The following is a 56,312-nucleotide window of genomic DNA, read 5'->3' on the forward strand; positions in this document are numbered from 1 at the left end:
CCGCGAAGCCCTCCAGCGCCGCGCCTGACATGAGGTGGACGTTCTCGACATGGTCGCCCTGGCCGAGGTCGAAGTCGCCAGGCCAGGCCAGGAAGCGGGCGGCCTCGTCGTGCGCGGCGACGGCAGTGATCAGCGAGTGCATGCGTCGCACCCCAGGCCGCCTCGTCCGGCCTGCTCGATCTCGGCGGTCGGATACGGTGTCCGCTTGCTCTCGGAGAGCAGACGGCGGTGGAACCCGGCCAGGACAACGGAGGTCCGGGCGTGCCGGTCGGTGATCGCGGCGATCGCGGGCGGTATCCCCTCGGGCCTTTCGCCCGCGATCCAGTTGCGCAAGAACGCCTCGTGATCCACGTTGCCGCGCAGCCCGTCGGGCAGATGGTGGCGGATCAGATGGTTCGCGATGTAGTGGCGGTCGTACGCGAGATGGCCGGAGAGGAACTCGGCCTCGACCCGGGAGAGTTCGAACTCCGAGCTCACGGCGAGACCGAAGTCCGCGAAGTAGACCGACCGGCCGTCGGTCAACACGTTGCTGAAGTGGGCGTCGAAGTGGACGAGCCCGCGGGATCTCATGAAGTCGGCTCCATGCAGCAGGGCTTCCTCCGCCCACGCGTACGCCGGGCCGTAGTCGCCACCCGGCGCGGCCTCCCGCTGGTCGCCGAGCCACGCGGCGAGCGTCTGCGGCACGTGCTCCAGGAAGACCACAAGACTGGAGGAGGAGCGGCCGATGGCCTCCAGCCGCTCACGCACGGCTGACGAGCCGTCCCAGTACGCGACCGCCCCGTCGATGCCTCCGAATTCGTCGGCGAATCCCGGGAGAGGAGAGTCCGGCAGGACTCGCCAGTGGTACATCAACGGGAAGCTCTCGTGCTCGCCGCCAAGGACCCAGCCCGTGGTCATGGTGTGCGCGGCCAGCTCGCGCCACGCTCCGAACCCGGTTGAGCCCGCCCCGTACTGATAGAACGTCGGCAGCCCGAAGACGTTCGCCGTCGACCGTACGTTCTCCGGCCGCATCTCGACGTCCGTCAGCGGGATTCGCTTGACGAAGACCCGGGTCCCACCGGCCTCCAGCTCCGCGGACCTGCCTCCGATGCCGGACGCGAGAGGGGTGGCCGCAGCCACGACTTCGCCGAGCCGGCGGTCGCTCAGCAACGACAGGTGCGTGGAAACGGAACCGTAGGTGGCCAGGCGAGCGGCATGCCGCGGGCCCGAATGGTTCATGAACGACTCCTCAATGCCCGACCGTCGACACCGGTGATCTCGCGAGCGCGATCGATCCTATCCACGGCTGCCGGCTCAGATCCCCCCGTACGAAGCCTCGCGCCACCACCGTCGCGTCGCTCGCACGCCTCGGGCTCGTGGAACGCCACCCCGATCCCGAGGGCGGCCGCAAGCAGCACGTCACCCTCACCGCCCCGGCCGTGAACGCGCCGAGGGCGACCGGGAGGCCCGTCACGACTGGCTGACCCGCGCCCCGGACGATCCCCGCACGGCAGTCGCTGTCAAGTCGCCCGCGCGCACGCATGGGTCGTCCCGGGCCCGGCCGCCGCTGTCAGTGGCATCGGGCAGACTTGCGATCATGTTCACAGGGATCGATGACCTCGACTGGGCGTCCATGAACCATGCGTACGGCGACGCATCCGACGTGCCGCGCCTGCTGCGGGGACTGGCATCCGCCGACCGGGCCGAACGGGAGATCGCGCTCGACGGCATGCACGGTGCGGTGCACCACCAGGGGGACGTGTACGACAGCACGGTCGCGTGCATCCCGTTCCTGTTCGAACTGGTCACGACAGCCGGCCTGCCGGGACGGGGCGAGATAGTCGACCTGCTCCGCAGCATCGACGGCGACGGCCGCGACATGGAGGAGATGGACTTCTGGTCCGACGACGAGGAGGAGTACGAGGCCTGGGCCCGCAACTTCGCCAGGGCGGAATCGGACACCCGGGCGCGCAGTGGACTGCTGCTGGACCTCCTCGACGACCCGGACGCGAGTCTGCGCAAGGAACTCCCGGGTGCACTGGTGCAGTTGCACGACGACCCGGAAGCGGTGCTCGCGGTACTGCACCGGCGCATCACGACCGAGCCGGACCCGCGTGTGCTGCGGGCGATGGCAACGGCGCTGGGGGAACTGGCCGTCCGCAACCAGGAGCTCGCACAGCGGGCGGAGGAGACCCTGACCGTCCTCACCCTCCCCGCCCCCGGCCGGACCGACGACCCGGGGCTGCTGCTGGCGGCCCTGACGCAGCTCGCGCGCTGCGCTCCGGGCCGGCTGCCGCAGCGCACCGTGGAGATGGCCATCGACGTGATGCGGGAGGCACGGGAGGCGGAGGAAGAGGGCACGGCCCGCGAGGACGCGGCGCCCGCCCCGGAGACACCGACGATGATCTCGTATCTGCGTCGGCTCGAAGCATCGCATCGAGGCTCGGTGAAGGCCCCCTGGGCGACCGACCTGCTCAAGGAACTGCACTACGCCCTGGACGACCGGGTCGCCGAACGCTTCGCGCTGCTGGAAGACCAATTGCGCAGCCCCGACTGGGGCCAGCGGCGCGAGGCGATCGACATGAGCGGCCTGCTCCTGTCCGGATGGCGGGGCCCGCACGAGGAGTCCGTACGGCTCCTGGGCGAGCAGCTCCGGGAAGCCGAACCCCGCATCGTCCGCTGGGCGGCCGGAGAGCTTCAGTGGCTGTACGCCATCGGCGCTCCGGCGGCCGATTCACTGGCCGGCCGGGTGGCGGCCGGGCCGGACCATCCCACCCAGGCACAGTGGAACGAGACCTCCTACGGGGCGGCGCTCAGCGCGCTCGCGGCGCAGGGGGACGCACGCGCCGTACCCGGGCTCGTCGAGGTCCTGCGGTTCGGGCATGTGCCGGAGGAACTGGGCGGCTGGATCGTCCGGATGGGCCCGGACGAGGCCGCGGCGCTGCTGCCCGTGCTGGTCCGGCGGCTGTCCCTGATCGACCCTGAGGAGCAGCCCGAACGCACCGGATTCCTGCTGGATGCCGTGGCCGCCGTCCGCCCGGCCGAGGTGGTGGAGCCGGTCCTCCGCCTCCTGCGGGCCCCCGGGCGCAGAGGGACCAGAGTGCGGGCTGCCGTGGCACGGGCACTGCCACGGCTCGGTGCGACGGCGCGGGAGGCACTGCCGGAGCTGCGGGAACTCGCCCAGGAAAGAGATCCGGGCCACCGCGTCGACGTGGCTGCCGCGCTGTGGTCGGCAGGGGGCGAGAAGGACGTCGTGTTGTCCGTGCTGTCCAAGGGCCTCGCGGCGGAGCGCTGGTTCCAGCGGTACGACGCGCTCCGGACGATCGCCCGCATGGGCGCCGAGGCGGCCGAGCTGCTGCCCGACCTGCGCAGACTCCGGGAGTTGCCCGGGGACAACGGCGGCTGGGTCGCGGGCACCCTCGCGGTGGCGCTGTGGCAGGTGGGGAGGGACCCGGAGGAGTCCATGCCCGCGCTGCTGCACGCCTGGTCGGAGCACCGGGACAATCGCCCCGACGTGGCCGAGGTATGGGCGCAGATGGGACCGTCGGCCGCCCCCGCCGTCCCGACGCTCCGCCAGGAGCTGGCTGCTGCCCGGCGCTACGACAACACGGGCGGCAGGGGCCGGATCCGCTACCGGTGCGCCAACGACGAGCAACTCCTGCGACACGGCCGCGCCGTGCTCGTGGAGTGCGGAGACCGCTAGGCCCGGTCGTCAAACTGCCGTCTGCCGCGCGGCGCCTGGCACGCACGCTCGCGGCGTCGCCGAAATGCCCTAGTAGCTCCTTCCCCGGGCTCTCAACTGCGTTCGAGCAGGGGAGACTCCATCCGAGACCATTCCGGCGCCTCGCGATCGCAGGCACCAGGCGCCGCGCGGCCGCCCTCCGGGCGACGACGGCAGTTTGACGACAGGGCCTAGGGAGGAGGCAGCGGCCCACGGCCCCGATCAGTGTGATCCGATTGCCGTCGGGGTCGTGGACTGCCGCGATCTCGACGGCCCCGAGTTCACGGGTCGTCAGCGCACCGGGTGCGCCCGGAGACCGGCGGCGAAGTCGGCCGGTCGAGGGTGTGTTTCACCTGGTGAACAGGCGAAGGCCACTGGATCCCGTCGGGAGTGCCGCCTTGCCCTCATTGTTTAATGCGTTAAATCATTGGCCAACTGTCAGGTGTGGCAAGGGTATTGACGCGTTAATGGCAGAGCCATACGGTGCGCACACGCTGTTCCCATCGAGACGACGCCGGAGCGTACTCATGAAACGCCGCACCTTCCTTGCCGGAACCGCTGCCGTGTCCGTGCCCGCTGTGCCCGTAGTCGCCGGGCAGGCCTCCGCCGCGCCGCTCTCCGGTGACGACGCGGCCGCGACCGTGAGCCTGGTCGTCGACGGTGTGCAGCACGATCTGCCGCCGACCACGGTGTACGGAACGACGGTCGGGGCAACGGGCACAGAGGGGCAGGCGCGTGTCACCATGACCGGCAAGTACAGCGAATTCTCGGTGGCGTTCCCGAGCCCGTACGAGCCGCACCTCGCCCGCGTTTCGGTATGGCTCACCGGGGCCGCACCGAAGCAGGGCAATCTCTGGCTGAAGATCTTCGACCAGGACAACGAGGAGTGGGGCACACTCGCCAGCCGGATCGACCCGGCCGGCTTCGACGGGCGGACACGCGTGACGTTCGAGCCGCAGCGACTGTCCCGGATGACGTGGAGCGGGGCGGGCGACGGCAAGCTCACCTACCCGCTGCGCCGCCTTGTGCTCGTCTTCTTCCCCGACGACAAGCAGTCGGCCGATCCGTTCGTGTTCGACGTGGACTCCGTGGAGGTGGTCGGCGACGGCGGGCCGGTGTCCACCTGGAGCCGGGCCGGTGCGCTGGAGCTGAGCAGCGGCGCGGACCGCGTCCTCGTCGACGTTCGCGGCCGGCTGCTCGACTGGACGTCCGGCGGCAGGGTCCAGTCCCCCGGTGTGCTGCCGCTCGCCGTGTACTACGACAACGGCACCGGTGTGTTCTCCGACGAGGCCGAGGCCGACGTCACCCGGGTCGCCGCCGACGAGGCCGCGGTCAGTCTTACCGTACCGGGGTTCTTCGCCGCAGACCTGACGGTTCGACTCCGCGCGGGAAGCCTGGAGTTGCGCCCGACAGCCATACGGAACCTCTGGTCCCGGCCCATCCTGAGGGTCGCCTGTCCCGAGGTGGCCCACCGGGTCATACCTGCCGACGGCACCATGCTCGGTATCGCGCCGAAGTGGGGCGGCCTCGCCCACACACGCTCGGTTCTCGCCGGCGGTTTCTACGCCAACTACGGCATGCCGACCGCGACCCACGACCTCATCCTGTTCGAGGAGGACGACTCCGCTCTCGGCGTCTACTCCGTACAGCCCGCGAGCGTGAAGCCCTACCGCCCGACACAGTTCGGATTCGTGGGCACCCGGGCCCGTAGCGAGGCGTTGACCGGGTTGATGCACCGCGTCGACGCCTGGATCGCCCCTGGGGGGTCGGAGGCGCTTCCCGCGACCCGGCTGGCGGCCGGAAGCAGTGCCTTCGACGTGTTCGCGGCGTACCGGGCCGACAACAGGATGAACTCCTGGCGCGGCCTGACGGACAAGCTCGCCCCGGGCCTGCGCGCCGGGCTGGCCGATTCGGTGCACCTCAAGGTGGACCTCTGGCAGCCGACCGGCGATGCCTCGGCGACAGGCCGGCCGGAGGTGGCGTTCGACTACCTGAAGGCAGTGCCAGGGGGCCCGTACAGTGTCGAACTCGCCAGCTACTACTCCGACGGGCAGCACGATCACCACTACCCGGACTTCCTCACCTTCGACTATCTCGGCGGCCCGGCGGAGTTCCAGCGGCTCATCGACACCATCCACGACCGCGGTCACTACGCCAGCGCGTACACCAACCCGACGTGGTGGCACCCCGACAGCCGGGCGGTCGCGGCGCTCGGCGGCGTCGAGCGGATCGGGATCCGCGACGGGCACGGCAAGCTGGTCACCAAGACGCACACCAACAACCTCGGATATCTCATCGGCGGCTGGCGGAAGGCGCCCCGGGCGCTGATCCTCGATCAGCTCCGCACATTCCGCGACACGTACGGAATGGACATGATGTTCCAGGACGAGATCGCACGCCGGGAGTACGACTACGCGGCCGACTTCTGCGCACCGCCGTACGCGTACTGCGAGGAGCTGGTGGAGCAGACGGAGCAGTCCGCCGCGATCCTGCCGATCGGCACCGAGGGGGTCGGCGGCGACCGGCTCTTCCAGAGCCTCGCGTCGAGCCTCGGCTTCTACCTCAACACCATGCAGCGCGACCGGGCCGGTACGTACGACGGCCCCAACCGCAACGGTGTCGTCGTGCAGCAGTGGCCGTTGGGTACGGCCGTCATGCACGACAAGGTCGCTTTCTACCCGCACAACCTCGACCGCGGCGTCGACACGACCGAGAACCTGAGCTGGGCGCTGGCATTCGGCCTCAACCTGCACTACCAGGCACAGCACATGGCGGCGGACTTCAGGGCGGGTCGGGGATTCGAGCTGCTCAAGGGGCTGTCACTCGTACAGAAGCGGGTTGCCGGCCGGTACTTCGGGCGGGCGATGACGGCGTTCCGGTACCTCACCGAGGACCTGAAGGTGTCGCGGACGGCGTTCGACGGCGGCGTGGAGATCGTCGCCAGCCACGATCTCCAGCCACGCGCTTTGCAGCTGCCCGGGAGCCTGGGCACGGTGACCGTCGCACCGCACGGATTCGTCGCCGGCGAGCACGGCACCCCGACGTATGCGCTGATCGACGACGCGCACCACCGGCCCGGTTACCTCGCGCGCTGGGAGAACGGCCGGTTCGTGCGCGAGCTCGCCTGGTATCCGGCGGATCTGGCGGGGTACCGGTCCGACGCGGTGCACGCCGACCTCCGGCTCACCGCCACGCCGGCCGAACTTCCGGCGGGCGGCACCACCAGGGCGGCGCTGGCTCTCGCCGCGTGGGACGGTTCGCCGGTCGACCTGACCGGCGCGGACGTCACGTGGGAGCTCGACGGCGGGCCGATCGCGCGCCTGGACACGGACGCCGACGGCAGCGTGTGGCTCGCACCGAAGCAGGGCGGTACTTCCGGCTGGGCGACGGTCCGCGCCGTGGTCACCCGTGACGGGGTACCGGCGTACAGCGGCGTCGAGTTGGTCGAGATCACCGCCTGACCGGCCCATTCCTGTCGGCCCACTCTTGTCTGCTGGGACGGGCGGGTAGCCGGCTAGACGCGTATTGGTGAGGGAAGCGGCGCGGCCTTCGCGGGGTTAACGCATCATGACTGCCCCGGCCCGGTCCGCGCCGCCTCGCCCCGACTTCCCTTGTGTGGTTGGGAGCTACCGGACGCCGGTGAGGATGCGCTGAAGGGCGTGAAGGAGGTCCGGTTCGGCGGACGGGGAGGCGGCGCGCCAGGCGATGTGGCCGTCGGGGCGGACCAGCACGGCTCCGGCGGCGGGCAGGGCGCACAACCGGTTGAAGGACCCGGGGTGTTCCTCACGCAGCCGGCCGCCGACGAGTTGGTGGACGGTGACGGGGGTGCCGGCCGCCGCTGTGGCGGCGTCGGCCTGCTGCTGCCAGGCCGGGGTGTCCGCCGCGGTGATCAGGGTGAAGTCGGGGCCGATGAGGTCCAGGGTGGAGGTGATCCCGGGCGGTCCGCTGATCCGTGTGTGCGGGGCGCGGCGTCCGGGGTCACCGCTCGGGCGGTAGCCGGAGACGTCCAACGGCGGCCGGATCGGAGTGCCGGGGTCGGGGATGACGGCGGTGGAGCGGTAGGCGGCGCTGAGCAGCAGTTCGTCGTCGATGCGGTAGCCGGCACGGGCACCGGCGTTGTCGGTGGACACGTCGATGACCTGCCGGGCCACCGGGCGGCGTTCGGCCTGGTAGCTGTCCAGCAGTGCCGGGGTGGCGCGGCCGGACGTGACGGCGGCGAGTTTCCAGGCGAGGTTGTCCACGTCGCCGATCCCGGTGTTCATGCCGTGCCCGCCGGTCGGAGGGATGACGTGGGCCGCATCTCCGGCCAGCAGGACGCGTCCGCTGCGGTAGGCGGACGCCAGCCGGGCGTCCATGCGCCAGACCATGGTGTCGCGGACGGTCACCTCCAGGTCCGGGATGCCGGCCGCGGCCCGGACGAGGTCCTCAAGGTGCTTCCGGTCGGTGAGGTCCTCGTCCCCAAGCCGGCCGGCGGGGTCGAAGGGGTACTGGTAGATCCAGTGGCGGTCGTTGTCCACCGCCATGAAGCCGCCCCGGCCGGGTGGGGTGAGGAAGTACGACGCGCTCGCCCGGTCGGCCACCACTTCGCCGAGCGTCGCCTCGAAGCGGACGCTGAGAAAAAGTGGCCCAGCCCCGTCGGACCGTCCATCCCGATACCCGCACCGGCACGGACCGTACTGGCAGCACCGTCGCAGCCGACGAGCCACTCGGCACGCACGGTGTGCTGCTCGCCGCCGGTGCGGTCCTCCAGCACGGCGCGCACGCCTTCCTCGTCCTCGGTGAAGCACAGCAGGCGCACGCCGAACCGGATCCGGTCGGCCGCCGACTCGCGGGCCCGCCGCAACAGGACCGGCTCCAGCGCGTCCTGGGAACAGATCATGCCCGGCGACGGCGTGCTCACGTCGCCGTCCGCCGCATCGTGGGCAACGCCGCTGCGTACGAAGTCCGGGTCGATCAGATCCCTGCCCCGGTAGAAGAGAACCTGGGAGGCCGGCAGGCCGGCGGCGCGGACCTCGTCTTCGAGTCCGCAGCGTCGGAAGATCTCCATCGAGCGGGCGGAGACCCCGCGGGCCTTGGGATGCGGGAGGTGTCCGGACGGGCTTCGGCCAGCAGGTGGTCCACGCCGTACCGGGACAGCAGGTTCGACAGGGTCAGACCCACCGGTCCGCCACCCACGATGAGTACGGGAGTAGTCGTCGGAGAATGCATGTGCTCTCCATGGGGGCGGGCGGTTCACGGCTGATCAGGGTCGACGTCGGAGCGGCCTGCCACGAGGTGGATCGAGAGCGGCCCGACCGGCAATCACCAACCGTAACGTTCATTTATTCATTTTGACGTTACAATGGGGGAGTGCTGCACGCTGGACGAACCCACCTGGAGAAGGCGAAGCCCATGACAGAAGACCTGGCCGGGGCCAACCCCCGTGGCCTCCACTTCATCGCCGAACTGGCCAACACCGTCCAGGACGACAGCGAGGTGAGCGCGGCGGCGCTCCAAGCCCTCCTGGAGCGTCACGGCGGACCGCCGTTCGTGCTCACCGAGTCCGATGCCCGGCGGATGTGCGAAGCGGCCGTCCTCCTGATCGACATCCTGGCAATGAGCGACGAGGACCGGGCGGCCGAGGCGATCAACACCCTCCTCGACGAGCATCCCGCCCGGCCCTGCCTGGTTCGGCTCCCCGGCCGCCCCTGGTCCCTCCACAACAAAGCGCCCCACAGCGCCGACCCCACCCACTGGCTCCTGTCCACCACCGCCCTGGCCCTCGGGCTCTGGCTCAGCGAACGTGGCCGGTGCGCCTGGGGGCAGTGCGCCGCACCCGACTGCCACCACTACTTCATCGACACCGGCCGCCGCACTCCCCAGCGCTACTGCACCCCTCGCTGCGCAACCCGGGTCCGGGTGGCCTCGCACCGAGCCCAGCGGGGCAGGTAGAACCACTTCGGCGTGGGTGCCGGCCCTGGGGTGCCGGACACGCCACGGGCCCCAGCTCAACGGGGGTCCGTCGAACTGAGGCCCGGCCAAAGCGCTGTTGTGGGCTTCAGTCTCCTGTCCTATCGCCGTCGACATCGACGACGGCCCGCTCGATCGCGGCATTGACCGCGGCGACGATGGTCTCCGAATCGGCGCCCGTGCCGACGTGACCGGCGAGCGCGGTGATCGCGGCGGTCTGGGCGGCCATCCGCTTGTCCATGGACCGGATGCGGGCCTGCATGTCCTTCAGGATGGACTGCGGCTGCCATGTCGGGTTCGTCGAATGGTCCGCCGCGTCCGTCGGGCCGCCGATCGCGTCGGTCTTCCACACGGCGTCGAAGATGTCGCGCTTGGTGATTCCAGCCATGGGGTCCTCCTCGTGGTCGGAGCCGGGGTTCCAGCTCGCGGGGTGCTTGAGTCGCTCGGAGACGTCGGTGCGGAGCTTGGCCATGGTGAAACCACGGGGGTCGATCTTGTCGTTGGACCACTCCAGGTGGCCGATCACGGACTTCGCCGACCATTTGTGCGCCCGGCACAGCGCGGCCTGCACGCGGACGATCGCGTCGTACTGGGCGGCCGGCCAGGGATCCTTGCCGTCGCCGAGGTTCTCGCACTCCCACCCGTAGAACCGCGCGTTGCCGTCGACCCCGTCGCTGTTGCCGCGGGTGGGCGGAGTCGGCCGGGAGCCGTACGACTCGGCTATGACCTGCTCCAGCACCTTGGGGTCACCGCCGCCGGCGTGATTCGCGCGGCCCCAGCCGACCATGTGCACCTGGCCGTTCTTCGCGATCATCCCGTGGCACAGCGGACCGGGCAGGTCGGGATAGCCGTCGCGGACCATCCGGACCGTCGCTGCGGTGCCCTTGGTCACGGTGTGATGCACGATGCTGCCGTTGACCGGGCCCCAGGGACCCTTCGAGTTGCGGTTGTGGGTACGCCAGTTGCCGACCTCGACCACACGCACGCCCTCGGCGCGCAGCGCCTTGAGGACCGCAGAGGCGGACAGAGGAGTAGCCATTCTTTTCCCTTTCAGCCCGAGGTGTACGAGACGTTGCGGCGGCCCTTGCCGGTGAAACCGTTGTTCGTGCTGCCGTCGACCGGTTCGACCGCTTCCACCCACAACTCCGGACCGCGCCGTGTACTGTTCGCCGCCGACACCTTGTACTTCGTACCGTTCGCCACCTTCCGCGTGATGGTGCGACGGGTCGCGGTGACGTCCGGTTCATAGGAGTTCCATACCCCCGCAATGACACCCGGACTCGGCCGAGTGGCCGGCAGTGCGCACGACCTGCGAGCAGCGCACAAGCCGATGCCGATCTCCCATCGGTGTCGGCGAGGAGGCGCCGGGGCCGGGGCCGACAGCAGTGGATCCTGTACGTCTGGCGAGTGGGCCGGTCGCCCTTGCCGCGAGCCTCTACCGCGAGGACCACAGCGCCCCGCGCACGCGCAAATGAGCAGTCGCCCGGTCCCAGGCGGCGTCGAACCGGCCGACAACCGGGCGGAGTTCGCGGGCGCTCCGAGGTGCACGAGAACAAGCCGTCGATGACGACGGGCTTCGCATCTGGCGTCCGGTGGCGGGAGATGTCGGCGCGGATGAGTCCTGGCCGTCTACGCGGCATGGACCCTTCGGTTCGTCGTCATGCCGTACATGGTCCCACGATCTTGAACGATGCCGAACGGTTTCGCCCGGCCGGGGATTCGACTGACTGTCTGATTTCTGACGCTGCCCGTTGATCAGTGGAACGCTTCGAGCAGGGGGAATCGTCTGTTCGGGTACCGGGAGCGCGTTGATCTCCTTTCGGACCCGCTCGGCGGAGCGGCGGTAGCCACCGTCGGCCAGCACGGCCGATACCGTCGTGCGCACCTCCTCCGGGGTGACGGTGACCGGATCCAGAACCTGGGCGGTACCGAGTTCGACGCACCGCCGCGCGTTGTACGGCTGGTCCGAACCCAGAAAGATCAGGACCGACGGCAGGCCGTGGGCGAGCGCTCCCATGAGGCTGCCGGAGCCTCCGTGTGAGACGACCAGGTCGCACTGCGGCAGAAGGAGCTCCTGCGGAACGAACTGTTCGACCCGAACGTGGTCTGGCAGCGGCCCGAGGTTTGCGGGGTCGACGCGCTCGCCGACGGTCACGACCACGTTCACGGGAAGTTCTCGGAGTCCGGTCAGGACCCGGGAGAACAGGTCGGTGGTGTTGTCCACGGTGCCGAGGGTGAAGTACACGGTAGGCGTGCGCGGCGCGGTGTCGGCTGGACCGGCGGCCGTCGGCCGGAACGAGAAGGTGTGTGCCGGCAAGGGAAAGCGCGGGTCTCGGAAGTTCGGCGGGAACGGCGACAGGACCGGGTGCCGGTCCAGCACGGCAAGCCGGGGATCCGGCGGCAGGCCGTACGCGGATCGCAGCTCGTGCAACGGCTCGGCGACGACTTCCTTGCGCAGAAAGCCCCCGGCCGCGAGCACGAGGACAGTTGCGCAGGGAAGCGCGAGTGATTCGGCCGCGATCACGGTGCCGAAGTCGACCTCGTCACGCATCAGGACATCGGGCCTCCACGCACGGGCAATGTCAAGGACGGCGGCGGCGTGCCGCCGCCCGCCCCGACAATTCGCGGGCAGTGTGCCCAACGCCCGTCTTATCGTGTACCGCCGCCGTCCATGCCGGGACGGCCCGATGGGAGAGGCCGCGGAGTGCTGGACGCGTACGAGATCATGCTGGACGCCGAGCTGGGCAAGGCGTTCGACGTGTGGTCCGGGTATTTGGACGCCGATACGGGTGAGGACCAACAAGTCAGTGCGCGGCTGCGCTCGACATTGGAGTCGGCCCGCGCGGCCGCCGCGGAGGGGGACCGCTCGTGCGCGCGTGCCCTGGTGGCGGACATGTACGAAGACGCCCGGGAAGCCGGCCTTCGTTGGGCTCCCTTGCCGGCTCGCCCCTGCGAGGCCGACAGCCAGACGCGCGACTACGCCAAGGACGAACTGCGGCAGGTACTGCCTCTGGAATTGCGCGAGGATCTGGACAGTGTCGCGATCTACCTGCGAGTCACGGGCCGACGCCTCCAGGCCGCCCCCGGCCTCGACGCCGCCACCCGCCAGGACATCATCTACATCACCGCCCGCGCCGGGATGGCACTCGACTTCGCCGACCTGACAGCAGCGCGACGCGAACTCGAACGCCTGAAGGCACTCGCGCGACGCTGGGGCGTGGAGCGCTGAGAGCCGTGTGCGGTGGTCCAGCTTGCCGGTGAGCCCGTCGCATCGCCGCTCTGGTCCGCCGATCGGGAGAGACTTGCCCACTTCCCACGGAAGGCCCGCCGGAACCCGGCTACGTGGTTTCGAGGTGGTAGCCGGCGCGGTCGCGGGCGTAGAGGGCGGCGAAATCGTCGGCCGGGACAGCGGCCGTGCACTGCGCGAGGCCGCCCGGCGGGAAGCGGAGGCGACGCTGACCCTGGTGGCGGACGTCGAGCAGGTGGGACAGCAGCGGCCGGTCCATTACTCGCCGGCGTAGCGGTGGGTGGGCTGACCGCACTCGCCGGTGAGGGGGCGCCGCGGAGCCTGCTCGCGGGGCTTGCCGCCGCAGGGCTGGCAGTTCCCTTCTTCAACCGCCAATTGGCCGACGCCGACCGGGTTTCCCGACGGTCAAGCGTCCGCGGCGACGTCCTGGGTGACGCCCTGCTGGACCGCACGCACCGCATCGCGGACCTGGAAGTGCGCCTCAGCCAGTTGGAGGCCGACCGGAGTGCCGAGCGGAAGCGGGCGGACGAGCTCGCGGCCGCCCACCCCGACGTCTCCGGCCTTCTGCAGGAACGCGACTCGCTGCAGCTCGATGTGGAGCGGTTGGCGGCGGAGCTCCGCGAGGCACATGCACAGCGTGCCGCAGCCGAGGACCGCTGCAGTCTGCTCGAACGTCAGCTGGACGCCGTCGAGAAATCCACGGCCGCGCTGCCCGCCGCACCGCAGCCCCAGGACATGCCCAAGATCCTCATCGTGGACGACCAGCCGGGCAACCTGCGGCGACAGGTGTCGCAGATCTGCTGGACGATCTGGCCCACGTCCGGGCCCTGTCTCTCGTAGAGCCGGACCCTGCCCGATCGGCCGGGGCGAGGATCTCGGCGTCGGCGCCGAGTCTGAGAAGTTCGGGCAGTCGCAACTCGGCGGGCACTGAGGCCATGAGCTTCAGCCGTACGGCGGACACGATCGCGCCCATGCCGAGGTCGGCGGCGGCAGTCGGCAGCCCGGTAAGGAACAGCGAGTCACCCGCTACGCGGTCTACGAAGGCAGCCTCACCGTCACCAAAGCCCTCGCCGTCCGGGACGCCGCCGAACAACGGCTCCATTTCGGCGGAGCGGATCCCATGTGTGAATCGAGCACGCCCCTTTCTGCGGGGAACAAATCATGTGCTGGGTGCAGCCGTTGCCGGATAGCCTGCCTGGCTGTGGATATGGGACGTGCTGATCGGTAACTCCGCCTGATCGCCGAGTCGGTGGAGGTCGCCGGAGCTCTTGGAGCACCGGTGTGGCTTCGCGGTGGGTGGGCCATGGACTTCTGCCTCGGCGAGATCACGCGAGACCACGAGGACATCGACTGGTTCGCCTGGGCCGACGATGCCGGGGACCTGGCAGAAGAATTGCTGCAACACGGATTTAAACCGGTCCCGGGGTCGCCGCCCGACCTGCAGCTCGACTTCGTCAAGGACGGTCTGGAAAGCAGTATCACGCTCCTGGACCGGGATGCGGCCGGCTGTGTGGTGGTTGCCGGCGGCCCCTGGGCCGGTGCGCCCTGGCCCGAGGGAATGCTCGATGCCGGGCCCGGCCGCGTCGGTGGTCTGGAGTGTGCGATTGTCAGTCCGCAGGCCCAGATCGAGATCAAGCGGATGATGCCCGTCTGGGATCCGTCCCGGCCCCGGCGAATCAAGGACGCCGAGGACATCGCCCGTCTGGAGGCGGCACCCCGTGCACGGCGCAAGTGGTCCGAGTGAGGTTGTCACTTCTTGCGGCGCACCGCGGATCAGGGCTCAGCAGTGGCGGGTCGCACCTGCCGCTGCCGAACGCGCAGGTCAAGCATTGCCAATCCCCGATGCGCGAAGACGGGCGATGCTGGGACACTCTCAGCATGCCGACTGTTGAAACCTCGCCCGGAGTGTCCATCGCGTACGAGACGTTCGGTGATTCTTCTGATCCGGCTGTCCTGCTCGTGATGGGTTTCAGCGCTCAGATGATCGCCTGGCACGAGGACTTCTGCCGTGCGCTCGCGGGACGCGGACGCCATGTGATCCGGTACGACAACCGCGACTGCGGGCTGTCCACCAAGTTCGACGATCACCCCGTCGACATGGGCCGGTTCACCAGCGCCGTGAGTGCGGGAGACATCTCGTCCGCTCTCGCGATGGCGCCCTACAGCGTGCAGGACATGGCCGACGACGGCCTCGGTCTGCTCACCGCGCTCGGGATCGAACGGGCTCACGTGGTCGGATCCTCCATGGGTGGCATGATCGCCCAGACGATGGCCATCAGTCATCCGGAGCGAGTGCTGACCCTGACGTCGATGATGTCGTCGACCGGCGAGCCCGACTACGGCCAGACCAGTCCCGAGGCCCAAGCAGTGCTCCTCAGCCCGAAGCCGACGGATCGCGAGGGGTACATCGCAGCAGCGGAGAAGGACCTGGTGTGGGCCTCGAAGAGGTACGGCAGTCCGGCGCTCCTGCGTGAGCTGGCTGCCGCGAGTTACGACCGCGCCTACTACCCCGCCGGAGCCGGGCGGCAGCTCGCTGCAATGACCCTCAGCGGATCACGCGCCGACGCGCTCCGCGAGCTTCGAGTGCCGACGCTGGTGATTCATGGCCTGGACGACGTCCTGACCGACCCCAGTGGCGGGAAGCGCACCGCCCAACTGGTGCCCGGAGCGAAGCTCTTGCTGATCCCGGACATGGGGCACGACCGCCCCCGCGAAGTCTGGGGCGAGATCATCGACGCCTTGGACTCGCATACCGGCTGACGTGGCTGTCACCCGAGTCATCCGCGTTGGGCATCCGGCCTAGGAACGCCGCCGCGCCGCCATCGCGATGGCCGTCCCGGTTCCCGCTATGACCAGCCCGACCCCACCGAAGATCAGCGGCAGCAGCCACAGCGAGGCGAACCCGTCGATCCGCGCGTCCTCGGGGGAGTCGGCGCGGTACAGCACCTCGACCCGTTCCCCCCTCTCGTACGACGGGGGATTGGAGCCCGTCGAACTCCGGAACGTCCTTGCCGTGCCGTCCGCCGAGGTGAACTCGACCACCGGGTACGCCGAGGGCTTGTCGTTCTCGCGCTTCTTGCGGGATGCGCCGTTGTGGTCGTTCCGCCATTCCAGCGCCACCACCGTGCCCGGGGCGCGCTCCGCGTCCGCCAGGAACGCGACGGACAGTCCCGCCAGGACCAACCCGATGACGAGGAACAGCGTTCCGAACGCGATCAACGCGAATGTGATCCAGCGGGCGCCCCGCCCACGTATCTGAACCTGCACGACGTCCTTCTCACTTGTCCGGCCCGCTTGTCCGGCTCACTTGTTCGGAGTGGGGGAGACGCTATCCCAGGCGCGCCGGTCGGCATCCCGCCGCCCCGGGCGGACCGGCGCACCTCCTCCTGCATGAGACCGACCCCGGCCGGCACCACTGCTCCGGCCACCAGCCGCAGGCGCCCGAAGGGTTCGCGGAAGAACAACGTGGCGATGACCGCGGCGACGAGGATGCCGGTCTCGCGCAGTGCGGCGACGGCGGGGAAAGCTACCGGCTGGTCGTCGGTGCTCTGCGCGAGCAGTTGGCGGTGGAGGAGCTCACACAGCCTCATTGACGGACGCTGAACCATGTCGCCGGTGAGCCGGGAAGGTGGACCCGCGCCGCGCTGATCTGGCGACTGGCCAAGTACGAGGACCTCGGCATCGACTTCGACGGAGTCTTCGACGATCTCGTCGCCCGTGGATGGCTGACCGAAGAGAACGGGGCCATGACCTCGACCGAGGCAGGTGAGGCCGGCCGCCTCCGGGCCAGGGAGGGCAACCTGCGGGTCCATCACCAGACGCACGAAGGCATCCCCGCAGCCGACTTCGTCACGACGATCAACGTCCTGCGTCGCATGGTTGCCGACCCCGGCGGCAACGGCGAGCTGCCCGACTGAGCCTGGGCAACGGGACCACCACTGTGCAGGGGCGAGAGCATCCCGGTGTCCTACCGATCTGGTCCGCAGGCCGCAGCCCCGGCCTGCGGACCAGATCAATGGAGACGGAACAGGTTCACCCCGGACCGCGAGACCCTGCACGAAGTGCGGGATCCCCTGGCTCCGTGGGCGATCCTGGGCGGACATTGCGCCCCGGTGTGACGGGCGGAGGCGCGCTCCACGGACCTGGCGGTCGGAGGTCACGTGATGAAGGTACGTGACCCACGATTCGCGCCCGGGACTCGCGCGCCTCCTGACGCAACACGGATCAGACCAGTTCGGGTTGCGGATCCGGGTGCCGAGCTGGTGCGGCCTTCGGCTCCCACAGTCTGGTGGTCCGTACGTAGCCATAAATCACCGAGACCATCGACAGAATGACCAGTGGTCCGAACACCCACGGATATTCGGCCATCTGCATCGACAGATAGCGGTAGGACACCAGGAGCGCGGCGAAGACCACCGTGCCGTAGGCGACCAGCTGGATTCCTGCCCGGTCCCAGCCGCGATCGAGCGCGCGCAGCGCCGCCTCGATCGTGAGCGTGAACACCACGCCCGCGACGATGTCCGCGCCGTAGTGGTAGCCGAAGCCCAGCGTCGCGGCGAGCGTGGCGATCAGCCAGAGCGCGCCCGCGAATTGCAGGAACCGCGGCCCCTTGCGGGAATGGATGAAGATCGCGGTGGCCCAGGCGGTGTGCAGGCTGGGCATGCAGTTGCGCGGGGTGATCTCGTCGAACGGCATGTGGTGCGGGGTGCTGACCGGCGGCGGCGTGTCCGGCCACAGGTTGGCCAGCGCCCAGTGCCCGCCGTCGGCGCCGTAGGCGAAGATCGGCCCGACCACCGGGAAGATCATGTAGATGCCCGGCCCGAGCAGGCCGATGACCAGGAAGGTGCGCACCAGATGATGGCCCGGGAAGCGGCGCTCGACCGCCACTTTACGTAGCTGGTAGACGGTGACGACGACCGCGGCCACCGCGAGCTGGGCGTAGACGTAGTCGAGAAAACGGGCGCCGATCGGACCGGTGGAATCGACGAGCCGGCCCACCAGCCACGACGGGTTGCCCAGCGCCTGATCGGCGGTCGCCACGTACTGGTCGAGCACCTGTGTGCGGGTCTTGGATGTGATGAGCAGCCAGGTGTCGCCGGTCTTGCGGCCGGTCACCAGCAGCAGGCCCAGCCCGGCACCCTTCAGCAGCAGGAATCGTTCCGGGCCTGTGCGGCGCGTGACGGCGATGACCGCCCAGCCCAGAATCACCCACAGCGCACCGTTGCCGAAGGGGTGACCTTCGGTCACCTTGGCGTCGGCTGCCCACCGCACCAGAAAGATGACGAGGTCGATGCCGATAGCGACACCCACCGAGATGAACCGTTGCCGCCAGGTGAGCACCACCATCATCAGTCCCATGCTGGCGTACAGCAGGAATCCCGATTTGGGGGCGACTATCACCTCTTGTACCTGGGTGGTCATCGGCCCCGGTAGGCCGTAGTGACGTGCGGCGATCTCCAGTGCGATCAGGAATCCGAGGGTTACCACCGCTGCCGCGGTCCACAGTATCGCCCGCGGTTGACGCCACGCGGCGAAGATGGTTTTGCGGTCTATTCGCGAAAACACCCGCGATGCTCTAGGTATCAATTGTTTGGCCGATTTGTTAGATGTTGGCTTAATGGGTCACTCTTCGTGCCGGATGGCGTGGATTTCCGGTGAATGACGGGCGATTAGGGCGCTCGTCGCGAGTTCGAACATGCTATCGGAGTGGTGTGGGTGGGTTTACTGGTCACGGCTGGTGCGGCGAACCGTTGGCCCTGGCCCGATGGTTCGGTGCCTCGGTGATGGCCATCGAACTCTCGAATGCCATCGGCGGGCATCAAAGGCGGGCGGTACGGGCGCCCCGGCAGCCCTGAAGCGGGTACGGAAGGCCGTGAGCCGGCAGCCCGGGAAGGGGCGTTGGCGCACCGTCGACATCCCTGTCCGACGCGGCGAACGGATTTCTTTCGCTGACGAAGCCGGTGGGAGCCACGGCAACACGGAAGCCGGCCCCCCGCGCGCGGGGCTTCCGGCGACCGGTGGCTCCGCCCGTGGGGTGACATCCTGCGCATGTCGGCCCGGGTGTCCGGAAAGGTGTGGATCCTCCTGGTACCAGCAGGGAATGCCCAGGCCCTCGCATCCGCAGCCCGACCATACGGACCCCGGCGCACCCTCCGAAGGACGACGGCACCGGATCCGCGCCGCGTCACGCCGGGCGCTGCGCGGCATGACCGGCCCCGCGGCCCGGAACGCGGGCGCGCGACAGGCGCCGCCCGGCCCGCGGTACACGCCACGCGTGAACCCCATGCTCCAGGTGGCTGCCGCCTACGCCTGGCGGATCCTTGTGGTGGGCGCCGTCGTGTACGCGGTCTTCGCGGCGCTGGGGCGGTTCCACGAGGTGGCGGTAGCCGTCTTCCTCGGCCTGGTCGTGACCGCGGTGCTGCGCCCGGTCGCGGATCTGCTGGCCCGTCCGATGCCGCGGCCGGTCGCCGTCACCGTGGCGCTGCTCGGCAGTATCGTCCTCGTCCTCGGCGTCCTGACGCTCGTCGGCGAGGCGGTCGCCGGAGAACGCGCCGGGCTGGAAAGGGAGTTCGGCGACGGCCTGGTCCGGATCGAGCACTGGCTGGAGGGGCCGCCGTTCCGGCTGAATCCGAGGACGCTCGACGACCTCCAGACGCGGATCGGGCAGTACCTGTCCAGCCATCGCTCCGCCCTCATCAGCACGGCCGTCAGCGGTGTGGGCCGACTGGTCGAGGTGGTGACGGTGTTCGTTCTGGCGCTGTTCTGCTCGGTCTTCTTCATTCACTCCGGCGACCGGCAGTGGGACTGGTTCTGCGATCAGCTCACGGAGAAGGCCCGGGACCGGATGGCGATCGCGGGCCGGGCAGCCTGGCGTACGTTCACCGGCTACACCCGCGGCATCATCCTGGTGGCGGGGACCAATGCCGTGTTCGTGGGACTGGCCCTGTTCGCCCTCGGAGTGCCGCTGGCCCTTCCTCTGGCGCTGCTGGAGTTCTTCGCCGCCTTCGTCCCGTTGATCGGCTCACCGATCGCCCTCGCGATCGCGTCCGTGGTGGCCCTGGCGGCGAAGGGCCCGATCGTGGCGGCCGTCGTCCTCGTCCTGATCGTGGTCATCGGCCAGATCGAAGGCCATCTGCTCCACCCGCTCGTGATGGGCTGGGCGGTCCGGCTCCACCCGGTCGTGGTCGCGCTCTCGGTGATCGGCGGCGCCATCGCGGCGGGCGTGCTCGGAGCGGTGGTGGCCGTGCCGCTGGTGTCGGTCCTCTGGTCGGTCCGTCAGGCACTGCGCCGGGCAGGCGAAACCACGCCCGCGCAGGACTGAGCGTCGTGCGCGGGGGGAGAGGCGCGGTACCGCCCCGGCCCGCTCCAGCAGCGCCTGGAGGACCATTACGGACGAGGCCGCCGCCCAGGCCTGCGGGCGGCACGAAGCGGGATAGGCCGAGGGGCGGGCATCGGTGGCCGCTCCATGGCCGGCGAACGGTTCGGGAAGTACGAGTCACTCACCACAGGCCTGGCCCGCTTCGTCTCCGGCGGACTCGGCGGTGGAACGCAGTATCCGCTGAAACTCGCGGCGGCGCTGCTGTCCACCCTTCCGGTGGCCGCACTCTTCTTCTGCTTCCAGCGCTACTTCGTCAGCGGCGCCAACGCGGGCGCGGTCAAGGAGTGAGGGTTCCCGGCGTTCTCCCGGAGACGGTTCGAGGGCCCTGGGCCGTCAGGGTGCCGCGCCTCGGGATGCCGCCGGGGGCGTGGTGTTCAGCAGTTCCAGCCGGTGCCGGACGGCTTCGACCGCTCCGGGGCGCCGGCCGGGCACGTGGTGGCGCAAGGCGTCCAGGGGCGGGCCGAGTTCCCGGGCCCGCTGCGGGTCGCGAAGCTGCTGCCACTGATGGTGGGCGCGGTCCACGGCGCTCTCCACGGCCGGGTCGTCCGGCGGCTGTTGCCGGGCGAGGCGGGCGTCGGCGGCAGCCATCCACAGCTCGCAGCTCCGTGCCGGATCGTCGGCCAGGCGAGCGAGGTCCGCGCGGACCTCCAGCCAGTGGATGGCCTGCACGGAGCCCGTGCCGTAGGTACGCAGAGCCCACCCCTCCCATATGGCCGCGAGCGATGCGGCCTCGCTGTGCCGCCCCGCGTGGGCCGCGGCGAGAATCGCGGGCAGCGGATCCTCCTCGGCTGCCGCCCCGGTGTTCTCCGTGGCCGGAGCAGGCGGCTGGTGGGGCAGCCCCGGCACCTGGACAGGCGGCGCGGGGGAGGGGACGGACGAGTCACCGATGGACAGGAAGAGCGCGTCGGCGGGGCCGACCTGGGCGGCGGCCTGTTCGTGGAGCCGGGCGAGCGGTGGGTTGAGGCCGCTGCGCCAAGCGGTGGCGAAGGCCTTCAGATAGGCCGGTTCCGCGATCCGGCGGCGGGGCGGTGGCGGAACGATCCGGCCGTACACGCGGATCCCATAACCGAGAACGAGACCCTCGGCACGGAGCTGCTGCCAGGCTTCCGGAGCGGCGACCATGTCGACGACGACGGTGGTGGAGCCCGGTCGGCGCAGCTTGAGTTCGCTGGCCAGCCAGTGCCAGGGCAGCGCGGTGTAGCGCAGCGTGGTCGGCGTGGTCGTCCGGGCGAGTGCGAGGTGGATCAGGCGCTGCTTGTGGTCGAGATGGAGCTGACCGGCTATGTAGAGGGTGAGCGGGCCGGGTGCGGCCGCCGCCGCGCGGATGCGGGTGAGGACGGTCTGCGGGTCGGTCGGGTCGGCGAGTTCGACGATGGTGGCCGCCGTCGCGCCGGCCAGGACGCTGGGCGGGACCGCGGCGAGCGCCGGCAGGACGCCGGTCGCGTCGATGAGACAGCCCTTGCCGGCCGGGGCCGCCGCGATCAGCAGCGCGGTCCCGGATCCGATGTCCTCCCCGTTGATCACCACAACAGCACGGTAGCCGCTGCCCGGCCCGTGAACGTAATCAGCGGCGAACTCCCGTCCGGCGCGTGGCCGGCCAAGTGACTGTTCCACCGCCCGTATTCATCGCACGGTGAGCGGGGTCTCGGAGTCGACGTGGTTCAGTTTCTCGGGGTTGCGGACGTAGTAGAGGCCGTTGATGCGGTTGTCCTCGACACGGATCGCCAGGACACCATCGATCTCGCCGTCCAGGTGCACCAGGAGTGCCGGATTGCCGTTGACCACGGTGGGAGCGAACGCGATCGAAAGCTTGTTCTTGCCGATGCCGCCGAGCATGTAGCGCGCCACCTTGTCGGCGCCGACGGTCGGCCGCAGCGCTGCCTGCTTGATGCCTCCGCCGTCGCCCACGAGGACGACATCAGGGGCGAGCACGTCAAGGAGGCCCTGGAGGTCTCCGGTCTTGAGTACGCGCCGGAACGACTCCACGGCCGCCCGGGCCTCGCTCGGGGAGACCGCCTTGCGAGGGCGGCGGTCATCGACGTGCTTGCGGGCGCGGTGCGCGATCTGACGGACGGCCGCGGGGCTCTTGTCGACGGCGGCTGCGATGTCGTCGTAGTCGACCTCGAAGACCTCGCGCAGCACGAAGACGGCGCGCTCGGTCGGCGAAAGCGTCTCGAGGACGAGCATCATCGCCATCGAGACACTCTCGGCGAGGTCGACGTCCTGGGCCACGTCCGGCGTGGTGAGCAGCGGCTCGGGCAGCCAGGGGCCGACGTACGCCTCCTTGCGGCGCTTCAAGGTGCGCAGCCGGTTGAGCGCCTGCCGGGTCGTGATCCGCACCGGATAGGCGCGGTGGTCGAGCACCTGGGCAAGATCGACCTCGATCCACCGCAGCCAGGTCTCCTGGAGGACGTCCTCGGCGTCGGCCGCCGATCCGAGTATCTCGTAGGCGACGGTGAAGAGCAGATCGCGGTGGGCGACGAAGGCCTCGGTCGCCGGGTCGGTGGCCCGGCCGTTCATGCCCCGGCCCCCCTTCGTCGCGCCCGGTCCCTGGTCGCCGACGGCCTTCGAAGGTGTGTCCACAGCAAGTCCTCGTTCCTTGTGAGCAACTGCTACTCGGCCGGCAGCTGTCTGGACACCAACGCCTTCTACAACCGCACAGGCAACGTCGCCGACTGGTGCATCTCCGCCGCCTGATCCCACCGCCGTCCCGGCTTCCGGTCAGTCGCATTCTTGGCCCGGTGGCCGAAAACGGACCCTGATCAGCTGTGATTTGGGGGACGGGATGGGGCCGACCGGATTCGAACCGGCGTCCTCCCACACGCGGTGAAGGCGCGACGACCACTGCGCTACGAGCCCCATCCCGCTGGTGATCATATAAGTTTCCCGCACTCCCTCGCTCCTGAATTGTCGAAGGAGGCGACGGCTCGATCAGTGCCCGTGCCCTGGGCCGGAGACCGCTCGATGCGGCACAGGGGCGTCAGTGACCCTGCTTCAGACAGGTCCGGTCCCGCGCGGGCAGCTTTCCGGTGGCCAGGTACCGGTTGACCGCATCGTCCACGCAGGCGTTGCCGTACTGGCCGTAGATAGCGTGCCGGTTGGCGCCCTTGAGGGTGAGCAGCCTGGAGCTCGGCAGCAACCTGTGCAGTGCCGCACTGCCCGTGTACGGGGTACGCGGGTCGCCGGTGGCGGCCACGATCAGTGCCGGCGTGTCATGGCGCACCTGGGTGGGCTTCTCACGAGGCCGGTCCCAGAAGGCGCACGGCCCGATGTTGTTGGTGAGAGGGCCGAACAACGAGTGTGCGGCCCGGCTGCGTTCGATGTCCCGCCAGTACCTCTCGGGGTCGCGCGGCACGGACACATCGCCGCAGAGGATCGCGGACTGCACACTGCCGTTGCGTGACCCCTCGTCGGTGAGTGCACCGCGCAGCATCGCGGCGAACTGCGGCGACAGCCGGGTGGGCCGGACTGCTGCGGCCCTGGCGAGTGCGGACATCTGCTCGCCGGCCGCAGCCCGCGCCTCATCGGTGTCGTCCGCGGTCCCGGAGAAGACCACGAAGGGCACCTGGGTGTCGTCGAGCCGGAACGTGTCCGCACCGGTGCCGACGGTCAGCGGGTGGCGCGCGGAGGCCGCGACGACGCGGTTGATCGTGGCGAGCACCTCTGGGCAGTACCGTGCGCGTACGTCAGTGGTCCTAGTCGGCCAAGGGACATGCCGTCGGGGCGTACGGCGGAAGCCGCGACGTACGCGCCCGGAGCGCTCCGGGACGCCTCATTGGGCCCAACGCACCTTGGCCTCGGCGTCGGCGGCTGTACCGAGCATCTCGTAGGCAACGGTGAAGAGCAGGCTGCGATGGGCGACGAACGCCTCGGTGGGGGAGTCCGTCCGCCCGGCGTGAGTGCTGGGCCCGGTCATGCCTGCCGCTCGATCGGTGCGCTCGTCGACCATCGGCTCCTGCCTGTCGCGCCTCTTGCCGTTCGTGCCGCGCACAAGACGCCGCCCACTGCTCTCCTGTGACGGCCGACGACGTTCTGCACCCAGCTGCTGTGACAAGGGTGCTGCGGCCGGGCAATACGGTCGAACACGACGCGGGCCCGCATCGGATCGGCCTCTATGGCCACAGCGTGCCCGTCGGCGACATCGGCCGGCGTCCTTCCCGTGTCCAGTGCTCCGACCTCCACCGAGCCGGCATGGTCTGCGATGCCGGTGGTGAACAGTACGTTCGTGCCTTCGGCCCGCAAGAACCGCGCCAGGACGTCGGCCGCAACACAGGGACCCGCCAGATGCCCGAGATGCAGTCCGCCCCGGGGAGCGATCGGCGTAGCGGTGATCCACAGGGGCGCGGCCACAGCCGCACCACCACCTGGCCGGGCCCCCGTCCCGCAGCCCGGCGCCGGGCTGCCGGGGTAGATCGTTTCCTGGCCGCGCAAGATGCTGCTCCGCATGAATATCCGCTATCCGTCCTGGAGATGGGTCGGTGCATACGCCAACACCGGGCTGCCTCACCCGTGCCGTAAGACCCCTTCCTTCATCAGCCTGGCAAAACAAGTCGCGGCTGGTGCGGCCCGGAGCGTGCGCGTTCACGCCGTGACGTGGATACGCCACACCCATCCCGGGAAGCCGGGAGCGCGGCACCCCTTGACCTCCAGGCCGAGATCAACTGCAAGGTGACACGTAAACCTGTTCTCCCGGGCAACCGGGTGGCGACAGCACGCGTCTCCGAGATCGAAGCAGGCCACGGGGACGAACATGAGGAGACAGGAAACATGGAAGAGATCGCGGGTTCTGCGGTCGTGCGAGTCCTGAAGGGCGTGGGCTGGCTCGCGTTCAACGTGGTCGGTACGGTGGGCGACGTGCTCGCCACCCACATCCCGTGGAACAAGCGGAGCGGGCGCTCGTCCACGGACAAGTAGCCCCGCCGAACGCGGGGCAGCCCTGGAGCGGGCGGTGTCCGGGCAGGCCCTTCCGAGGCGCGATGTCCTCTGCGTGCCTGTCGCTCAGGGCGGGCTCACCCAGCTGCTGATGAGAGCACCGCGGTGCGGCGTACGCAGCTGCTCCGACGGTCAAGAGTCCGGCAGGAGAAGCCAGACCTCGGAGAAGGCGAGGCCGTGTCCGTGAGGCCGTGCGTGCGGGATACCGGGCGGCCTGGGGCTCCAGCCCTGTCCAGGTGGACGAGGTCAGGAGGATCGCGGTCTACGAGACCGCCGACCCGGGAGTGGTCATCGCCGAGCATGTCGTGGTGGGATCGCTGCCGGCCAGGCGCACCACCTTCACCGTCCCCGGCCTCCTGATACTCCACGTCCATGGCGGATTGATCGCGCGGGCTCGCGACTACATGGACGGCCTGGGGGTCATCAGCGCCAGGGAATGAATGCCGGTCATCGGGCCCCGGCGGTCTTGAGCCCGCGCCGCCGAAACTCGATCGCGCCGGGCCGGGGGGTCGCGAGTCAGTCCTGGTTCGCCGCGGACAGGGCTTCGGTGATCATGCGGGCGGCGAAGTCGCGGTCGCCCGTGAGCCGATTGATGTGCTCCGCGAGCAGCAAAGCTGTGGCCTCCAGCGAATTCATCTCGTCCCCGGTCCAGTCGCCGTACTGCTTGCGCCACAGGCTGGGGCTCAGGCCGGTGCCGGCCGCGACGACCAGGCCGGTCATGGTGGGGATCACTTCGGGGCGGATGCTCTTGGGCATCATGCGCAACGAGGTCACGAAGCTGGGCACGACGTACTCGATGACGTCCCTGTCGTGATCCTCGTAGGCCATCCGCAGCCACTGCATGAACATGTAGATGAGCGTGCACGCGCCGTCCAGCACGTCATTGGCTTCTTCGGGGCCCAGGGACGCCGTGAACTGGTCCATCAATTGCTGCTGTTCGGCGTCGGTTGCGGTCTGGCCGTCGTAGATGGCTTTGAGCCGGGAGTCGATTGCCATGAGCGCTACACCCACATCGCCGGCAGGAGCGTACGCGGGGTCGCAGGATGATGACACAGGATTCCTCCCAGGGTGACCTTGGGTGATGTGGCGAGTTCATACAGTAGTCGCCGATGGAGTGGTGGTCCTGGGAATTGCGAATGATCGCTTCGCGGGGAATCGATCGAGACCGGCGTCTCCTGGGGGCCGGCGGCGGGACCGCAGCCGATCGGAAGACCTTGCCATCCGCACCGCACCGTCACGCCGGTGAGGTGGGGTCGATCCGTGTCTGTCCGCCGGTCTGTGGGAGGTCGGTGAGGGAGCCAGTACCCTTCGGCCATGAGTGATCAACCAACTCCCGTGGTGGGCGGTCGCAGCCTGCCGAGGGGTGCCGCTGGGTATGCCGAGGCGGCGGACGTGCTCGCTGTTCAGTACGAGCAAGTCACCTTCGACGAAGTCCACCGTGACGTGCTGCAGTTCGTTCCCGTCGTGCCGGCCCGGATTCTGGACGTGGGGGCAGGGACCGGGCGCGATGCCACCGCGTTGGCGGCTCGCGGGCACACCGTCGTGGCCGTCGAGCCGACCCCTGAACTGCGGGAGCATGCACAGCGACTTCATGCGGGCAGTGGCATCGACTGGGTCGATGACGCTCTTCCGGACCTGACGCTGAGCGGTCACCCGGACCGGTTCGATGCGGTCTTCGTCACCGCGGTGTGGATGCATCTGGATGCCGAGGAACGTCGACGTGCGACGGCCAGGATCGCCGCGTTGTTGGTTGCTGGTGGCCGATTCTTCGTGAATGTCCGGCACGGCCCTGTGCCCGAGGGGCGCCACATGTTCGACGTATCTGCTGCAGAGACAGCCGAGTTGGGCAGTGCGCATGGGTTGCACACCGTCCATTGCGGCGAGCGTCCCGATCTTCATGGCCGTGACGACGTCCGATGGAGCTGCCTGGTCCTCCAAGCGGACAGGATTCAGTAACTTGCTCAACACCTTGGAGGCACTCGAACGCCGCGTCGCCGACCGGCACTTGGCCGAAGCGGCTGCCCACGGGGAGTATGACCCGCTTGCTGATCAACTTCCATGGGAGACGCGGGGAAACGCAGATGCCCTGCGCACCGAGCTCGCGGCCTGGCCGGTTCGTCGCGCTCTGCGCGGCTTCAAGCCCAGGATGTTTCCGATGGCCCGCCGCACGACGCTGAAGCCGGTCGGCTCTTGACGGGTGTGGCTGCCGCCCGTTGCGGCGCCCGGTCGAATCGGTCGCGGGACTCCTCGATGTGTGCCAAGTAGTGGCGAGTCCATACGTACATGCCGTAGACGGTGTGCGCAGCGCTTGGCCCGCGTCCGTAAGCGCGTATTCCACGCGTGGCGGCACGGTCGGGTAGACGGTGCGCTCGACGAGCCCGTCGCGTTCGAGTCCGCGCAGCGTCTGCGTGAGCATCTTGTGACTGATGCCCTCCACCTCACCGCGAAGTGCGTGAAGCGCAGGGTGCGCTCGCCGAGGATGGTGACCACCAGCAATCGGTGACTTCCTGGTCATCGCCGGTCCGCCTGCGGAACGCGCCCACTATGCCCACGCCAGCGCCACCGTGATCGTCGACGACCTCGACACCTTGACCAAAACGCTTGCGACCGCCGGCGCCGAGATCACCACACCGGAAAGCACCAGTGCCACCGGGCGTTACCTGTACGCGCGCCGTCGTGGCGGCGCAGAGGTCGAGTATGTGGAATGGGTCCCGGAATTGGTGGATCGCATCGTGCATGCGTAGCGGTGCGTCGGTGCTCCCGGACGAGTCCGGGGACGGACCCTCCGTCAGGCCGGGGGCGGGTACGCGTCCGGGGCGAGCCCGGGACGCAGCCGGTCGTCCGAGGCTTCTGACCGGCGGGCGTGCGGTAGGTTGCCGTCATGACTGAGCTTGGACACATCGCCTGGCCGCCTGCCCCGATCAGGACCGGGCGGCTCGTGCTCCGTGAGTCCGAGGCGCGGGACCGTGCGGCGTTCATCGAACTGTTCGCCTCGCCGGAGGTGGGTACCTACATCGGTGGCCCTCGGCCGCGTGATGAGCTCGAGCGTGCGGTGCCTGAGGTGCCCGGGCGGCGCCCTGGCTTTTTCGTGGTCGATCTCGACGGAGCGATGATCGGCATGGTCACGCTCGATCGGCGTGACGCGGAGCGTCCGGGGCACGTCCGTCCGGATGCCGGGGAGGTCGACCTCGGCTACATGTTCCTGCCGGAGGCGTGGGGATGCGGGTACGCCGCCGAGGCGTGCGCGGCGGCACTCGGCTGGTTCGCCGGCGCGCTACCCGGCGAGCCGGTGGTGCTCTGCACCCAGTCCGCCAACGACCGCGCGATGCGCCTCGCGGCGAAGCTGGGGTTCACCGAGGTGGAGCGGTTCGAGGAGTACGGTGCCGAGCAGTGGTTCGGCGTATGGACCTCGGTCACGCCGCCCGGTTGAGCTCGTACTCGACAGCGTGGATCCACGAGGCCACCGGTCGGGGAGGGCGAGTAAGTGGGCGCCGGACCCGGAGAGCTTCCGGGACGGATTTGCGCTGGTCGGTCCAGTGCCAGGCTTGGGCATATGTGAGGACGTCGATGGAGGCGGAGGCCGGCGGCAGGTTGTTGCCGTCCCCGATCACAAGGGGGATTCCGGGCAGGCCGAGACGGAATTGGGAGGCCATCCCGGGGCCGGCCCCGACATCGGCGACGCGGGTGCCCGCCAAGGGGGAGCCGGTGAGTTCCTCGACAGCGTCGAGCAGTTCGGACGGGTATGAAGGACGGTTCGCAGCGCAGCTGGCGGCAGCCGTGTCGAACGAGCGAGCTTGCGAAGTGGTGGTCATCCGAACATTGTTGACGGTTGCAGGTGCTTGATGCCGGGATGGGGATCGTGGCCTTGATCCTGCGCCGTCTCAGGTAGGAGCGGTTGCTGCGGGCGTCGTACGTCTTGTCCGCGCGGACCCGGTCCGGACATTTCCGTGCCCGCTCACGCCCCGGCCGGTCGAGCTCTTCATCGGTGACCGGGAGGAGCCCGTCCTCGGTGACCTCGTAGCCCTTGCCGATCTCCTCCTGTGGCACGACCGCGTCCTCGATCTCGCGGACCTTGCCACTCAGCCCTCGTCGGACCGCCACAACCAGCGGAGGGCATCGGGGAGCAGGACGCCGCCGTGGTTGGGGCTGTGACCGCCGTCACCCAGGACCAGGCGGAAGTCGTAGCCGGCTTCCGCGAGTGCGGACGCAATGCGCAGGTTGTTGGCGCCAGTTCCCCTCGGGCTCATTCCAGCGCAGGTCACGATGGCCTGCTTGGAGGAAGATGCGCAGCGGCTTGCTGGGGACGCGTGGAATGAGTTCCGGGTAGGGGTTGCCGTCGGGCATCTGCGTGAAGCTGGACAGGAACGCGCTGACCCGGCGGAACTTGTCGGGGCGCAGCCATGCTGCGGTGAAGGCGCAGTTGCCACCACTGTTGCCACCGCAGATGCCCCACTGATCGGGGTCCTCGGCGACCGAGTAGCGCTTCGTGACCTCAGGGATGATCTCGCCCAGGAGAAAGCCGGCGTACCGATCGTCGAACGCGTCGTACTCGATGTTGCGGTTCTTCGGATCCTCGGCGCCGGGGAAGACACCAGGGTCGACGAACACCCCGATGGTGACCGGGATGGCACCACGGTGGACGAGGTTGTCCAGGACGATCGAGCCGCGGACTTCCCCATCCGGGTCCAGGTACCACCATCCATCCTGGAACACCATGAGCGACGCCGGCTTGGAAGGGTTGTATCCCGTCGGCACGTGGACCCAGAACTTCCGGGACGTGCCTGGGTAGATCGTGCTGTCGTTCCAGTTGAACTCCATCGTCTCGCCGGCCTCGATCGTCATGCAGGCCAACCTAAGACCGACCGGCAATAGGGGGGCGGCGTCGCGGGGCTGGGCACGCACATCTGCCGCGTTGTCGTCAATCAACAACGCTCCGCGTTGCCTCAATCCTCCGCCTTGCAGCTGCACGCACCCAGCCCCGCTCCTTCACCCACCCCCCAATTGCCGGTCGGTCTAAGAGGGATCGCGACCTGACTCGAAGGGGTTTAGGGCAACTAGCGCCTGTCGTACGGTGTGTTCCGGCGTTTATGCGCCCGCACCTTCGGCGGCGGCCCTCACGCGGTTGCGGAGCGTGCCGATGTGCTCGACCTCGACCTCGACGACGTCGCCGGGGCTCAGATGGCGGCCGGAGAATACGCCGGCGCCGCGTGGTGTTCCGGTGAGGATCACGTCTCCGGGTTCGAGGGTCTGATAGCGGGAGAGGCAGGAGATCAGCTCGGACACGTCGTGGATGAAGCTGCTGGTGCGGTCGTTCTGGCGTACGTCGCCGTTGACCAGGGTGCGCAGGCGCAGGTCGAGCGGAGCGGTGAACTCGTCCGGGGTGACCAGGCAGGGGCCGAGCGGTTTGAAGGTGTCGAAGCTCTTGGCCACGCCGATGGACGCGGTCGGATCGCCCGACATCGCGCGCTGCTGGATATCGCGCGCGGAGACGTCGTTGGCGATGGTCAGGCCGGCGATGTGGCTCGCAGCCTCGGCGGCGGAGACCGCGCTCGCGGACCGGCCGATCACGACGGCCACCTCGCCCTCGTAGTCGACCTGGCCGGCCGCGACGGCCGGGAGGTGGATGTCGTCGCCCGGTGCGATGACCGCGGAACCGGCGACCAGTTGGAAATTCGGCTCAGCGGGCAGGGTGATGTCGTTGCGCCCCATCGCGGCGAACATCTCCAGGGCCTCCTCCGCGTGACTGGGGTAGTTGAGGCCGACGATCAGGATCTTCCCGGGCCGGGGGACGGGGGCGTGCACCCGGACCTCGGCGAGGGCGACCCGCCGGACGACCGCCGCCGCGCGTGCGGCGGCGATACCCGGTCCGCGCAGAAGGGCGCCCAGATCGGCGAAGGGGAGGTCGAGTACGGAGAGCTCGCCGGGGCTCTCCTCCCTGGCGATGCCCAGGGCTGTGCTGTACAGACGCATCACGGACTCCCGCGTGTTGGGACCACATTCTCTTGTTTCCGAGTCAAGACATGTCTTGTCCCGAAGTCAAGAGCTCATCGGTTGCCGAGTCGCTGTTCTCGGATGCGGAGCATGCGGCGGACGGAGGCGGGGGTGTGCCGCCTAGGCTGGGTTGCTATGCCAAGGAACCGTCAGCAGATCCCGAAAGCCGAGCGCGAGGCCGTCCTGGTCGACTGCGCCTGGGAGCTCTTCGCCGCCAAGGGGTACAAGGGGACCAGTCTGACCGAGGTCGGAAAGGCGGCCGGCGTCGCGGCCAATGCCGTGCGCTGGTACTTCCCGACCAAGGATGACCTGTTCGCCGCCGCGCTGGACCGCCTCTTCCTGCGTGAGCGGGAGCGGGTGGAGGTGGATCCTGCGATCGGAGGGGATCCGCGGCAGCAGCTGGTGACGTTCCTTGCCGATCTGGAGGCGTATCGCGGGTTGCATCGGGAGGCGTATGACCGCATGGACGCGTCGCCCGCCCTCGCCGAGGTCTACTCCCGCATGCGGGAATGGCTGGAGGACCGCCTTCTCGCGGCCGTCGCGAACCAGCTGCCCGAGGGGGTCGATGTCGCGCCCGTGGCGGATATGGCGCATGTGCTCTTCGAGGGGCTGCTGGTCAGTGCCCGGGGGCTGGACCGGTCGATCGGGGAGTTCATCGACCTCCTCATGGAGGCGCTGGTGGCCGTCGCGGCGGCGCGCTGACATCCATCTCTTGACTGTCATACAAGAGCCCGCCTAAGGTTCTCTTGTATGATAGCCAAGAGGGCTGTCGTGCCCTCGATAAGGAGGTCGCCGCTCCATGGCTTCTCCAGGCAAACTCGCCCACATCGTCCTGCGCACCGGCCGTCTGTCGCCCATGACCGACTGGTACGTACGCGTCCTCGAAGGCCGCGTCACTTTCGCCAACGAGGCCCTCGCCTTCCTGACCTACGACGACGAGCACCACCGTGTCGCGCTTATCGCCACCGGAGCGTCCGAGCGTCCGACGGACGCGCACACCGGTCTGCACCACGCGGCGTTCACCTACACCACGCTCGGAGACCTGCTCGGTACGTACCAGCGGCTGAAGAAGGACGGCATCCTGCCCTTCTGGTGCATCAACCACGGCCCGACCACCTCGATGTACTTCGAGGATCCCGACGGCAATCACATCGAGCTCCAGATCGACAACTTCGCCACCGAGGAAGCCCTCGACGAGTGGTTCCGGTCCGGAGCCTTCGAAGCCAATCCGATCGGGGTCGAGTTCGACCCCGACGACCTGGTGCGCCGCTTCGACGCCGGTGAGTCCTTCGCCGAACTGGTCAGGCGCGCATGACCGACATCGACGCCCCGGTTGTCATCATCGGAGCCGGCCCCGTGGGGCTCGCCACCGCGCTCGTCCTGGGCCGGTACGGCGTCCGCAGTGTGGTCTTCGAACAGTACGACGGGATCAATCCGCACCCTCGCGCCCACGTCGTCAACACCAGGTCCATGGAACTGTTCCGCACCTGGGGCATCGCGGACGCCGTCCGGGCGGACGCGGTCGACCCGGCATGGGCCGCCACCATCCTGTGGAAGCAGACCCTCGCCGGGGAACCACTGGGCCGGATCGACCTCGTCGAAGGCCCGGAGGACCAGCTCCTGCGCCGGATCCACGCCTCCGCCGAGCAGCTCACCTCCTGCGCCCAGGACCGCGTACAGCGACACCTCCTCGACGCGGTCCTCGCCCAGGGCATGGCCACCGTGCACTACGGCACCACCGTCGTGGAGGTGACGGACCTCGGCGACAGTGTCGACGTCACCGTGGAAGGCGTGGGCGGGCGGCAGATGCTGCGCACCTGTTACGCCGTGGCGGCGGACGGGGCGACCGGCGGCCTGCGCGACACGCTCGGCATCGCGATGGACGGCTCCCCGGTCCTCGGCCACCAGCTGAACATCTACTTCCACGCCGATCTGTCCCCGTGGATGAGAGAGGATCCCGCCCTGCTGGTCTGGCTGATCAACAGTGCCTCCCCGGGACTCCTCATCGGGATGGACGGTGCTCGCCGGTGGACCTTCCAGCGGACCATCGACCCGGCTGCCGAATCACCGCAGGACTACCCGCCCGAACGGTGCGCCCAGATCATCCGGGAGGCCGTCGGAACCACCGAACTCGACGTGGACGTCCGCTCCGTGGGGCCGTGGACCATGACGGCCCGGACCGCCGAGACGTACCGCAGCGGCCGTGTGTTCCTCGTGGGTGACGCGGCGCACCAGTTCCCGCCGACCGGCGGCCTGGGGATGAACAGCGGCCTCGCAGACGCGGACAACCTCGGTTGGAAACTCGCCGCCGTGCTGAGGGACGGTGCTTCCGACGCCCTGCTCGACACCTACGAGCGTGAGCGCCGTCCCGTCGCCGTCGGCAACGCCCGCCACAGCATGCTCAACGCCATCAAGATGGCCGAGGTCGGGATAGGGCCCGAAACGACCAGGATCGCCGGCCGCCTCGAAAGCCCCGACCCGGCAGTCGCCGCGGCGGAACGCCGACGGATCGCGGAGGCCATTCCTCCACAGCGCCCGCACTTCGACGCGCTCAACCAAGAGATCGGATACGTCTACGGAGCGGCCCGGCACTCCGACGACGCCCCGGTCTCGGCCACCGACTACGCGCCGATCGCCGTCACCGGAGCACGACTTCCGCACGCCTGGATCGAACGTGACGGGGAACGGGTGTCCACCCACGACCTCCTCGTACCGGGCTTCACCCTCATCACGGGGCCCGGGGGAGCCGACCGGGCCGATGCGTTCGCGGAGACTGGGGAGGGCATGGCGAAGCGGAGTGTCGTGATCGGCCGGGACGTCACCAGCCCGGACGGCTACTGCCCCAAGGTGCTCAGGATCGGTGAGGACGGAGCCGTTCTCGTCCGACCGGACGGTCACATCGCTTGGCACAGTGCCGAGGGATCATCCCCTGCCTCCGCGCTCGCGGCCCTGCTGAACGCCGCCGAGCGGTCCGCCTAGCCCGGCGAGGGGGGCTTGTGGGGCGCCGGGCTGCGTGCCCGGCGCTCTCCCGTCCCTCACTCCCGGCCTCCCGCCCCGACGACCACAGATGCCCCATCCGGAGGAACGCAGTGGTGACCCCCCAGAAAGCAACCGGCTCCCGCCCCACGCTTCAGGATCGATACGTACGCGAAGAAGGCGTCCTTCACCTCACCGGCATCCAGGCCCTCGCCCGCCTGCCGCTCGACATCCGTCGCGCCGACCGTCGCGAGGGCCGAGGCACCGCGGGATTCGTCTCCGGATACGAGGGTTCGCCGCTCGCGGGATACGACATGGAACTCGCGCGGTGCGGCTCCCTTCTCGACGAGTACGACATCGTCTTCCGTCCCGGCGTCAACGAGGAACTCGCGGCGACGGCCGTCCAGGGCACCCAACTCGCCTCGGCGCAGCAGGACAAGCGCGTCGACGGCGTCACGGCCATCTGGTACGGCAAGTCCCCGGGCCTCGACCGTGCCTCGGACGCCATCCGGCACAACAACCTGATGGGCACCCACCCGGACGGCGGCGCACTGGCCCTGGTCGGCGACGATCCCGCCGCCAAGTCTTCGACCGTCCCCGGCGCCTCCGAACTGCTCCTCGCCGATCTGGGCCTGCCCACGCTCTACCCGTCCGACCCGCAGGAAGCCCTCGACTTCGGGCTGCACGGCGTGGCGATGTCCCGGGCATCCGGACTGTGGGTGGCGCTGAAGATCGTGACGGCCGTCGCCGACGGTTCCGGCACCGTCGACGTGGGCGCCGGACGGGTGTCACCGGTCGTTCCGGACCTCGCGGTCGACGGAGTGCCGTACCGCCACACCGTGGGCAGCCGGATGGTGCAGCCGGCGCTCGGCGATCTGGAACGCAGCCGGGACGGCGCCCGCCTGGAGATCGCCCGTCGCTACGCCGCCGCCAACAACCTCAACCGGATCACCAGAACGGGCCCCGACGACCGCATCGGTGTCGTCGCGGCAGGAAAGACCTTCCTCGACCTCCGCCAGGCCCTGCGCATCCTCGGACTCGACGACGCCGAACTGGAGCGTCGCGGTGTGCGACTGCTGCGCCTCGGCATGATCCATCCGCTGGAACCCACGGTCGTCGAACGGTTCGCGAGGAGACTGCGCCACATCGTCGTCGTGGAGGAGAAGCGGCCACTCGTCGAGACCGCCCTCAAGGACCTGCTCTACGGCCGGGCTGACCAGCCGTCCGTCTCCGGCAAGCGCACACCCGACGGCTCGGCCCTGTTTCCCCTCGATGGGGAACTCGACCCCGACACCGTCGCCGCACGGCTCGCGTCCCATCTGAGCGAGCTGGGCGAATTCCCCACCGTACAGAGCTGGTTGGAGAACAACCGGGCAACGACCCGGCGCAATTCGCTGCCCCTTCTTCCCTTGCTCACCCGCACCCCCTACTTCTGTTCCGGCTGCCCCCACAACCTCTCGACCAAGGCACCCGAGGGCGCCGCAGTCGGAGCCGGTATCGGCTGCCACGCCATGGTCACGCTCATGGACCCCGCCCAGGCCGGGGACGTGATCGGCATGACCCAGATGGGAGGCGAGGGCGCCCAGTGGATCGGCATGCAGCCGTTCCTCGAACGCGACCACCTGATCCAGAACCTCGGCGACGGCACCTTCCACCACTCCGGCAGCCTCGCCATCCGCGCTGCGGTCTCGGCCGGGGTGAACGTCACCTACAAGCTGCTCTACAACTCGGCGGTGGCGATGACCGGCGGCCAGCAACCCGTCGGCGTCATGCCCGTGCCCGCGATAGCCCAGGGCCTCCTGGCGGAGGGCGTGAAGCGCATCATCGTCACGACCGAGGACGTCAAGCGCTACCGGAAGATCACGCTCCCGAAGGGCGTCGTCGTCTGGCACCGCGACCGGCTGACCGAGGCCCAGGAGGTGCTCGCCCGTACCCCCGGCGTGACCCTGCTCGTCCACGACCAGGAATGCGCGACCGAACTCCGACGCAAGCGCAAGCGCGGCCTCGCGCCCGAACCCACCGAGCGCGTGGTGATCAACGAGCGGGTGTGCGAAGGGTGCGGCGACTGCGGGCAGCAGTCCAACTGCCTCTCCGTGCAGCCCGTCGACACCGAGTTCGGCCGCAAGACCCGGATCGACCAGTCCTCCTGCAACAAGGACTACGCCTGCCTGGCGGGGGATTGCCCCTCGTTCCTCACCGTCGTCCCCGGCGGCGGAAAGCCCGCCTTCACCCCCGTTCCGATGCCGGACGACGCTGCTCTGCCCGAACCCGAGCCTGTCGTGCCGGCATCCCACACCACCCGTATCACCGGTGTCGGGGGCTCTGGCGTGGTCACCCTCGCCCAGATCCTCAGTACCGCGGCCTCACTCGTGGGCCTGCACGTCCGGGCCCTCGACCAGACGGGCCTGGCTCAGAAGGGCGGCGCGGTGGTCTCCGACATCAAGATCACCAAGGAGACGACGGACCAGGCCGGTAAAGCTGCCCTGGACGAGTGCGATCTCTACCTCGGCTGTGACCTGCTCGTCGCCGCCGATCCCGGACAACTGACGACGGCCGCCCCGGCGCGAACAGCGGCGGTCGTCTCCACGGCAGAGGTCCCGACCGGACAGATGGTGATCGACCCGGAGGTGTCGTTCCCGCCCGCCGAACCTCTCAAGGAACGGATCCGGGCATCGTCCAGGAACGCGGTCTTCCTCGACGCGCGCCGGCTCGCCAACGACCTGCTGGGTGAGGACCAGTTCGCCAATCTCCTGCTCACGGGCGCGGCCTACCAGACCGGCGGGTTGCCGCTGCCGGCCCATGCCATCGAGGAGGCGATCACCCTCAACGGCGTGAAGGTCGAGGCCAACGTCAAGGCGTTCCGTCTCGGCCGCCAGGCCGTCGCCGACCCCGAGGCATTCGCCGGCCTCCTGGAGGGGCGGGCCGCCGCACCGAAGCCGGCGCGCGGCCTGTCCGCCGCTGCCCGGAGCACCCTCGAACTGGTCGGAGCATCCCCCGGGTCGGAGCTCGCCCGGCTCCTGGCGATCCGGGTACCGGACCTCATCGCGTACCAGAACGCCGCCTACGCGACGAGGTACGCACGCTTCGTCGAACGGGTACGTCGAGCAGAGGGCGAGCGCGTCCCCGGCTCGACCGCACTCACCGAGGCCGTTGCCAGGCACCTGCACAAGCTGATGGCGTACAAGGACGAGTACGAGGTGGCCCGGCTCTCCCTCGACCCCGAAGCCGAGCGGGAGGTCAAGGCCCGCTTCGGGGACGGCGCGCGGATCTCCTACCGTCTCCATCCGCCCGTACTGCGGGCACTCGGAATGACTCGCAAGATCGAACTCGGCCCCTGGTTCAAACCCGCCTTCCACGCACTCGCCGCGATGCGCAGGCTCCGTGGCACCCGCCTGGACCCCTTCGGAGCGGCACGCGTGCGGCGTACGGAACGGGCCCTGGTCTCCGAGTACGAGGCCACGATCACCGAGGTCTGCCGGAATCTCGACGAGGACTGCCACGGCCTGGCCGTCGAGATCGCCTCACTGCCCGACACCGTGCGCGGATACGAGGAGATCAAGATGGCATCAGTGGCGCGGTACAGGACCCGGTCCGCGGAACTCGTCGGCCGGCTGTTCTCGGGACGCGAACGTACGGATGCCGAAACGGCGGCGTCCCGAGAGGTGTTGTGAAGGCGGCACACTCCGACCGGCATGAACGCGCGGGGACGGCTCAGGGCGCCCTGAAATCGGTGATGCGCCCATGGGCCATGGTGAGCCGGGCACCGGTGAACCGGGACCGCATCCGGCGGTCGTGGGTGACGACCACCACGGCGCCCCGATAGTCCGACAGTGCCTGCTCCAGTTCCTCGACCAACACCGGGGTGAGGTGGTTGGTGGGCTCGTCCAGCAACAGCAGGTCCATCGGGTCGCTCACCAGCCGGGCGATCTCGATCCGGCGTCGCTGTCCGTACGACAGGTCCTTCACCCGTCGGCGTAGGTCGGACGGGCCGAACAGGCCCAGGGAGAGCAGCTTCTCGGCGTGGTCCTCCACGTAGCCGTCCCGGCCGCGGGCGAAGGCCCGCAGCACGGTCAGCCCGGGCGGCCAGGGCAGCTCCTCCTGCCGCAGGTGTCCGACCCGGCAGCCGACGCGCACCGAGCCGCTGTCCGGCGCCAGCTCCCCGGCGAGCACCCGCAGCAAGGTGGACTTGCCCGCACCATTGGGGCCGGTGACCAGCAGCCGCTCGCCCGGCCGGATCATCAAGGAGGTGGCGGCGAGCCGGTCCGCGACTCGCACGTCGGTGAGCTCGGCCGCCGCCTCCTGCACCCCCGGGCCCGCGGTGCCGATGCGGGCGGCGAAGGACAGCGGGTCCGCTGGGGCAAGGACCGGGTTCTCGGTCAGCTGCGCCACGCGTTGCTTGGCGTTGCGGATCCGCACCATCGCGCCGTGGTCGCGCCCGCGTCTGCGGTACGCACCGTGACCGAACACGGACAGGGACATCTTGCGCGGGATGTTGTCCATCCGCGCCACGTTGGAGGTGATCAGCCCCTGGTTCCGGTCGAGTTCGGCGCGCCAATCCTCGTACTCCCGCAGCCGCCGCTCGCGTTCCACGGCCTTGGCCGTCAGATAGCCCTCGTAGCCGTCGCCGTAGCGGGTGACGCGGCCGGAGGCCACCTCCAGGACCGTGGTGGTGAGCCGGTCGAGGAATACCCGGTCGTGGGTGACCGCGATCACGGTGCCGCGATGGCCCCGCAGGTGGTCCTCCAGCCATTCCACCGCCCGGTCGTCGAGGTCATTGGTCGGCTCGTCGAGCAGCAGCAGCTCCGGTGCCGAGGCCAGGGTCGCCGCGAGTGCGAGGCGGGAGCGCTCGCCCCCGGAGAGGGTCCCGAGCTTCCGGTCGCGGTCCAGGCCCGGCAGTCCGAGGCCGTGGAGTGCGACCTCCACCCGTACGTCGGCCTCGTAGCCGCCACGGGCCTGGTACTGCTCGACGAGGGCGGCGTAGCGCCGGAGGACCGCGGACAGCTCGGGTTCGGGTCCGTCCGCGTCGTGCTCGGCCAGCTCCGCCTCGGCCAGGTGTATCGCCGCTTCGAGCTCGCGCAGGTCGGACAGAGCCAGGTCGACGGCGTCCTGGACGGTGGCGTCGAGCGGTAGTTCCAGCGTTTGCGCCAGGTAGCCGATGCCGCCGGGGGCGACCACGGTGAGCATGCCGTTGTCGGGCTGCTCGCGCCCGGCGAGGACCTTGAGCAGTGTGGACTTGCCGGACCCGTTGTCGCCGATCACACCGACCTTCTCGCCCGGCTTGATGCTGAAGCCGACCCGGTCGAGCACGACGCAGTCGTGGTAGCGCTTGGTGATGTCATGCAGTGCGTATTGCGCAATCGACACGCGTGTGTCTCCTGTTTCACGATGAGGATGAGTGAATGCGTGAGCGCGCTCGGCGGATGGGCCGCAAATGCGACACGGACGCCGCTGCAGCGGACGGAACCGGTGCAGTGGTGTGTCAACAGCGCGCTGCAGGATGCGGCAACGGAGTCCAGCTCAACGCCGCGCATCCTCATCTGTCACAGAGATCCCATGCGATGAACCGTAGACGGGCGGCCGGTGGCCCGGCAAGGGGATATGAGCCCCACCGGCCCGACGTGATGCGGTCGGAACGGCGCCTCGACATCGGGCACACCTTCCGCGCGTTCAAACGGACTCCCGGCCGGCCCTGCCCGAAGATCCGCCCCCACAAGCGGCGGGAAGCCGGACCGCCGGACCGGCTCGTTCCCGCTCGCAGTGCCGGCCTTCGGCCAGAGCGATCCGTACCGCGCGAGCATCGAAAGTCATGAGGCTCAGCCATAGAAGAATGCGCTTTTATGACCCCCTGCTCAGGCCGCAGGATGGCTGCGAGCCGGCTTCCGGGGAGGAACGCATGACGTCAGCCATCGAAACGGGCCTGCTGCCCGGCACATCCGAAATCCGTCCGGAAGGGCTGGCCGTCGGTGGCGTCCTGCTCACCGAACTGGCGCGACGTTTCGGAACACCGCTCTTCGTGTACGACGAGGAGCATCTGCGCCGGCGCTGCCAGGAGGCCGTCGCAGCTTTCGGCCGGGACAACGTCGCCTACGCCTCCAAAGCGTTCCTGTGCACGGCCATGGCCCGGCTGGCCCATGAAGAGGGGCTGTTGCTCGATGTCGCCTCCGGGGGCGAGCTGCGGGTCGCGCTGCACGCCGGGGTGCCGGCAGGGCGGATCGTCCTGCACGGCAACAACAAGGACGCGGCGGAACTGCGCACGGCCATGTCCGCCCAGGTGCGGCACGTGGTGGTCGACAGCTTCGACGAGATGGACCGCATCGAGCGCCTGCACGCCGAGGAACACCTGCCGCCCGCCCGAGTCCAGCTGCGGGTGGCGCCAGGAGTGGCCGCCGGTGCGCACGAGGCGATCCGGACCGGTGGCAACGACTCGAAGTTCGGCTTCGGCCTCGTCGGCGGAACCGCCGCGGCCGCCGTGCGCCGGGCCGCCGGATCTTCGGCGATGATCCTGGAGGGCGTCCACGCCCATGTGGGCTCGCAGGTGCTGGACACGGCAGAGCTCGCGGCCGGCGCCGCGGCCGTCGCCCGGTTCGCGGTCGACACACGGATGCACCGGCTCACGGTCGGCGGCGGCCTCGGCGTCGCGTACGAGGCGGGACAGACCGCGCCGTCGTTCGCCGAGTGGGCGGCCCGGGTGCGGACCGCGGTGCGCGACGCGGGCTGGGGCTCCTCGGTGACCGTGGAACCCGGCCGGTCCATCGCCGCCCGCGCCGGGCTGACCCTCTACCGGGTGGGCACGATCAAGCGGATCGAGGGCGTGCGGACGTACATCGGCGTGGACGGCGGGATGAGCGACAACCTGCGCCCCGCCCTGTACGGCAGCCGCTACGAGGTGTTCCTGCCGCGCAGCCCGCGCGCCCCCCGGCCCATGCGGGCACGGCTGGTCGGCAAGCACTGCGAGAGCGGCGACGTGATCGTCGACGAGGCCGCCCTGCCCGCCGACGTCGCGGTGGACGATCTCCTGGCCACGCCGGTCACCGGCGCCTACGGATACGCCATGGCCTCCAACTACAACAAGCTGCCGCGCCCCGCCGTCGTCTTCGTACGCGACGGCCGTGCTCGCACCGTGGTGCGCCGGGAGACCGAGGAGGACCTGCTGCGCCTGGACGTGGACGAGCCCGCCGGGCTCCCGGAGGCGGTACGGTCCGGTGCCGGAGCGGCGCAGTGCGTCGGCACGGCCTAACCTGACCCGATGCTGAACAGTGCCCGATTGCTCGTCCTGCTGGAGATATCCCGTACCGGCACCATCGTGGCCGCGGCCCAGGCGCTGCATCTGAGCCCCTCCGCGATCTCGCACCAACTCGCCCGACTGGAGCAGGAGCTCGGCGTGGCGTTGGTGGAACGTCAGCCGCAGAGCCTGCGGCTGACCGCGGCCGGGGTGCGACTGGCCGAGCACGCGCAGGCGGTCGCCGATCTGATGGCCGTCGCACAGGACGACCTGCGGGCGCACTCCGGGGGCGAGGCCGGTGTTCTGCGGCTGGGCTTCTTCGCGTCCTCGGGCCTGGAGCTGCTGCCCCGGGCCCTGTCGGGGTTCGCGGCGAGCCGGCCCCAGGTCGAGCTGGAACTGATCCTCGGACAGCCGCACGAGCTGGTGCCCGACCTGGAGGCGGGCCGGCTGGACGCCGCAGTCGTCTTCGAGCATCCGCTGGACCCCTGGTGCCGGCAGGCGACCGTGGACGTGGAGATGTTCTTCGACGAGCCGCAGCTGGTGGTCCTTCCCCTGCGGCACCGCCTCGGGCGGCACGCCACGGTCCGGCTCGCCGCCCTGGAGGGGGAGAGCTGGATCGGTACGCACGGCGGTCACACCGGCGAACCGGTCCTGGAACGCGCGTGCGCGGCCGAGGGTTTCCGGCCCCGGGTCCGCTGCCGCAGCGATCACTACCAGGTCACGATCAATCTCGCTCGCGCGGGCATGGGCATCGCACTCGTCCCGGCCCTCGGACTCGGCGACGCCACCGGCGTGCACGTCTGCCGACTGGACCACCCCCGACTGCACCGGCGCATCGGGGTCGCCACCCGGTCCACCAACCGCAACCCGCTGCTGCGGATCTTCCTCGCGGAACTGAGGTCGGCCGCCGAGGAGATCCGGTCGCTGCTGGAGGTGCAGTGGTCGTGACCGGTCCGCCGGTCACGACCACCGCACCTCGGGGGCCGTGCAGCTTCTCAGGCGGCGGTCGGGCGCCCGGAACAGGCCGCGAGGGTCCGGCCCACGTCCCGAATGGCATGCACCGCGGCCCGCTCGGTGCTCGGGCCCAGCGCCGTGTCCCAGCGCGCCACCACCGCGTACGCCAGCCGGCGCCTGCCGATGATGACACCGGCGTCGGCACGGACCCCGGTGTCGGTGCCGGTCTTGTTGGCCACCAGAAGCCCGTCGCGCAGCGGCTCGGGAAAGCCCGGGGCGTACGGGTCGTGGTCGACCAGTGCGGGCACCAGGCCGTGATCGGTGTTGGAACGCATCCAGCGCAGCAGCCGGGCCGAGGCCGCCGGGCAGCTCATGGTGCCGCGCACCGCGTGTGTCACCAGCCGCGCCAGGTCGTGTGCGGTGCCGGTGGCGAAGACGGGCGGCACATCCGGGCCACGGACGTCGCGGACCTTGTCGTGCAGCGTGAGGTGATCGAGCCCGAGTTCCTGTGCGAGCCGCGCGGTGGACTCGCGCCCCACGAGGCGCAACAGCGCGTTGGTCGCGGTGTTGTCGCTCACCGAGGCGGTCAGCCAGGCCAGGTCCTCGACGGTCCAGCCGCGCCCGCTCAGCCGGCGCAGCAGACCGGTCCCTTCCGCCAGGTCCTCGTCCAGCACCTCCACGACACGGTCGGCGGGCAGCTCCCCGGTGTCCAGCCGACGCGCGACCTCGGCGAGCAGCAGCAGCTTCGAGGCGGACGCCACCGGCAGCACGGTGCGCTCGTCCACCCCCACCGTGCCGCCGCCGTCGATGTCGACGGCGGCGACGGCCAGGGTGAGCGGCAGCGCGGCCGAACGCCGTGCCGCCGCGGCCACTTGGGCCAGACTCATCGGATTCTCACCACTTCTCCCGCCCGCGCCGAGGTCGGGCGGCCACCTCTTGCCGCGACCCGCCCCGACACCACGACGATATCGATGCCTTCGGGTGCCAGCAGCGGGCGGTCGAAGCCGGCGGTGTCGCGTACCGACGCCGGGTCGAGCACGACCAGATCGGCGAGAGCACCGTCGCGGACCGTGCCGCGGCCGGTGAGGCCGAACCGCCCGGCAGGCAGTCCGGTCATTTTGTGCACCGCGCTCTCCAGCGGCAGCAGTTGCTCGTCGCGGCTGTAACGGCCGAGCACCCGGGCGAAACTCCCCGCCCAGCGCGGATGCGGCCGACCGGGTTTGGGGACGCCGTCCGAACCGATCATCGACAACGGGCTGGCGATGACCCGGCGGACGTCGTCCTCTCGCATGGAATGGCTGATGATGGTCACTTCGCCCTGCTCGGCCAGCAGGAGATCGCACGCCTGGTCGACGGGATCGACGCCGCGCTCGGCCGCGAGGTCGGCGATGCTGCGCCCCTCGGCCTCGGGATGTGTCTGTGCGGCGGCCACCGAGATGAGGTCCCAGCCGCCGTTTCCCACGGTGTTCTCCCACCCCTCGACGCCCTGAGCGATGTCCGTTCTGATCCGGTCGCGCGTCTCGGGCCGGCGCAGCCGTTCCAGCAGGGCGCCGACGCCGCCCTCACTCGCCCACGGGGGCAGCATGGCATGCAGGACGGTGCTTCCCGCCGTGTACGGATATACGTCGCACAGCACGTCCACACCTTCGGCGCGGGCCCGTTCCAGACGGGGCAGGGTACGCAATGTGGCGCCCCAGGCGTGCCGGCCCGCGGTCTTGTGGTGGGAGATCTGCAAGGGGGCGCCGGAGCGCACCGCGATCTCCAGGGCCTCCTCCAGGGCGGACTCCACCTGCGACATCTCGTCGCGCAAATGGGTGACGTAGGGCTTGCCGTGACGGGCGGCGACCCTGGCCAGCGCGACGATCTCCTCGGTGTCGGCGTAGGTACCGGGAGGGTAGATCAGCCCGGTGGACAGACCGGCCGCCCCCTGGGCCAGCGCCCGGTCGAGCAGTGCGCACATGGTGTCCAGTTCGTCGGGCCGGGGCGGCCGGGCCTCGAAGCCCATCACTCCGGCGCGCAGTGTGCCGTGGCCGACCAGCGAGGCGATATGGGTGTGGCGCAGAGCGGGGTCCTGTCCGGCGGCGAACGCATCGAAGTCCACCGCGGGCCGCACCGGTCCGAGCCCGAACGTCACCCTGAGATGCTCGGCGAGGTCCGGCAGCCGCCGGGGGAGCGAGGGAAACAGGCTGGTCCCGCAGTTGCCGCAGATCTCCGTGGTGACGCCCTGGAGCAGCGGAGCGAGACGGAGGCCGTCGATCGGCTCCGTGGCGCCGCCGCCTCCGTGGGGCGCCGCGAGGGCGTCGGAGTGCGTGTGCACGTCGATGAAGCCGGGGGCGACGACCCGCCCGGTCACGTCCAGGGTCTCGACGGCCGTGGCAGGGGCGCCGGCGGGGAGTACGGCGATCCGCCCGTCCACCACCGCGATGTCCGCCTCCCGTGCGGGTGCGCCGGTTCCGTCCACGAGCGTGCCGCCGCGCAGCAGCAGATCGAGGGGGCGGCCCATCACAGCACCGTCGACAGGAAGGCCCGCGTGCGGTCGTGCCGCGGGTCGGTGAACAACAGATCCGGGCTCCCGGCCTCGACGACGGCACCCCGGTCCATGAACAGGACCCGGTCGGCGACCTCGCGGGCGAAGCCCATCTCGTGGGTGACCACGACCATCGTCATACCGCTGCGGGCCAGGTCGCGCATGACTCCGAGCACCTCGCCGACGAGTTCGGGATCGAGGGCGGAGGTGGGTTCGTCGAAGAGCATGAGGGCGGGCTCCATGGCCAGTGCGCGGGCGATCGCCACGCGCTGCTGCTGCCCGCCGGACAGCTGCTCCGGGTAGTGGTCCGCCCGGTCCGCGAGACCGACGTCGGCCAGCAGCTTGCGGGCCTGCTTCTCGGCCTGCGCACGGGGCCGGCCCTTGACGGCGACCGGACCCTCCATCACGTTCTGCACCGCTGTACGGTGAGGGAACAGGTGGAACCGCTGGAACACCATGCCGATCCGCTCGCGTTGCCGCCGGACGTCCCGGGCGCGCCGCTCGCGCAGCACCCGGCCGGACGGGCCGTGCTGTTCGTAGCCGACCAGTTCGCCGTCCATCCACACCCGCCCCGCGTCGATCCGCTCAAGGTGGTTGAAGCAGCGCAGCAGTGTGGACTTCCCGGACCCGGAGGGGCCGATGACACAGAGCACCTCACCGCTGCGGACATCGAGATCGATGCCCTTCAGCACCTCGGTGTCACCGAACCTTTTACGGACCCCGCGGGCCTTGAGGATCACGTCGTTCATGCCGCTGCTCCCTTCTTGGTACGTCCGGGCAGGAGATTGGCCAGGATCCTGCTCCGCAGCACGGGAGCGGCGCCGGGGCTGTAGCGGCGCTCGACGGCATGCTGGCCGATGGTGGCGATCGTGGTGAGCACGAGGTACCAGAGCGAGGCCACCAGGAGCAGAGCGACCACTTCGAAGTTGGCGAGGTAGAGGTGCTGGGACACGGTCATCAGATCGGCTCCGGCGATGACCGAGACCAGCGAGGTCGTCTTGAGCATGGAGATGAACTGGTTGCCGAACGGCGGAATGATGACCCGCATCGCCTGCGGAAGGATGATCCGGGACAGGATCTGACGGTTCGACATCCCGATGGAGGCGCCTGCTTCGCGCTGGCCGGGATCCACGCTCTGAATGCCGGCCCGCACGATCTCGGCCATGTAGGCGCCCTCGTTGATGGAGAGACCGAGGAGCGCGGCCACGAATCCGGTGATCACCTGGTTGGACTGCCAGCTGATGAGCTTGGGTCCGTCGAACGGGATTCCGATGCTGATCACGGGGAACAGCAGGGCCAGGTTGAACCAGAAGATGAGCTGGACCAGCAGCGGGGTGCCCCGGAAGAACCAGGTGTAGGCACCGGCGGTGAGACGCAGGACCGGACTGTCGGACAGCTGCATCACCGCGACGACGATACCGATGGCGATGCCGAGAACCATCGAGACGAGGGTGAGCTGAATGGTCACCCCGAGGCCTTTGAGGATCACGCCGTCGAACTGGTACTTGGCGACGATGTCCCAGTGAAGATTGGGGTTGACGATGATGGTGTAGGCGAGCCACACCGCGAACAGCGCGGCGGCGAGGACTGCGAGCCAGCGCCCGGGGCGAGGGCGTCCGGTCACCTGGAGGGAGAGGTCGTCCTCCTGCGGCGCTTCGTCGGCGCGGATGACATCCGGCTCCCCTCCGGGGGCCGAGCCGGGTATTTTCTGGTGGTTCATGTCCGCTCTCACTGCCCGTCGTTGACGGTCGCCTCGGTTACGGCGCTGTCGCCGACTCCCCAGGTTTCGAGGATCTTCTTGTAGCTGCCGTTGTCGATGAGTTCCTGCAGGGCCTTGCGGACGGCGTCACGCAGTCCGCCCTGGCTCTTCGCGGACGCGATGCCCCAGGGGGCGGTGCCGTACTGCTCCGGCAGGACTTCGTACGAGCTGCTCTTCTTCGTGAACATCTTGGCGACGGGATAGTCGACGATGGTCGCGACCGCGCGTCCGCTGTCCAGTTGCAGCAGCCCGGTCGGTGCGTCCTCGCTCTGCGAGATCCGCATCTTCTCCTGGCACTTGGCGTTCTGTTCCTCGCCGATGTGGAGGTTGGAGCTGCCCTTGGCGAGGACGACGGTCTTTCCGCAGAGGTCCGCGAGCGACTTGATGCCCTGCGGATTGCCCTGCTTCGTCATGATGACGCCGCCGGTGCGGAAGTAGTCGACGAAGTCGACCGCCTGGCGCCGCTGGGCACTGTCGGTCATGGACGACATGACCAGGTCGAACCGTCCTGACTCCAGGCCGGGGATCAGTCCGTCGAAGGCGGCATTGGTGAGTTCGAGCTTCAGCTTGAGCCGCTCGGCAAGGGCCTTGGCCAGATCGGGGTCGACGCCGGTGAGCCGGGTGGTGCCGGGCTCGTACATCTCCATCGGCGGATAGCCGACCGCGGTGGCCACCCGGAGCACACCCTTCTGCCGGTACTGAGCCGGCAGCATTTCGGCCGCGGTCCGGCCGGAGGCGGCCCGGGAGTCGGTGCCGGACGGGGCGTCGCCCTGACCGGAGCGCCCACAGGCGGTGGCCATGAGGGCAACCACGGCCAAGGCTGCCAGACAGCGCAGAGAACGGGGACGATTCATTGGTTTTCTCCCTCACGGGTGGCGGTGCGCCGATGCTGGCAGTCGCACTCCCGTGAATGGAAGATGATGAAGCTATTCACGCCTGACCATCGAAATCTGTACGGGTCCGAGCCTTGCCGCTGCTGTGCCCGACGGGCCTGGTCCGCGGAGGCTGCGGCGACGGGCAGGAACGGATCGGCGCACCAGCCTCGACGCGGTGCCCCCCGGCAGTACCCACCGGCGCACCGGCCGTCTGCCGGCGGGTTTCACAGCGGCGGTGTCACTGCAAGTGACCGGATGGCTTCCAGGGCGATTGCAGAGCTTGCACTCGGCTTCGCCTTGCCGGTCCCCTCGCCGCCGGCCTGCGACGTCCTCGTCGTGGACGTCGACGCCGTCCGCGCGCAGCTGGTCGACCCCAGCGTCCATGTACCGGCCCACGCGGCGAGCGGAGGTACCGGGCGAGCGGGGCCGCTATCCCGGGAAGGGGGCGACCGCCTGTCCGCCGGCCAGCTCGTTGAGCCGTGCGGCCGCTTCGTCGTCGAGGAAGAAGAGCGTCATGGCCTGGCCGTTGTGCCGGACATGGAAGCGCCGGTCCCCGTGTTCCAGCTCGTCGATGAGATAACCGACCACCATCAGGTCGGCCCAGTCGTCCCTGACTTCGATGGGCCAGTTGACCCGCCGGCCGTCGGCCGTGTACTCGATCCACGCCTCCTCCGAGCCGAGGTCGACGTGGTCCCGCAGGCCGGACAGGGCGTCCGGCAGGCCCGCGATGCGGCACAGTTGCCGGGCGATCGCCACGTACGAACCCCGGCCGCGGACGCACTCGGTGTCGAAGTGCCACGCCCGGTCGCAGAACCACCGCTCCCACGGCTCGTCCTCGACCGCACAGCCCAGCGCGAACAGCACCAGGTCGAATGGCTTGTGCTCGTACGCCTCCCGCGGCCATGAGTACAGCAACTCGTCCACGGCCCGGCCGGCCGCGAGCGCCAGCCCCAGTTCCGCCAACTTGTCCAGCTGGTCTTCAAGACGCATGACCGGGATGGTAACCGCCACTTCGGACACCCCCGGCGCTGTGAGGCGGGCTACGCGTCCGGGGGTGCCGCAGCTCTCAGTCCACGTACATCGGCCGATTCCCGCCGACGCCCCGCAGGCCCGAGCAGTGGCGGCCCTGGCTCGCGCCCGGCAAGACGCCCAGTGGAACCGGCAGCAATTGCCCCATCAGGCCCGTTCCCCACTGCGTGAGTTCTACCCCACCGCCCTGGACGCCATTGCCACCTGGACGAACCCCCTGACCAGGCCCGAGGCGCGTGAGATTCTGCGTGTTGCCCCAAACTCTGGCCAAGGGGGCCAAGCCGACCATCGCGCAACAACGCGCCGAGCCGGGACGCGCTTGCCGCAGCCGAGGCATTGAGTCCGCCCTCAGGGACGGCCCTTCTACCTGGTCCCCGACGCAGCGGCCCGACCACGCCGGTCAGCTGACCGGCACACATACGCAGGTCGCATCTTCAACCCGCCGGGACCAGTGCCAGGGCCTGGTTCAGGTGATGCTCGGCGACCCCCCGCATGAACTTCCGGTCGGGGAAGTCCCCGTCGAGCAGGCGCAGCGGGCCGGCTGTCAGCGACAGATGCTGGGTGAGTTTGTAGAGCGCGAGGCGATCCTCGTCGAGGCCGTCCACCGCCAGCTGCCGGTACTGGCCGGCGGTATGGCGGAGGCGTAGGAACACGTGCTCCCACTCGACGTCGAAGTACAGCAGGTTCTCGATGTCGATCACGACGGGATGGCCGTCTCGGTCGACCATGACGTGGTCCAGGCCCAGCTCGCCGTGGACGACGGAGTACTCGGCACGAGGCCGCACCGCCGCGGTCAGCTGACGCAGCCGCTCCTCCAACTGGTCGCGGGCGTCGGCGATCCTGTGGTCGCGCGCGGTCGCCTCGGCGAGGCAGCGCAGCGCGAAGGCGAGCGCTGCCTGCTCGCACGATGCCGACCGGGACGTGCCGCCCGCGTCGATCAGGGCCACCTTGCCGAAGGACGGTGCCCGGTGGCCGCGCATCATCGCCAGGCTCTCGGCGAGGCGCATCATGGTCGGCTCCGCGGCGCGCGGGTCGCGGTTGCGCAGGTCCATCAGGTTCTCGCCGGGCACGTCCTCGACGATCGCGAGGTCGGCCGGATAGTGGGTGTGATCACGGTCGGCCAGGTGGATCTCAAGGACCCGAAGGCCCAGCGCCTCCAGCCGCGCGTGCGCGGCCTCGAACAGGTCGAGCCCGATGCCGGGCGAGAACGGGTCAGCGAGGTCGCCGTCGTGCTCGGTGGCCGGCCAGTAGTTCTCGGAGTCCTCCCACAGATAGGCGATTGCCGTCGTGGCGTCGTCCATCGTGAGCCGGTACACGCCCTTTGTGGTGCCGCCCGCGAGTCGCTCGACCGCCTCCAGCCGGCGCCCACCGCCCAACGCGGCCCGTGCCGCACCCGCCAACTGATCCCGCGTCACTTTCCTGGGTGCCACGCCCACCACCCGCCTTCCGCCTCGATGACTGGTGCACCCTACGCGAGTCGTCGTTCAGCGCCGAACGAATGGGGAGATCCGGAGGGGTCTTCGGACTTCTCCGGCTCGGGGACGGGCTGGGCCGGCTTCGGCGTGAGGGCCTGCAGACAGCCGCGATGGGCGGCGGCGCACCGCTCGGCGGCCTCGCTCAGGTTGGCTGGCTGCCACCTCGCGCCAAATGCGATCAAGGCCCGACTGCTGACCCGGCTGCTCTCTCGGCGGTGAGAGCTCCGGGCTGTTGCCGGGCCGGGACTGAGGTACGGGCGGCCGCCACACCGGGTGGGCGTGGCGGCCGGGGTGGGGTCGGCTCGTGGTTCGAGTCAGCAAGCCCGGAGCAGGGCGTGCAGCGCAGAGGTGTCGATGATGTGGGCCCGTGAGGGGAGAACCCGATGGAGCAGGACGTCGTGGACCTCGGTGTCCGGGTCGGCGACGCCGTCGGACAGGACGTAGAGCTGGTAGTCGCGGTCGGCCGCGTCGATGACGGTGGACAGGACGACACCGCTGGTACTGACGCCGGAGACGACCAGAGTGGTGATGCCGCGCTCGCGCAGCTGCTGGTCGAGGTCGGTGGTGGACATGCCGCCGTAGCGGATCTTGCGCACGACGATGTCGCCGTCCTGGGGAGCCAGGCGCTCGTTGATGGCAGCGGAAGGGTCCTCGTGGTGCATGACACGGTGTTGGGCCAGCGGGGCGAAGGACTTGTTGACGGCCGGTATCGCGTCCCAGTCGGCCTCGGTGAAGCCGAGGCGTACGTAGGCGATGGTGCCGCCCTTTGCACGAACGTCGGCGATGGCCCCTTCCACGCGACCGAGCAGGGCCTCGCAGTCCCCGCCTTCGGGCAGGGCGGCCAGGATCGCGGGCTGGTAGTCCAGGACGAGAAGAGCGGTGTGCTTGGGGTCGAGCGCGGGGGCAGTGCTCACGAGAGTGTTCTCCTTGCTGGTGGTGTGCCCGGTCGACGCGGACGCGCACCGGCTGCGGCCTGCGGGCCCCAGCGGTGAGTTGAGTTGAATTGCGGGGTGTCATGAGTGGCTACGGGACGGTTCCGGCTCGTGCTGCGACGTCTGGCCGTGTCGGGGAAGCAGGAGCGGAGTGGCCAGGATGAGCAGTCCCGCGACCGTGAGAGCGGTGCGCGGGTCGGTGACGTCGGCGAGCAGCCCGCCGAGTGCGGTGAAGACGGCGATGGACGCCTGCTGGCCGATCGACCAGGCCGACAGGGTGCGGGCGACGAGATGCTTGGGCGTGCGTTCGAGCCGGTAGGTGGCGAGCACCGGGGTGTACAGGCTCATGTTGATGATGATCGCCAGCTCGACGGCTATCACAGTGACGAGGCCGACGACGCCGGGACGGACGAAGGCCAGGCCGATCAGCCAGATGGCACGCAGGGTGCCGACGGTCCGGAAGACCCACTGCCGGCCGTAGCGGGCCACGACACGGCGGGCCAGCCGGGAGCCGATGAGTCCGCCGAGGCAGGGGGCGGCGAAGGCGAGGCCGTACTGCCAGGGTGGGAACTCGAGCCGGCGAAGCAGGAGTACGGCCAGCAGCGGCTCGGTGGCCATGATCAGACCGGCGACGAGCATTTGGTTGAGGTAGAGGGCCCGTAGACCGGGATCGCCCATGATGTGTCGCCAGCCGTCAAGCACCGCGCCCGCCCGGACCGGGCTTTTGCCGGTTGGCTGCGGTGCTTCCTCTCGGCCGCGGATCGCGGTGATGCCCAGCGCGGAGAACAGGTAGCTGAGTGCGTCGGCCACCACGGTGGTGACCGGCCCGAACAGGCCGATCGCCGCCCCGCCCAGCGGTGGCCCGACCGCGATGGAGCTCCAGTTCGTGGACTCGAACCGTGCGTTGGCGGCGAGCAGGTCTTCCGGCCGGACGAGGGCCTTGAGGTAGGCGCCGCCGGCCGCGTTGAACGCGATCTTGGCTGCGGCGACCACGACCGAGATCACGAGCAGCTGGACGAAGCCGAGCCAACCGAAGGCATAGGCGACCGGGATCGTCGCCATGACCGCGAACCGGGTCAGGTCCATCGTGATCATGACCGGGCGCTTGCGCCGGAACTCCACCCACGGCGCGAGTGGCACCGCGATCAGCGCGCCCATCGCAGGCCCCACCGCGGACAGCGCGGACACCTCGGCGGGGCCGGCATGCAACACCAGCACCGCGATCAGTGGCAATGCCCCGAACCCCAGTCCGGACCCATACGCGCTCACCGCATATGCCGCCCACAGCCAGCCGAACTGCCGACCCAATCGTGTTCTGTTCACCATGTTCAGTCCGCTCCCCTCGACGTCCCATCCGAACAAATAGGCGTTGACCGATGAGAGCTAAACGGGCAGGACAACAGCAGTTCAAACAACCGCCTCGCCAGCTATTCACAACCATCTGTTGTTAACTAGGGTGGGTTGGCATGGACCTCGAAGCCGTACGCACCTTCGTCGCCGTCGCAGAGGCGGGCCAGTTCCAGAAAGCCGCCGACGACCTGTCGATCACCCAGCAAGCTGTCTCCAAGCGCATCGCCGGGCTGGAGCGCGATCTCGGCGTACGGCTGTTCACCCGCACGCCGCGGCGCGGCTCCGAGCCCACCATCGACGGGCAGGCGTTCCTGCCCCACGCACGCGAGCTGTTGCGCGTCGCCGAGCGCGCGGTCGCGTCCGTGCGCACCGGCCACCGTCCGCTGCGCGTCGACGTGATCAGCTCGCGCGGCGCAGTGTCGGGCCTGATGCGCGGCTTCCATCGCGCGCACCCCGAGACCGACCTCGACGTGGTGATGCTGTTCGAAATCGAGACGGCAGTCACCGCCATCCGCTCCGGTGCGATCGATGCGTCCTTCCGCGCCGTCGTCGCGCCCGGCAGGCCCTTTCCCGAAGACATCGAGTCCGTCCGGGTGCTCGACGAGCCGCTCCAACTCCTCACCGGCCCCGCCCACGCGCTGGCAGGAGCCCGGTCGGTGACCGTCGCACAACTCGTCGGGCACCGGATCTGGATGCCCGGCATCGTCCCCGGTACCGAGTGGGGCGCCTACTACGAGGACCTCGTCGCCGAGTTCGGCCTCACCATCGAGGCGACCGGTCCCAACTTCGGCTCCGACGCACTCCTCGACACCATCGCCGACACTCCGGCCCTGGCCACCTTCATGGGTGAGCACACCCGCCTCATCTGGCCCGCCGGCCACGGCCTGCGCCGCATCCCGGTGACCGACCCGACGCCCGTCTACCCGCACTCGCTCCTGTGGCATCGCGACAACCCCCACCCGGCACTGGCCACCCTCCGCGCACACCTGGCCGCCACAACAGCCGGCCACGATGCCGCCGGGACCTGGGTGCCGCGCTGGGTGATTCCACGCTGAACGCAGCCGCCGCGGCCGCCCGCTCATGATCTGACGGTTGCTCAGGTGTCGCCGTCCGAGGCCCTTTCGGGTTTTGTGTGGAGGATCTCGCGGGCCTGGTCCGCGGCGCGGGCGATGTTCTCGGAGACGAAGTCGACGAAGCGGGCGATGTTCTCCAGGCGGGCGGCGGCCGGGGTGCCGGGGCCCAGGACGCCGACGCCCTGTCGGGCGATCTCGCCGAGGTGGGCGGTGGCGCGGGCGCTGGCGATCGTGGACTGGTACATGACGTCGTCGTCGACAACGTAGCGTTCGCGGCGGCGCTCGTCGCGTTCCCGGCGGATGAGCCCCTGGCTTTCGAGGAATGTGACTGCTTTCGAGACGGACGCCGGGCTGACCTGGAGGCGTCCGGCGAGTTCGGAGGCGGTGAGGCTGCCGGCGTCGGTGGTGTAGAGGCCGGCCAGGACGCGGGCTGTCATCTTGGGCAGGCCCGATTGCATGAAGACGGTGGTGAACGTCTCCTCGTACTCGCGCACGGCTTCGGCATCGCGTCCGTGGGCCTGTGGGGGCGTGTTGGGTTCCCGGGTTGCGGCCTTTCTGCGGCGGTGGGCGCGGTGTTCGGTGGCCCGGTGGGCGAGGTCGGCCCGGTAGGCAGTGGGGCCGCCATTGCGCATGACTTCGCGCGTGATGGTCGAGGTCGGGCGGTCGAGGCGCCTGGCGATCTCCGCGTAGGGGAGGCTGTCGGCCAGTCCCAGCGCGATCTGCTGGCGTTCCTGCTGGGTGAGTCTGCCTCCCGGCATCGCGGTCTCCTTCGTGGTCCGTGGAGTCTCCAGGATAGCGTTCAGTCTCGATTCATTGCAACGTGTGAGATGGGTATCGTTGCGTTAAATTCCTAAAGCATTGCAACGAATTTACGGCCTTGACCTGCGGTGATTCCAGTTGTGCGCAACGAATCGATTGCCGAATCAAGAAATGCAACGTAGCTTTTCCGTCATCAGAAACAACGAGCCGAAGGAAGCTGCGATGCAGAAGTTCGACACCCCCACCCCGGTGACCGCCGTCCTCGACGTCCCCGCCGGCCACATCCGTTTCATCGCCGCAGACCGGGTCGACACCGCAGTCGAGGTCCTCCCTGCGAACGCCTCCAAGAGCCGCGACGTGAAGGCTGCGGAGCAGACCGAGGTCGTGTACGGCGACGGCGTCCTGCGGATCAAGGCTCCGGAGGCGAAGAGCCAGATCCTCGGTCCTTCCGGATCCATCGAGGTGACGGTCCAACTGCCCGCCGGCTCCCGGATCGAGGCGAAGGCGGCCCTCGCCGAGTTCCGGGGCGTCGGACGGCTCGGCGACGTCTTCTTCGAGGGCGCACAGGGCGCGGTCAAGCTCGACGAGACCGCAAGCGCCCGCCTCACCCTCCAGTCCGGGGACGTCTCGGTCGGCCGCCTGGGCGGCCCTGCCGAGATCAGCACCCAGAAGGGCGACCTCCGCGTCACCGAGGCCGTGAGTGGCACGGTCACACTGCGCACCGAGCACGGCGAGATCTCGGTAGGCGCCGCCCGCGGAGTCTCCGCCTCGCTGGACGCGGGCACCTCCTACGGCCGGATCCACAACGAGCTCAAGAACACCGACGGGCCCGCGGGCCTGAACATCCACGCGACCACCGCCTACGGCGACATCACCGCCCGCAGCCTGTAGGAGGGGCACCCCTCGGGCGCGACGATCCCGTCCGTTCGGGCGCGGCGATCCCATCCGGTCAGTTGAACTCCGAAAAAGTTCTGAAGGAGCACACCACCATGTCCATCGCCCATATCGACCAGGACCGCCCGGAGTTGCAGAAGGCCATCGAGGAGATGGTCGAGTCCGGTTTCACCGGGGTGACGATGCGCGTGCACGACGAACGGGGCGAGTGGGTCGGCAGCGCCGGGAAACGGAAGCTGGGCGAGACCGCGAAGCCGCCTATGAACGGGCACGTCCGGATAGGCAGCAACACCAAGACCTTCACCGCGACCCTGGTGCTGCAACTGGTGGCCGAGGGCGCTGTCGGGCTGGACGCCCAAGTGGCCGACTTCCTGCCCGAATTGGGGTTGGACCCGGAGATCACGGTGCGGATGCTGCTGCAGCACACCAGCGGGGTGTTCAACTTCACGGGCGAGTACTACGACGACGGGACGTTTGCGCCGGGTATCGCCGCCACGACCGCGGGCCAGGAGTGGGTGGACAGCCGGTTCAAGACCTACCGACCGGAGGAGCTGGTACGGCTGGCGTTGTCCAAGCCGACGCGGTTCGAGCCGGGGACGGACTGGAGCTACTCCAACACCAACTACGTGCTGGCCAGGCTGCTGATCGAGAGGATCACCGGCCGCCCGCTCGCCGAGGAGATGCAGCGGCTGATTTTGGGGCCGCTCGGGCTGTCGGACACCGTGGTGCCGGACACCGACCCGGAGATTCCCGAGCCGCACACCCACGCCTACTACCGGTACGAGGAAGCCGGCCGGCAGAAGACGGTCGACGTCACCCGCCAGAACCCCTCCTGGATCTCCACCGGCGGAGACATGATCTCGACCGTCCAGGACCTCCACACCTTCATCTCCGCACTGATGGGCGGCAAGCTCCTGCCGGCCCCGCTGCTGGCCGAGATGCGCAAGCCGCATCCCAAGGCCGGCTACGGCCTGGGGGTGTTCGTGCAGGACGCGGGCGGGAACGGCGGCACTGTCATCACCCACAACGGCGGCATGGCGGGCCACGCGGCGCTGATGTACAGCACGCCCGACGGCAGCAGGACTCTGACCGCCGCGCTGAACTATGTCGACGACGCCGCTCTGTCCATGGCAGAGGCGTTCCAGAAGGCGACGCAAAGGCTCGTCAAGGAGGTGTTCGGCGGCGGGCAGGACGGTTCGGCCGACGCGGCCGAGCCGGGTCGGTAGACACAACCGAGCGACGTGGATCCGCACGGGCCCTGTCGGCTCGTCCTGGCTGATCGGCGCTTCT

51 protein-coding genes, 1 tRNA gene and 6 pseudogenes (1 of these 58 cut by a window edge) are annotated in these 56,312 nt (G+C 69.5%); 26 read left to right on the plus strand and 32 right to left on the minus strand.

The features are described 5' to 3' along the window. Together BT364_RS10245 and BT364_RS10250 are read right to left on the minus strand one after the other, a co-directional pair. Positions 1–142: the beginning of a hypothetical protein gene (locus BT364_RS10245; RefSeq protein WP_256259673.1), read on the minus strand. It extends 470 nt beyond the left edge of the window; 142 of the gene's 612 nt are visible here — the first part of the coding sequence; the start codon lies at positions 140–142; the stop codon falls past the left edge of the window. After that, positions 130–1,218, minus strand: a complete 1,089-nt coding sequence (locus BT364_RS10250) for a protein kinase family protein (protein WP_072484816.1) — start codon at positions 1,216–1,218, stop codon at positions 130–132. The genes BT364_RS10245 and BT364_RS10250 overlap by 13 nt, the downstream gene beginning before the upstream one ends. A gap of 59 nt (positions 1,219–1,277) precedes the next feature. Here BT364_RS10250 and BT364_RS44100 point away from each other — a divergent pair, with 59 nt between their 5' ends. The 3 genes from BT364_RS44100 (at position 1,278) to BT364_RS10260 (ending at position 7,161) form a co-directional block, all read left to right on the plus strand. Then, entirely contained in the window at positions 1,278–1,463 is a 186-nt protein-coding gene (locus tag BT364_RS44100) for a winged helix DNA-binding protein (RefSeq protein ID WP_371268553.1), read from the plus strand. Positions 1,464–1,576: 113 nt separating this feature from the next. Next, the gene (locus BT364_RS10255) at positions 1,577–3,682 is read left to right on the plus strand and encodes a hypothetical protein (RefSeq protein WP_072484817.1); all 2,106 of its coding nucleotides are present in this window, start codon (positions 1,577–1,579) and stop codon (positions 3,680–3,682) included. 545 nt (positions 3,683–4,227) lie between these two features. Continuing rightward, the gene (locus BT364_RS10260; protein WP_072484818.1) at positions 4,228–7,161 is read left to right on the plus strand and encodes a hypothetical protein; all 2,934 of its coding nucleotides are present in this window, start codon (positions 4,228–4,230) and stop codon (positions 7,159–7,161) included. A 165-nt stretch (positions 7,162–7,326) separates the two neighbouring features. Here the strand turns inward: BT364_RS10260 and BT364_RS10265 are convergent, their stop codons facing one another. Then, the gene (locus BT364_RS10265) at positions 7,327–8,283 is read right to left on the minus strand and encodes an FAD-dependent monooxygenase (protein WP_177328079.1); all 957 of its coding nucleotides are present in this window, start codon (positions 8,281–8,283) and stop codon (positions 7,327–7,329) included. Between the two features lie 50 nt (positions 8,284–8,333). After that, positions 8,334–8,908 (minus strand): annotated as a pseudogene (locus BT364_RS44105) (FAD-dependent monooxygenase); the annotation flags it as partial. A 141-nt stretch (positions 8,909–9,049) separates the two neighbouring features. Between BT364_RS44105 and BT364_RS10270 the strand changes: the two are divergent. Continuing rightward, positions 9,050–9,631, plus strand: a complete 582-nt coding sequence (locus BT364_RS10270) for a CGNR zinc finger domain-containing protein (RefSeq protein ID WP_143166469.1) — start codon at positions 9,050–9,052, stop codon at positions 9,629–9,631. Positions 9,632–9,737: 106 nt separating this feature from the next. Here the strand turns inward: BT364_RS10270 and BT364_RS10275 are convergent, their stop codons facing one another. The 3 genes from BT364_RS10275 to BT364_RS10280 all read right to left on the minus strand — a co-directional run bounded on the left by BT364_RS10275 (position 9,738) and on the right by BT364_RS10280 (position 12,200). Beyond that, positions 9,738–10,688 (minus strand): peptidoglycan recognition protein family protein, encoded by a 951-nt coding sequence (locus tag BT364_RS10275; protein ID WP_079179381.1) that lies wholly within the window; start codon positions 10,686–10,688, stop codon positions 9,738–9,740. Positions 10,689–10,699: 11 nt separating this feature from the next. Continuing rightward, the gene (locus BT364_RS41425; protein WP_177328080.1) at positions 10,700–10,852 is read right to left on the minus strand and encodes a hypothetical protein; all 153 of its coding nucleotides are present in this window, start codon (positions 10,850–10,852) and stop codon (positions 10,700–10,702) included. Between the two features lie 232 nt (positions 10,853–11,084). Further along, entirely contained in the window at positions 11,085–12,200 is a 1,116-nt protein-coding gene (locus tag BT364_RS10280) for a glycosyltransferase (protein WP_072484820.1), read from the minus strand. A gap of 153 nt (positions 12,201–12,353) precedes the next feature. On the opposite strand from BT364_RS10280, the gene BT364_RS10285 reads away from it, so the two are divergent. Continuing rightward, on the plus strand, positions 12,354–12,878 hold the full coding sequence (locus BT364_RS10285; protein WP_072484821.1) for a hypothetical protein: 525 nt from the start codon (positions 12,354–12,356) through the stop codon (positions 12,876–12,878). A gap of 109 nt (positions 12,879–12,987) precedes the next feature. Here BT364_RS10285 and BT364_RS41430 read toward each other — a convergent pair whose 3' ends face one another. After that, positions 12,988–13,155 (minus strand): hypothetical protein, encoded by a 168-nt coding sequence (locus BT364_RS41430; RefSeq protein ID WP_177328067.1) that lies wholly within the window; start codon positions 13,153–13,155, stop codon positions 12,988–12,990. A gap of 17 nt (positions 13,156–13,172) precedes the next feature. Here BT364_RS41430 and BT364_RS10290 point away from each other — a divergent pair. The 3 genes and pseudogenes from BT364_RS10290 to BT364_RS10305 form a co-directional block, all read left to right on the plus strand. Next, positions 13,173–13,673 (plus strand): annotated as a pseudogene (locus BT364_RS10290) (response regulator); the annotation flags it as partial. Positions 13,674–14,145: 472 nt separating this feature from the next. Beyond that, entirely contained in the window at positions 14,146–14,640 is a 495-nt protein-coding gene (locus BT364_RS10300; RefSeq protein ID WP_079179382.1) for a nucleotidyltransferase domain-containing protein, read from the plus strand. Positions 14,641–14,774: 134 nt separating this feature from the next. Then, a complete protein-coding gene (locus BT364_RS10305; RefSeq protein WP_072484925.1) occupies positions 14,775–15,656 on the plus strand; it encodes an alpha/beta fold hydrolase in 882 nt (293 codons plus the stop codon). A gap of 39 nt (positions 15,657–15,695) precedes the next feature. Here the strand turns inward: BT364_RS10305 and BT364_RS10310 are convergent, their stop codons facing one another. Beyond that, a complete protein-coding gene (locus tag BT364_RS10310) occupies positions 15,696–16,163 on the minus strand; it encodes a DUF3592 domain-containing protein (RefSeq protein ID WP_072484823.1) in 468 nt (155 codons plus the stop codon). A gap of 479 nt (positions 16,164–16,642) precedes the next feature. On the opposite strand from BT364_RS10310, the gene BT364_RS42225 reads away from it, so the two are divergent. Beyond that, on the plus strand, positions 16,643–16,813 hold the full coding sequence (locus BT364_RS42225; protein ID WP_218172413.1) for a hypothetical protein: 171 nt from the start codon (positions 16,643–16,645) through the stop codon (positions 16,811–16,813). 307 nt (positions 16,814–17,120) lie between these two features. Here BT364_RS42225 and BT364_RS10320 read toward each other — a convergent pair whose 3' ends face one another. Continuing rightward, positions 17,121–18,434: a phosphatase PAP2 family protein gene (locus tag BT364_RS10320; protein ID WP_371268555.1), complete on the minus strand. Its 1,314-nt coding sequence runs from the start codon at positions 18,432–18,434 to the stop codon at positions 17,121–17,123. Between the two features lie 745 nt (positions 18,435–19,179). On the opposite strand from BT364_RS10320, the gene BT364_RS10325 reads away from it, so the two are divergent. Next, the gene (locus BT364_RS10325; RefSeq protein WP_072484926.1) at positions 19,180–20,217 is read left to right on the plus strand and encodes an AI-2E family transporter; all 1,038 of its coding nucleotides are present in this window, start codon (positions 19,180–19,182) and stop codon (positions 20,215–20,217) included. Positions 20,218–20,361: 144 nt separating this feature from the next. Beyond that, positions 20,362–20,562 carry a hypothetical protein gene (locus BT364_RS10330; RefSeq protein WP_256259675.1) on the plus strand — a complete coding sequence of 67 codons (201 nt, stop codon included), beginning with the start codon at positions 20,362–20,364 and terminating at the stop codon, positions 20,560–20,562. 45 nt (positions 20,563–20,607) lie between these two features. On the opposite strand, the gene BT364_RS10335 is transcribed toward BT364_RS10330, so the two are convergent. The 6 genes and pseudogenes from BT364_RS10335 to BT364_RS10355 form a co-directional block, all read right to left on the minus strand. Further along, entirely contained in the window at positions 20,608–21,801 is a 1,194-nt protein-coding gene (locus BT364_RS10335) for a hypothetical protein (RefSeq protein WP_072484825.1), read from the minus strand. Between the two features lie 96 nt (positions 21,802–21,897). Beyond that, complete coding sequence (locus BT364_RS10340; RefSeq protein WP_072484927.1) at positions 21,898–22,794, minus strand: RNA polymerase sigma-70 factor; 897 nt, start codon at positions 22,792–22,794, stop codon at positions 21,898–21,900. A 266-nt stretch (positions 22,795–23,060) separates the two neighbouring features. Next, positions 23,061–23,134: transfer RNA gene (locus BT364_RS10345), tRNA-OTHER, on the minus strand. Positions 23,135–23,254: 120 nt separating this feature from the next. Then, positions 23,255–23,935, minus strand: a pseudogene (locus BT364_RS10350) (alpha/beta hydrolase); the annotation flags it as partial. Positions 23,936–24,046: 111 nt separating this feature from the next. Continuing rightward, complete coding sequence (locus BT364_RS39940; protein WP_371268560.1) at positions 24,047–24,223, minus strand: hypothetical protein; 177 nt, start codon at positions 24,221–24,223, stop codon at positions 24,047–24,049. Continuing rightward, entirely contained in the window at positions 24,187–24,720 is a 534-nt protein-coding gene (locus tag BT364_RS10355) for a class I tRNA ligase family protein (RefSeq protein WP_072484827.1), read from the minus strand. Before BT364_RS10355 ends, BT364_RS39940 begins: the two co-directional genes overlap by 37 nt. A gap of 321 nt (positions 24,721–25,041) precedes the next feature. Here BT364_RS10355 and BT364_RS41435 point away from each other — a divergent pair, with 321 nt between their 5' ends. Together BT364_RS41435 and BT364_RS10360 are read left to right on the plus strand one after the other, a co-directional pair. Beyond that, a complete protein-coding gene (locus BT364_RS41435; protein ID WP_177328083.1) occupies positions 25,042–25,188 on the plus strand; it encodes a hypothetical protein in 147 nt (48 codons plus the stop codon). Between the two features lie 209 nt (positions 25,189–25,397). Then, positions 25,398–25,646: a nuclear transport factor 2 family protein gene (locus tag BT364_RS10360; protein ID WP_072484828.1), complete on the plus strand. Its 249-nt coding sequence runs from the start codon at positions 25,398–25,400 to the stop codon at positions 25,644–25,646. A gap of 76 nt (positions 25,647–25,722) precedes the next feature. On the opposite strand, the gene BT364_RS10365 is transcribed toward BT364_RS10360, so the two are convergent. Next, positions 25,723–26,259: a hypothetical protein gene (locus BT364_RS10365; protein ID WP_072484829.1), complete on the minus strand. Its 537-nt coding sequence runs from the start codon at positions 26,257–26,259 to the stop codon at positions 25,723–25,725. A gap of 261 nt (positions 26,260–26,520) precedes the next feature. On the opposite strand from BT364_RS10365, the gene BT364_RS10370 reads away from it, so the two are divergent. Further along, entirely contained in the window at positions 26,521–27,162 is a 642-nt protein-coding gene (locus BT364_RS10370; RefSeq protein WP_079179384.1) for a class I SAM-dependent methyltransferase, read from the plus strand. Between the two features lies 1 nt (position 27,163). After that, complete coding sequence (locus BT364_RS41440) at positions 27,164–27,400, plus strand: hypothetical protein (RefSeq protein WP_177328068.1); 237 nt, start codon at positions 27,164–27,166, stop codon at positions 27,398–27,400. On the opposite strand, the pseudogene BT364_RS10375 reads toward BT364_RS41440, so the two are convergent. After that, positions 27,342–27,702 (minus strand): annotated as a pseudogene (locus BT364_RS10375) (winged helix-turn-helix transcriptional regulator); the annotation flags it as partial. The gene BT364_RS41440 and the pseudogene BT364_RS10375 sit on opposite strands and share 59 nt — an antisense overlap. On the opposite strand from BT364_RS10375, the pseudogene BT364_RS10380 reads away from it, so the two are divergent. Together BT364_RS10380 and BT364_RS10385 are read left to right on the plus strand one after the other, a co-directional pair. Then, a pseudogene (locus BT364_RS10380) lies at positions 27,699–27,950 on the plus strand (VOC family protein); the annotation flags it as partial. The pseudogenes BT364_RS10375 and BT364_RS10380 overlap by 4 nt on opposite strands. A 137-nt stretch (positions 27,951–28,087) precedes the next feature. Beyond that, complete coding sequence (locus BT364_RS10385; protein WP_072484830.1) at positions 28,088–28,636, plus strand: GNAT family N-acetyltransferase; 549 nt, start codon at positions 28,088–28,090, stop codon at positions 28,634–28,636. Positions 28,637–28,691: 55 nt separating this feature from the next. Here BT364_RS10385 and BT364_RS10390 read toward each other — a convergent pair. The 3 genes and pseudogenes from BT364_RS10390 to BT364_RS10400 form a co-directional block, all read right to left on the minus strand. Beyond that, a pseudogene (locus BT364_RS10390) lies at positions 28,692–29,018 on the minus strand (SAM-dependent methyltransferase); the annotation flags it as partial. A gap of 346 nt (positions 29,019–29,364) precedes the next feature. Further along, a complete protein-coding gene (locus tag BT364_RS10395; protein WP_256259676.1) occupies positions 29,365–30,048 on the minus strand; it encodes an alpha/beta hydrolase in 684 nt (227 codons plus the stop codon). A 243-nt stretch (positions 30,049–30,291) separates the two neighbouring features. Further along, positions 30,292–31,176, minus strand: coding sequence for a fumarylacetoacetate hydrolase family protein (locus BT364_RS10400; RefSeq protein ID WP_072484831.1), 885 nt, complete (start codon positions 31,174–31,176; stop codon positions 30,292–30,294). A gap of 156 nt (positions 31,177–31,332) precedes the next feature. Here BT364_RS10400 and BT364_RS10405 point away from each other — a divergent pair, with 156 nt between their 5' ends. The 4 genes from BT364_RS10405 (at position 31,333) to BT364_RS10420 (ending at position 37,844) form a co-directional block, all read left to right on the plus strand. Continuing rightward, the gene (locus BT364_RS10405) at positions 31,333–31,899 is read left to right on the plus strand and encodes a TetR/AcrR family transcriptional regulator (RefSeq protein ID WP_072484832.1); all 567 of its coding nucleotides are present in this window, start codon (positions 31,333–31,335) and stop codon (positions 31,897–31,899) included. 97 nt (positions 31,900–31,996) lie between these two features. Next, positions 31,997–32,512 carry a VOC family protein gene (locus BT364_RS10410; protein ID WP_072484833.1) on the plus strand — a complete coding sequence of 172 codons (516 nt, stop codon included), beginning with the start codon at positions 31,997–31,999 and terminating at the stop codon, positions 32,510–32,512. Then, positions 32,509–34,176: an FAD-dependent monooxygenase gene (locus BT364_RS10415; protein WP_072484834.1), complete on the plus strand. Its 1,668-nt coding sequence runs from the start codon at positions 32,509–32,511 to the stop codon at positions 34,174–34,176. Before BT364_RS10410 ends, BT364_RS10415 begins: the two co-directional genes overlap by 4 nt. 113 nt (positions 34,177–34,289) lie before the next feature. Continuing rightward, positions 34,290–37,844 (plus strand): indolepyruvate ferredoxin oxidoreductase family protein, encoded by a 3,555-nt coding sequence (locus BT364_RS10420; RefSeq protein ID WP_072484835.1) that lies wholly within the window; start codon positions 34,290–34,292, stop codon positions 37,842–37,844. Between the two features lie 40 nt (positions 37,845–37,884). Here the strand turns inward: BT364_RS10420 and BT364_RS10425 are convergent, their stop codons facing one another. Then, a complete protein-coding gene (locus BT364_RS10425) occupies positions 37,885–39,537 on the minus strand; it encodes a TlrC/CarA/OleB/SrmB family ABC-F type ribosomal protection protein (RefSeq protein WP_072484836.1) in 1,653 nt (550 codons plus the stop codon). A 529-nt stretch (positions 39,538–40,066) separates the two neighbouring features. On the opposite strand from BT364_RS10425, the gene lysA reads away from it, so the two are divergent. Beyond that, the gene (lysA, locus tag BT364_RS10430; RefSeq protein WP_072484837.1) at positions 40,067–41,410 is read left to right on the plus strand and encodes a diaminopimelate decarboxylase; all 1,344 of its coding nucleotides are present in this window, start codon (positions 40,067–40,069) and stop codon (positions 41,408–41,410) included. Between the two features lie 9 nt (positions 41,411–41,419). After that, positions 41,420–42,343 carry a LysR family transcriptional regulator gene (locus BT364_RS10435; protein WP_072484838.1) on the plus strand — a complete coding sequence of 308 codons (924 nt, stop codon included), beginning with the start codon at positions 41,420–41,422 and terminating at the stop codon, positions 42,341–42,343. 47 nt (positions 42,344–42,390) lie between these two features. Here the strand turns inward: BT364_RS10435 and BT364_RS10440 are convergent, their stop codons facing one another. The 9 genes from BT364_RS10440 to BT364_RS10480 form a co-directional block, all read right to left on the minus strand. Then, entirely contained in the window at positions 42,391–43,236 is an 846-nt protein-coding gene (locus BT364_RS10440) for a serine hydrolase (protein ID WP_079179385.1), read from the minus strand. Further along, entirely contained in the window at positions 43,233–44,852 is a 1,620-nt protein-coding gene (locus BT364_RS10445; protein ID WP_072484839.1) for an N-acyl-D-amino-acid deacylase family protein, read from the minus strand. The genes BT364_RS10440 and BT364_RS10445 overlap by 4 nt, the downstream gene beginning before the upstream one ends. Further along, a complete protein-coding gene (locus BT364_RS10450; protein WP_072484840.1) occupies positions 44,852–45,625 on the minus strand; it encodes an amino acid ABC transporter ATP-binding protein in 774 nt (257 codons plus the stop codon). Before BT364_RS10450 ends, BT364_RS10445 begins: the two co-directional genes overlap by 1 nt. Then, positions 45,622–46,596 carry an amino acid ABC transporter permease gene (locus BT364_RS10455; protein ID WP_079179386.1) on the minus strand — a complete coding sequence of 325 codons (975 nt, stop codon included), beginning with the start codon at positions 46,594–46,596 and terminating at the stop codon, positions 45,622–45,624. Before BT364_RS10455 ends, BT364_RS10450 begins: the two co-directional genes overlap by 4 nt. 8 nt (positions 46,597–46,604) lie before the next feature. Further along, entirely contained in the window at positions 46,605–47,435 is an 831-nt protein-coding gene (locus BT364_RS10460) for an ABC transporter substrate-binding protein (RefSeq protein WP_079179387.1), read from the minus strand. Positions 47,436–47,939: 504 nt separating this feature from the next. Further along, complete coding sequence (locus BT364_RS10465; RefSeq protein ID WP_072484931.1) at positions 47,940–48,500, minus strand: hypothetical protein; 561 nt, start codon at positions 48,498–48,500, stop codon at positions 47,940–47,942. A gap of 473 nt (positions 48,501–48,973) precedes the next feature. Beyond that, positions 48,974–49,954 carry a phosphotransferase family protein gene (locus BT364_RS10470; protein WP_072484842.1) on the minus strand — a complete coding sequence of 327 codons (981 nt, stop codon included), beginning with the start codon at positions 49,952–49,954 and terminating at the stop codon, positions 48,974–48,976. A gap of 374 nt (positions 49,955–50,328) precedes the next feature. Then, positions 50,329–50,928 (minus strand): cysteine hydrolase family protein, encoded by a 600-nt coding sequence (locus tag BT364_RS10475; protein ID WP_072484843.1) that lies wholly within the window; start codon positions 50,926–50,928, stop codon positions 50,329–50,331. A 99-nt stretch (positions 50,929–51,027) separates the two neighbouring features. Continuing rightward, positions 51,028–52,272 (minus strand): MFS transporter, encoded by a 1,245-nt coding sequence (locus tag BT364_RS10480; RefSeq protein ID WP_072484844.1) that lies wholly within the window; start codon positions 52,270–52,272, stop codon positions 51,028–51,030. Between the two features lie 140 nt (positions 52,273–52,412). Between BT364_RS10480 and BT364_RS10485 the strand changes: the two genes are divergently transcribed. Beyond that, a complete protein-coding gene (locus tag BT364_RS10485) occupies positions 52,413–53,351 on the plus strand; it encodes a LysR family transcriptional regulator (RefSeq protein ID WP_072484845.1) in 939 nt (312 codons plus the stop codon). A gap of 41 nt (positions 53,352–53,392) precedes the next feature. Here the strand turns inward: BT364_RS10485 and BT364_RS10490 are convergent, their stop codons facing one another. Next, positions 53,393–54,127: a GbsR/MarR family transcriptional regulator gene (locus BT364_RS10490; RefSeq protein ID WP_072484846.1), complete on the minus strand. Its 735-nt coding sequence runs from the start codon at positions 54,125–54,127 to the stop codon at positions 53,393–53,395. A gap of 223 nt (positions 54,128–54,350) precedes the next feature. Here BT364_RS10490 and BT364_RS10495 point away from each other — a divergent pair, with 223 nt between their 5' ends. Both BT364_RS10495 and BT364_RS10500 read left to right on the plus strand, forming a co-directional pair. Further along, positions 54,351–55,019 carry a DUF4097 family beta strand repeat-containing protein gene (locus BT364_RS10495; protein ID WP_072484847.1) on the plus strand — a complete coding sequence of 223 codons (669 nt, stop codon included), beginning with the start codon at positions 54,351–54,353 and terminating at the stop codon, positions 55,017–55,019. 98 nt (positions 55,020–55,117) lie between these two features. Next, the gene (locus BT364_RS10500) at positions 55,118–56,248 is read left to right on the plus strand and encodes a serine hydrolase domain-containing protein (RefSeq protein ID WP_072484848.1); all 1,131 of its coding nucleotides are present in this window, start codon (positions 55,118–55,120) and stop codon (positions 56,246–56,248) included. The last annotated feature ends 64 nt before the right edge of the window (positions 56,249–56,312 follow it).

Origin of the sequence: Streptomyces atratus (assembly GCF_900119365.1) — a bacterium.
In the GTDB taxonomy this organism is placed as follows: Bacteria; Actinomycetota; Actinomycetes; order Streptomycetales; family Streptomycetaceae; genus Streptomyces; species Streptomyces atratus_B.

Excerpts from the sequence above, each read along its gene's own strand:
- BT364_RS10250 (WP_072484816.1), bottom strand. The coding sequence starts at position 1,218 with ATGAACCATTCGGGCCCGCGGCATGCCGCTCGCCTGGCCACCTACGGT.
- BT364_RS10255 (WP_072484817.1), top strand. The coding sequence starts at position 1,577 with ATGTTCACAGGGATCGATGACCTCGACTGGGCGTCCATGAACCATGCG.
- BT364_RS10260 (WP_072484818.1), top strand. The coding sequence starts at position 4,228 with ATGAAACGCCGCACCTTCCTTGCCGGAACCGCTGCCGTGTCCGTGCCC.
- BT364_RS10275 (WP_079179381.1), bottom strand. The coding sequence starts at position 10,688 with ATGGCTACTCCTCTGTCCGCCTCTGCGGTCCTCAAGGCGCTGCGCGCC.
- BT364_RS10280 (WP_072484820.1), bottom strand. The coding sequence starts at position 12,200 with ATGCGTGACGAGGTCGACTTCGGCACCGTGATCGCGGCCGAATCACTC.
- BT364_RS41430 (WP_177328067.1), bottom strand. The coding sequence starts at position 13,155 with ATGGACCGGCCGCTGCTGTCCCACCTGCTCGACGTCCGCCACCAGGGT.
- BT364_RS10305 (WP_072484925.1), top strand. The coding sequence starts at position 14,775 with ATGCCGACTGTTGAAACCTCGCCCGGAGTGTCCATCGCGTACGAGACG.
- BT364_RS42225 (WP_218172413.1), top strand. The coding sequence starts at position 16,643 with ATGACCTCGACCGAGGCAGGTGAGGCCGGCCGCCTCCGGGCCAGGGAG.
- BT364_RS10325 (WP_072484926.1), top strand. The coding sequence starts at position 19,180 with ATGCTCCAGGTGGCTGCCGCCTACGCCTGGCGGATCCTTGTGGTGGGC.
- BT364_RS10330 (WP_256259675.1), top strand. The coding sequence starts at position 20,362 with ATGGCCGGCGAACGGTTCGGGAAGTACGAGTCACTCACCACAGGCCTG.
- BT364_RS10340 (WP_072484927.1), bottom strand. The coding sequence starts at position 22,794 with ATGAACGGCCGGGCCACCGACCCGGCGACCGAGGCCTTCGTCGCCCAC.
- BT364_RS39940 (WP_371268560.1), bottom strand. The coding sequence starts at position 24,223 with ATGGTCGACGAGCGCACCGATCGAGCGGCAGGCATGACCGGGCCCAGC.
- BT364_RS10355 (WP_072484827.1), bottom strand. The coding sequence starts at position 24,720 with ATGCGGAGCAGCATCTTGCGCGGCCAGGAAACGATCTACCCCGGCAGC.
- BT364_RS41435 (WP_177328083.1), top strand. The coding sequence starts at position 25,042 with ATGGAAGAGATCGCGGGTTCTGCGGTCGTGCGAGTCCTGAAGGGCGTG.
- BT364_RS10370 (WP_079179384.1), top strand. The coding sequence starts at position 26,521 with ATGAGTGATCAACCAACTCCCGTGGTGGGCGGTCGCAGCCTGCCGAGG.
- BT364_RS10385 (WP_072484830.1), top strand. The coding sequence starts at position 28,088 with ATGACTGAGCTTGGACACATCGCCTGGCCGCCTGCCCCGATCAGGACC.
- BT364_RS10395 (WP_256259676.1), bottom strand. The coding sequence starts at position 30,048 with ATGACGATCGAGGCCGGCGAGACGATGGAGTTCAACTGGAACGACAGC.
- BT364_RS10400 (WP_072484831.1), bottom strand. The coding sequence starts at position 31,176 with ATGCGTCTGTACAGCACAGCCCTGGGCATCGCCAGGGAGGAGAGCCCC.
- BT364_RS10405 (WP_072484832.1), top strand. The coding sequence starts at position 31,333 with ATGCCAAGGAACCGTCAGCAGATCCCGAAAGCCGAGCGCGAGGCCGTC.
- BT364_RS10410 (WP_072484833.1), top strand. The coding sequence starts at position 31,997 with ATGGCTTCTCCAGGCAAACTCGCCCACATCGTCCTGCGCACCGGCCGT.
- BT364_RS10415 (WP_072484834.1), top strand. The coding sequence starts at position 32,509 with ATGACCGACATCGACGCCCCGGTTGTCATCATCGGAGCCGGCCCCGTG.
- lysA (WP_072484837.1), top strand. The coding sequence starts at position 40,067 with ATGACGTCAGCCATCGAAACGGGCCTGCTGCCCGGCACATCCGAAATC.
- BT364_RS10435 (WP_072484838.1), top strand. The coding sequence starts at position 41,420 with ATGCTGAACAGTGCCCGATTGCTCGTCCTGCTGGAGATATCCCGTACC.
- BT364_RS10440 (WP_079179385.1), bottom strand. The coding sequence starts at position 43,236 with ATGAGTCTGGCCCAAGTGGCCGCGGCGGCACGGCGTTCGGCCGCGCTG.
- BT364_RS10445 (WP_072484839.1), bottom strand. The coding sequence starts at position 44,852 with ATGGGCCGCCCCCTCGATCTGCTGCTGCGCGGCGGCACGCTCGTGGAC.
- BT364_RS10450 (WP_072484840.1), bottom strand. The coding sequence starts at position 45,625 with ATGAACGACGTGATCCTCAAGGCCCGCGGGGTCCGTAAAAGGTTCGGT.
- BT364_RS10455 (WP_079179386.1), bottom strand. The coding sequence starts at position 46,596 with ATGAACCACCAGAAAATACCCGGCTCGGCCCCCGGAGGGGAGCCGGAT.
- BT364_RS10460 (WP_079179387.1), bottom strand. The coding sequence starts at position 47,435 with ATGGCCACCGCCTGTGGGCGCTCCGGTCAGGGCGACGCCCCGTCCGGC.
- BT364_RS10465 (WP_072484931.1), bottom strand. The coding sequence starts at position 48,500 with ATGCGTCTTGAAGACCAGCTGGACAAGTTGGCGGAACTGGGGCTGGCG.
- BT364_RS10480 (WP_072484844.1), bottom strand. The coding sequence starts at position 52,272 with ATGGTGAACAGAACACGATTGGGTCGGCAGTTCGGCTGGCTGTGGGCG.
- BT364_RS10485 (WP_072484845.1), top strand. The coding sequence starts at position 52,413 with ATGGACCTCGAAGCCGTACGCACCTTCGTCGCCGTCGCAGAGGCGGGC.
- BT364_RS10490 (WP_072484846.1), bottom strand. The coding sequence starts at position 54,127 with ATGCCGGGAGGCAGACTCACCCAGCAGGAACGCCAGCAGATCGCGCTG.
- BT364_RS10495 (WP_072484847.1), top strand. The coding sequence starts at position 54,351 with ATGCAGAAGTTCGACACCCCCACCCCGGTGACCGCCGTCCTCGACGTC.
- BT364_RS10500 (WP_072484848.1), top strand. The coding sequence starts at position 55,118 with ATGTCCATCGCCCATATCGACCAGGACCGCCCGGAGTTGCAGAAGGCC.